Source organism: Dysgonomonas termitidis (genome assembly GCF_042654545.1).
Lineage (GTDB): Bacteria > Bacteroidota > Bacteroidia > Bacteroidales > Dysgonomonadaceae > Dysgonomonas > Dysgonomonas termitidis.
Genome location: NZ_JBHSGN010000064.1, coordinates 1 through 57,671, shown reverse-complemented (window position 1 = coordinate 57,671; position 57,671 = coordinate 1). Strand labels below are relative to the sequence as shown.

Annotated in this window: 46 protein-coding genes and 1 pseudogene (1 of these 47 running past the window's edge); 27 read left to right on the top strand and 20 right to left on the bottom strand. The window is 41.0% G+C overall.

What is annotated here, in order from left to right:
• From ACFO6W_RS09345 to ACFO6W_RS09310, 8 genes are all read left to right on the top strand, one after another.
• Nucleotides 1-1,212: the 3' portion of a putative porin gene (locus ACFO6W_RS09345; protein ID WP_379995641.1), read on the top strand. It extends 873 nt beyond the left edge of the window; only the last 1,212 of its 2,085 coding nucleotides appear in the window; the start codon falls outside the window, past its left edge; the stop codon is at nucleotides 1,210-1,212.
• A 7-nt stretch (nucleotides 1,213-1,219) separates the two neighbouring features.
• Entirely contained in the window at nucleotides 1,220-2,029 is an 810-nt protein-coding gene (locus ACFO6W_RS09340) for a transporter substrate-binding domain-containing protein (RefSeq protein WP_379995639.1), read from the top strand.
• Between the two features lie 218 nt (nucleotides 2,030-2,247).
• Nucleotides 2,248-3,438, top strand: coding sequence for an ATP-binding protein (locus ACFO6W_RS09335; RefSeq protein ID WP_379995637.1), 1,191 nt, complete (start codon nucleotides 2,248-2,250; stop codon nucleotides 3,436-3,438).
• A gap of 96 nt (nucleotides 3,439-3,534) precedes the next feature.
• On the top strand, nucleotides 3,535-7,104 hold the full coding sequence (gene nifJ / locus ACFO6W_RS09330; RefSeq protein WP_379995635.1) for a pyruvate:ferredoxin (flavodoxin) oxidoreductase: 3,570 nt from the start codon (nucleotides 3,535-3,537) through the stop codon (nucleotides 7,102-7,104).
• 200 nt (nucleotides 7,105-7,304) lie between these two features.
• Nucleotides 7,305-9,482 (top strand): T9SS ring complex lipoprotein PorK/GldK, encoded by a 2,178-nt coding sequence (porK, locus tag ACFO6W_RS09325; protein WP_379995633.1) that lies wholly within the window; start codon nucleotides 7,305-7,307, stop codon nucleotides 9,480-9,482.
• A 55-nt stretch (nucleotides 9,483-9,537) separates the two neighbouring features.
• Nucleotides 9,538-10,527, top strand: coding sequence for a type IX secretion system motor protein PorL/GldL (gene porL / locus ACFO6W_RS09320; protein WP_379995630.1), 990 nt, complete (start codon nucleotides 9,538-9,540; stop codon nucleotides 10,525-10,527).
• Nucleotides 10,528-10,573: 46 nt separating this feature from the next.
• Nucleotides 10,574-12,145: a type IX secretion system motor protein PorM/GldM gene (porM, locus tag ACFO6W_RS09315; protein WP_379995628.1), complete on the top strand. Its 1,572-nt coding sequence runs from the start codon at nucleotides 10,574-10,576 to the stop codon at nucleotides 12,143-12,145.
• A 21-nt stretch (nucleotides 12,146-12,166) separates the two neighbouring features.
• A complete protein-coding gene (locus ACFO6W_RS09310) occupies nucleotides 12,167-13,027 on the top strand; it encodes a gliding motility protein GldN (RefSeq protein ID WP_379995626.1) in 861 nt (286 codons plus the stop codon).
• Nucleotides 13,028-13,142: 115 nt separating this feature from the next.
• Here the strand turns inward: ACFO6W_RS09310 and ACFO6W_RS09305 are convergent, their stop codons facing one another.
• The 5 genes from ACFO6W_RS09305 to ybaK all read right to left on the bottom strand — a co-directional run bounded on the left by ACFO6W_RS09305 (nucleotide 13,143) and on the right by ybaK (nucleotide 16,561).
• On the bottom strand, nucleotides 13,143-13,697 hold the full coding sequence (locus ACFO6W_RS09305) for a 2-oxoacid:acceptor oxidoreductase family protein (protein ID WP_379995624.1): 555 nt from the start codon (nucleotides 13,695-13,697) through the stop codon (nucleotides 13,143-13,145).
• 10 nt (nucleotides 13,698-13,707) lie between these two features.
• Nucleotides 13,708-14,466: a thiamine pyrophosphate-dependent enzyme gene (locus tag ACFO6W_RS09300; RefSeq protein ID WP_291108218.1), complete on the bottom strand. Its 759-nt coding sequence runs from the start codon at nucleotides 14,464-14,466 to the stop codon at nucleotides 13,708-13,710.
• Between the two features lie 32 nt (nucleotides 14,467-14,498).
• A complete protein-coding gene (locus ACFO6W_RS09295; protein ID WP_006798522.1) occupies nucleotides 14,499-15,581 on the bottom strand; it encodes a 3-methyl-2-oxobutanoate dehydrogenase subunit VorB in 1,083 nt (360 codons plus the stop codon).
• A 72-nt stretch (nucleotides 15,582-15,653) separates the two neighbouring features.
• Nucleotides 15,654-15,884 (bottom strand): 4Fe-4S binding protein, encoded by a 231-nt coding sequence (locus ACFO6W_RS09290; RefSeq protein WP_006798521.1) that lies wholly within the window; start codon nucleotides 15,882-15,884, stop codon nucleotides 15,654-15,656.
• A 143-nt stretch (nucleotides 15,885-16,027) separates the two neighbouring features.
• Nucleotides 16,028-16,561: a Cys-tRNA(Pro) deacylase gene (gene ybaK / locus ACFO6W_RS09285; protein WP_379995621.1), complete on the bottom strand. Its 534-nt coding sequence runs from the start codon at nucleotides 16,559-16,561 to the stop codon at nucleotides 16,028-16,030.
• 115 nt (nucleotides 16,562-16,676) lie between these two features.
• Here ybaK and ACFO6W_RS09280 point away from each other — a divergent pair, with 115 nt between their 5' ends.
• On the top strand, nucleotides 16,677-17,699 hold the full coding sequence (locus ACFO6W_RS09280) for a DUF4349 domain-containing protein (protein ID WP_379995619.1): 1,023 nt from the start codon (nucleotides 16,677-16,679) through the stop codon (nucleotides 17,697-17,699).
• 48 nt (nucleotides 17,700-17,747) lie between these two features.
• On the opposite strand, the gene pdxH is transcribed toward ACFO6W_RS09280, so the two are convergent.
• From pdxH to ACFO6W_RS09250, 6 genes are all read right to left on the bottom strand, one after another.
• A complete protein-coding gene (gene pdxH, locus ACFO6W_RS09275) occupies nucleotides 17,748-18,386 on the bottom strand; it encodes a pyridoxamine 5'-phosphate oxidase (protein ID WP_379995617.1) in 639 nt (212 codons plus the stop codon).
• Between the two features lie 490 nt (nucleotides 18,387-18,876).
• Nucleotides 18,877-19,224: a DUF2023 family protein gene (locus ACFO6W_RS09270; protein ID WP_379995615.1), complete on the bottom strand. Its 348-nt coding sequence runs from the start codon at nucleotides 19,222-19,224 to the stop codon at nucleotides 18,877-18,879.
• A 15-nt stretch (nucleotides 19,225-19,239) separates the two neighbouring features.
• The gene (locus tag ACFO6W_RS09265) at nucleotides 19,240-19,740 is read right to left on the bottom strand and encodes a flavodoxin (RefSeq protein ID WP_379995613.1); all 501 of its coding nucleotides are present in this window, start codon (nucleotides 19,738-19,740) and stop codon (nucleotides 19,240-19,242) included.
• Nucleotides 19,741-19,955: 215 nt separating this feature from the next.
• Nucleotides 19,956-20,219: a 50S ribosomal protein L27 gene (gene rpmA / locus ACFO6W_RS09260; RefSeq protein WP_379995611.1), complete on the bottom strand. Its 264-nt coding sequence runs from the start codon at nucleotides 20,217-20,219 to the stop codon at nucleotides 19,956-19,958.
• Between the two features lie 19 nt (nucleotides 20,220-20,238).
• Nucleotides 20,239-20,550 (bottom strand): 50S ribosomal protein L21, encoded by a 312-nt coding sequence (rplU, locus tag ACFO6W_RS09255; RefSeq protein ID WP_379995609.1) that lies wholly within the window; start codon nucleotides 20,548-20,550, stop codon nucleotides 20,239-20,241.
• A 129-nt stretch (nucleotides 20,551-20,679) separates the two neighbouring features.
• A complete protein-coding gene (locus ACFO6W_RS09250; RefSeq protein WP_379995607.1) occupies nucleotides 20,680-21,201 on the bottom strand; it encodes a hypothetical protein in 522 nt (173 codons plus the stop codon).
• Nucleotides 21,202-21,460: 259 nt separating this feature from the next.
• Here ACFO6W_RS09250 and asnB point away from each other — a divergent pair, with 259 nt between their 5' ends.
• Nucleotides 21,461-23,131, top strand: coding sequence for an asparagine synthase B (gene asnB / locus ACFO6W_RS09245; protein ID WP_379995911.1), 1,671 nt, complete (start codon nucleotides 21,461-21,463; stop codon nucleotides 23,129-23,131).
• Between the two features lie 11 nt (nucleotides 23,132-23,142).
• On the opposite strand, the gene ACFO6W_RS09240 is transcribed toward asnB, so the two are convergent.
• On the bottom strand, nucleotides 23,143-24,366 hold the full coding sequence (locus ACFO6W_RS09240; RefSeq protein ID WP_379995604.1) for a glycosyltransferase family 87 protein: 1,224 nt from the start codon (nucleotides 24,364-24,366) through the stop codon (nucleotides 23,143-23,145).
• Between the two features lie 1,008 nt (nucleotides 24,367-25,374).
• Between ACFO6W_RS09240 and dapF the strand changes: the two genes are divergently transcribed.
• From dapF to ACFO6W_RS09200, 8 genes are all read left to right on the top strand, one after another.
• A complete protein-coding gene (gene dapF / locus ACFO6W_RS09235) occupies nucleotides 25,375-26,217 on the top strand; it encodes a diaminopimelate epimerase (protein WP_379995602.1) in 843 nt (280 codons plus the stop codon).
• A gap of 121 nt (nucleotides 26,218-26,338) precedes the next feature.
• Nucleotides 26,339-27,571: an LL-diaminopimelate aminotransferase gene (locus tag ACFO6W_RS09230; RefSeq protein WP_379995599.1), complete on the top strand. Its 1,233-nt coding sequence runs from the start codon at nucleotides 26,339-26,341 to the stop codon at nucleotides 27,569-27,571.
• Between the two features lie 88 nt (nucleotides 27,572-27,659).
• Entirely contained in the window at nucleotides 27,660-29,837 is a 2,178-nt protein-coding gene (locus ACFO6W_RS09225; RefSeq protein ID WP_379995597.1) for a glutamine synthetase III family protein, read from the top strand.
• Nucleotides 29,838-30,302: 465 nt separating this feature from the next.
• Entirely contained in the window at nucleotides 30,303-34,820 is a 4,518-nt protein-coding gene (gene gltB, locus ACFO6W_RS09220; protein ID WP_379995595.1) for a glutamate synthase large subunit, read from the top strand.
• A gap of 112 nt (nucleotides 34,821-34,932) precedes the next feature.
• On the top strand, nucleotides 34,933-36,357 hold the full coding sequence (locus ACFO6W_RS09215) for a glutamate synthase subunit beta (protein ID WP_379995593.1): 1,425 nt from the start codon (nucleotides 34,933-34,935) through the stop codon (nucleotides 36,355-36,357).
• 146 nt (nucleotides 36,358-36,503) lie between these two features.
• A complete protein-coding gene (locus ACFO6W_RS09210) occupies nucleotides 36,504-37,193 on the top strand; it encodes a calycin-like domain-containing protein (protein WP_379995591.1) in 690 nt (229 codons plus the stop codon).
• Nucleotides 37,194-37,299: 106 nt separating this feature from the next.
• Entirely contained in the window at nucleotides 37,300-37,842 is a 543-nt protein-coding gene (locus tag ACFO6W_RS09205; protein WP_379995589.1) for a C40 family peptidase, read from the top strand.
• Nucleotides 37,843-37,937: 95 nt separating this feature from the next.
• Complete coding sequence (locus ACFO6W_RS09200) at nucleotides 37,938-38,690, top strand: C40 family peptidase (protein WP_379995587.1); 753 nt, start codon at nucleotides 37,938-37,940, stop codon at nucleotides 38,688-38,690.
• Nucleotides 38,691-38,824: 134 nt separating this feature from the next.
• Here ACFO6W_RS09200 and pncB read toward each other — a convergent pair whose 3' ends face one another.
• Nucleotides 38,825-39,988, bottom strand: coding sequence for a nicotinate phosphoribosyltransferase (pncB, locus tag ACFO6W_RS09195; RefSeq protein WP_379995585.1), 1,164 nt, complete (start codon nucleotides 39,986-39,988; stop codon nucleotides 38,825-38,827).
• A gap of 735 nt (nucleotides 39,989-40,723) precedes the next feature.
• On the opposite strand from pncB, the gene ACFO6W_RS09190 reads away from it, so the two are divergent.
• The 3 genes from ACFO6W_RS09190 (at nucleotide 40,724) to ACFO6W_RS09180 (ending at nucleotide 41,893) form a co-directional block, all read left to right on the top strand.
• Nucleotides 40,724-40,981 carry a hypothetical protein gene (locus ACFO6W_RS09190; protein ID WP_379995583.1) on the top strand — a complete coding sequence of 86 codons (258 nt, stop codon included), beginning with the start codon at nucleotides 40,724-40,726 and terminating at the stop codon, nucleotides 40,979-40,981.
• A 545-nt stretch (nucleotides 40,982-41,526) separates the two neighbouring features.
• Nucleotides 41,527-41,742, top strand: a complete 216-nt coding sequence (locus ACFO6W_RS09185; protein WP_379995581.1) for a hypothetical protein — start codon at nucleotides 41,527-41,529, stop codon at nucleotides 41,740-41,742.
• A gap of 4 nt (nucleotides 41,743-41,746) precedes the next feature.
• Entirely contained in the window at nucleotides 41,747-41,893 is a 147-nt protein-coding gene (locus ACFO6W_RS09180; protein WP_379995579.1) for a hypothetical protein, read from the top strand.
• A gap of 244 nt (nucleotides 41,894-42,137) precedes the next feature.
• On the opposite strand, the gene ACFO6W_RS09175 is transcribed toward ACFO6W_RS09180, so the two are convergent.
• Nucleotides 42,138-43,382, bottom strand: a complete 1,245-nt coding sequence (locus ACFO6W_RS09175) for a DUF1015 domain-containing protein (RefSeq protein WP_379995577.1) — start codon at nucleotides 43,380-43,382, stop codon at nucleotides 42,138-42,140.
• 381 nt (nucleotides 43,383-43,763) lie between these two features.
• Between ACFO6W_RS09175 and serC the strand changes: the two genes are divergently transcribed.
• Together serC and ACFO6W_RS09165 are read left to right on the top strand one after the other, a co-directional pair.
• Entirely contained in the window at nucleotides 43,764-44,837 is a 1,074-nt protein-coding gene (gene serC, locus ACFO6W_RS09170; RefSeq protein ID WP_379995574.1) for a 3-phosphoserine/phosphohydroxythreonine transaminase, read from the top strand.
• 81 nt (nucleotides 44,838-44,918) lie between these two features.
• Nucleotides 44,919-45,842, top strand: a complete 924-nt coding sequence (locus ACFO6W_RS09165) for a 3-phosphoglycerate dehydrogenase (protein WP_379995572.1) — start codon at nucleotides 44,919-44,921, stop codon at nucleotides 45,840-45,842.
• 97 nt (nucleotides 45,843-45,939) lie between these two features.
• Here ACFO6W_RS09165 and ACFO6W_RS09160 read toward each other — a convergent pair whose 3' ends face one another.
• The 4 genes from ACFO6W_RS09160 to ACFO6W_RS09145 all read right to left on the bottom strand — a co-directional run bounded on the left by ACFO6W_RS09160 (nucleotide 45,940) and on the right by ACFO6W_RS09145 (nucleotide 50,500).
• The gene (locus tag ACFO6W_RS09160) at nucleotides 45,940-47,547 is read right to left on the bottom strand and encodes an MFS transporter (protein ID WP_379995570.1); all 1,608 of its coding nucleotides are present in this window, start codon (nucleotides 47,545-47,547) and stop codon (nucleotides 45,940-45,942) included.
• A gap of 67 nt (nucleotides 47,548-47,614) precedes the next feature.
• The gene (locus ACFO6W_RS09155) at nucleotides 47,615-48,712 is read right to left on the bottom strand and encodes an HlyD family secretion protein (RefSeq protein WP_379995568.1); all 1,098 of its coding nucleotides are present in this window, start codon (nucleotides 48,710-48,712) and stop codon (nucleotides 47,615-47,617) included.
• A gap of 51 nt (nucleotides 48,713-48,763) precedes the next feature.
• Nucleotides 48,764-50,071 (bottom strand): TolC family protein, encoded by a 1,308-nt coding sequence (locus tag ACFO6W_RS09150; protein ID WP_379995566.1) that lies wholly within the window; start codon nucleotides 50,069-50,071, stop codon nucleotides 48,764-48,766.
• A complete protein-coding gene (locus ACFO6W_RS09145; protein WP_379995563.1) occupies nucleotides 50,072-50,500 on the bottom strand; it encodes a MarR family winged helix-turn-helix transcriptional regulator in 429 nt (142 codons plus the stop codon).
• Between the two features lie 790 nt (nucleotides 50,501-51,290).
• Here ACFO6W_RS09145 and ACFO6W_RS09140 point away from each other — a divergent pair.
• The 4 genes from ACFO6W_RS09140 to ACFO6W_RS09125 all read left to right on the top strand — a co-directional run bounded on the left by ACFO6W_RS09140 (nucleotide 51,291) and on the right by ACFO6W_RS09125 (nucleotide 56,054).
• Nucleotides 51,291-51,770, top strand: a complete 480-nt coding sequence (locus tag ACFO6W_RS09140) for a methylglyoxal synthase (RefSeq protein WP_379995561.1) — start codon at nucleotides 51,291-51,293, stop codon at nucleotides 51,768-51,770.
• Between the two features lie 88 nt (nucleotides 51,771-51,858).
• Entirely contained in the window at nucleotides 51,859-52,197 is a 339-nt protein-coding gene (locus tag ACFO6W_RS09135) for a translation initiation factor (RefSeq protein WP_379995559.1), read from the top strand.
• Nucleotides 52,175-55,420, top strand: coding sequence for a UvrD-helicase domain-containing protein (locus tag ACFO6W_RS09130; protein ID WP_379995557.1), 3,246 nt, complete (start codon nucleotides 52,175-52,177; stop codon nucleotides 55,418-55,420). The genes ACFO6W_RS09135 and ACFO6W_RS09130 overlap by 23 nt, the downstream gene beginning before the upstream one ends.
• Nucleotides 55,421-55,442: 22 nt before the next feature.
• Complete coding sequence (locus ACFO6W_RS09125) at nucleotides 55,443-56,054, top strand: hypothetical protein (RefSeq protein ID WP_379995554.1); 612 nt, start codon at nucleotides 55,443-55,445, stop codon at nucleotides 56,052-56,054.
• A gap of 5 nt (nucleotides 56,055-56,059) precedes the next feature.
• Here the strand turns inward: ACFO6W_RS09125 and ACFO6W_RS09120 are convergent, their stop codons facing one another.
• Both ACFO6W_RS09120 and ACFO6W_RS09115 read right to left on the bottom strand, forming a co-directional pair.
• Nucleotides 56,060-56,815, bottom strand: a complete 756-nt coding sequence (locus tag ACFO6W_RS09120) for a creatininase family protein (RefSeq protein WP_379995552.1) — start codon at nucleotides 56,813-56,815, stop codon at nucleotides 56,060-56,062.
• Nucleotides 56,816-57,356: 541 nt separating this feature from the next.
• Nucleotides 57,357-57,671: pseudogene (locus ACFO6W_RS09115) on the bottom strand (L-threonine 3-dehydrogenase); the annotation flags it as partial.

Here is a 57,671-nt window from a genome sequence, read left to right as displayed (position 1 = left end):
GAGGAATATATGGTAAATGATACCACCAAAGCCTGGCGTAAAAAAGCAAATTATATTTCTCCGGCCAGTGTGATATTCACAACACATTATACTGACCAGAAACGTCGGTTTTTATCGAACTATGCAGGAATAGATACTCTATATCAGTATTACAATAATATAGATGGAAGTGTTGATCCGGAACCTAAATATATGAGTAATATAAATGACTTTACGTCGTATTATTCATTTAAGAATACATTTGCCTTGGCTATGAATGAAGGTTTCCGTAAATGGACTAAGTTCGGGCTGACAGCCTTTGCCGAATACGATGTGCGTAAATACTCAATGCCGGGAGGATTGCCGGGACTGCATGAACGGTATAGTGAAAATGCGTTGACTATAGGTGGTGTTCTGTCAAAAGAGAAGGGTAAATATCTGAGATATAAAGCTTCGGCAGAATTTAATATTCTGGATGGGAAGGACTATAAACTCGAGGGGGAAATTACCACTATGCTGAATCTTTTCGGCAAGCAGGTTTCGGCAAAAGCGAACGGATATATAAAAAGCATAAGCCCCAGTTTCTTCCAAAAGAATTTTTCTTCCAAATACTGGAACTGGAATAGTGAAAATACCAACTTTAGCAATACCAACAGGGTATATGTAGGCGGGGAAATTAATTTCCCGGAATTATCCTTTTCTAAAACACGCATTAGCGGAGGGGTGGAAAATATAAAGAATTATATATACTATAATGAAAATAAAGTAACGGCGCAAGAGTCCGGTAGTGTTCAGGTAGTTTCTTTACGCTTAGATCAGAATCTGAAAGCGGGAATCTTTCATTGGGATAACCAGATCGTATATCAGAAGTCCGGGAACGAGAATGCAATTCCTCTGCCCGAACTTAGTATATATTCCAATATATACCTGATGACCAAAATAGCAAAGGTATTGACCCTGCAAATGGGTGTTGACGGACACTTCTTTACCGAATATTATGCTCCCGGTTACGAACCGCTCACCATGCAGTTCTATAATCAGCAAAAGGAGAAGATTGGTAATTTTCCGATAACAACGGCATATATAAACTTACACTTGAAATTTACCCGTTTCTATATCATGATGTATAATCTGACAGATGGAATGGGCAATGGACAATCTTTTACACTCTATCGCTATCCGGTAAATCCCCGGATGTTAAAACTTGGTATTTCGTGGCGGTTCAATAATTGATTACACCATGACAAAGAAAAAAACTCTGGTTTCTGTCTTACTATTTATTACAGTATCAATAATCATCTCGGTTTTTGTATTCAGCAAAAGCGGTCAGCCAAAGGACTTTGCGCAGATAAAAAAAGATGGGGTACTGCATATTGTTACTGATTATAATTCTGTAGGCTACTTTGTTTCAGGAGATACTATAGCAGGATTCAATCATGACCTGATTCAGTTACTAAAAGCGCATATTCCGTTGAAAATCGAAATTCTGCTGGAAGCTAGCCTCGGTAAAAGTATCGAAGGACTTAAACACGGAAAATATGATGTCATGGCACGTAATATCCCGGTTACTTCCGAATTGCGGGGTACTCTCGTTTTTACCGACCCTGTCGCTCAAAACAGGCAGGTGCTGATACAGCGGAAGAAAGAGTTTAACGAAGGGGTGGAGCCTTTGCGAAGTCATCTCGCTTTGGCTAAAAAGACATTGTATGTCCCTCTCAATTCCCCTGCCATATTGCGGATAAGAAACCTTTCGCACGAGATAGGTGATACGATCTATATAAAAGAGGATTCTACCTATGGTGCCGAACAGTTGGCTATGCTGGTAGCGTCCGGAGATATTGACTACGCTGTTTGCGATGAGAAAAGTGCGGAGAAAATAGCGCGGTCTTTGCCGGAAATAGACTATTCCACATTGATAGGTTTCACGCATATTGAAGCATGGGCGGTAAGCGAAAAATCTCCGGTTCTTTTAGACTCGCTTAATACATGGATAAAGCAGGTTAAAGGATCGAAAGAGTATAATGATATATACCAAAAGTATTATAAATAGGAATCTGATCCTACTATTTGTTATACAGGTCTTCTATGTTTGATAAATTATCTTTATAATATTACCTTTGTACTCGCTTATTGTAAGTTACAGTTCTCTTTTGGCAGGTCTCCATTGTTTTTTGATAAAAAATGATTAAAATTGCTATGTAGACTTTGCAATGACGTAAAAAAAAAGTACCTTCGTCAGATTTTAATTTAGATTATTAAGATTACAGAGTGGAATCATTCTTTCGTACACATAGATATTTAGTAGAACACCTTGACAGTGTTATTCCAAGATTGTTGATGAAGCAGATTGACTGGTCTCAGCGGTTAATCGGGATAAAAGGTACCAGAGGGGTTGGAAAAACTACATTTTTACTCCAATACGCAAAAGAGTTTTTCGACATAAACAGGAGGGATTGCCTCTATATAAATCTCAACCAGTTTTATTTTACTATCAGGTCTATAACTAGTTTTGCGCGAGAATTTGTAGAGCGTGGAGGTAAAACATTGTTGCTGGATCAGGTCTATAAATACCCTGACTGGGCAAGGGAACTAAAAGAATGCTACGAGCTTTATCCGCAATTGAAGATCGTATTTACCGGTTCTACCGTAATGAAACTTCATGAAGACGAAGGTCTTTCGCCTATTGTGGATGTATATAACCTGAGAGGTTTTTCCTATAGGGAGTTTCTTAATATCCAGTTCGAAAAAGATTTTTCAGCATACACTCTGGATGAGATTCTTACAGATCACGAAAGGATAGCGGAAGAAATCTGTACCCGGATAAGGCCGCTTGATAATTTCTGGTCTTATATGCATCACGGCTATTATCCGTTCTATCTTGAGAAGAGAAATTTTTCTGAGAACCTGCTGAAAACGGTAAATATGATGCTCGAAGTAGATGTGTTGTCAATTAAGCAGATAGAGTTAAGCTATCTTCCCAAATTGAGAAAACTATTGTACTTATTGGCGCAATCCGCGCCGGGTAAGCCGAATATAAGTCAGTTGAGTATCGATTGCGAAATATCAAGGGCGACAGTTACCAACTATATGGAATATCTGCGAAGTGCACGCCTCATAAATATGTTATATAGAGAAGGAGAAGAATTTCCTAAAAAACCGGATTTGGTATATATGCACAATACCAATCTTATATTTCCGTTGAAGATGTCCCAGATAGAGGATCAGGCTTTGCGGGAAACCTTTTTCTACAATCAGATACACCACAGCGACAGCAAACTCAAGAAAGGGGTGAAAAGTGGAATGTTCGTTGTAGAAAGTGAAGGGAAAATGTATAAATTTAAGATAGAAGGACAGAAAAGCAGAGGTAAGAATAAGTCAGATATGTTCTATGCTGTAGGTAATCTCGATACAGGCGACAAAAATATAATTCCTCTTTGGCTCTTTGGCTTTTTATATTGAATAAAGAAAAGGATTTGATCTAGTATAGGTTTATATAAATCAAATCCATGAATCATAAAGTAAACTAAATAAGATAATCAACTATTACAAAAAGGTATGGCTAAACAAAAAAAATTCCTTACATGTGATGGTAATCAGGCGGCCGCGCATATTTCATATATGTTCAGCGAAGTAGCTTCGATTTATCCTATCACACCATCATCGACAATGGCAGAGTATGTTGATGAATGGGCGGCAGCCGGACGCAAAAACATATTCGGCGAAATACTAAAAGTACAGGAGATGCAATCTGAAGCAGGTGCTGCAGGTGCTTTGCATGGATCATTACAGGCAGGTGCTCTGACGACCACATATACAGCCTCACAAGGTTTGTTGTTGATGATTCCTAATATGTATAAGATTGCAGGAGAACTTCTTCCGAGCGTATTCCATATTTCGGCACGTGCGCTGGCTGCTCAGGCTCTTTCTATCTTCGGAGACCATCAGGACGTTATGGCTGCGCGCCAGACTGGTTTTGCGATGTTCTTCTCCGGTTCGGTGCAAGAAGTAATGGATCTTTCGGCAGTTCCTCATTTAGCAACGCTTGAGGCTCGCATTCCATTTATGAATATCTTCGATGGCTTCCGTACTTCTCACGAAATACAGAAAGTAGAAGAAATGGATCAGAACGATCTTATTCCTTTGATCGATCAAAAAGCATTGAAAAAATTCCGCGAAAGAGCATTGAATCCTGAAAACCCTGTAACACGTGGTACGGCTCAGAACGATGATATTTATTTCCAATCCCGTGAAGCTGCAAATAAATTTTATGATGCGGTACCTGAGATAGTAGAAAAATATCTTGCTGAAATAACCAAGATTACAGGCCGCAAATACGGCTTGTTCGATTATTACGGAGCGGAGGATGCAGACCGTGTAATTATAGCAATGGGTTCAGTAACAGAAGCTATCAAAGAGACTGTAGACTTCCTGAATGCTAAAGGTGAGAAGGTAGGTCTTGTTGCAGTTCACTTATATCGTCCGTTCAAGGCTGAAGCATTTATGGCTGCTATACCAAAAACAGCTAAGAGAATCGCTGTACTTGACCGTACAAAAGAACCGGGTTCTCTCGGGCAGCCATTATATATGGATGTAAGAGACTGTTTCTATGGAAAAGAAGAAACTCCTACTATCGTTGGTGGTATTTATGGTCTTTCATCCAAAGATACTACTCCGGCTCAGATAATGTCAGTTTATGAAAATCTGGCAATGGCTATGCCGAAGAACGATTTCACAATAGGTATTGTGGACGACGTGACATTCAAATCTCTTCCGTTGAAAGAAGAAGTTTCGGTAGATGAATCTGCATACGAAGCGAAATTCTACGGATTAGGTTCTGATGGTACAGTTGGTGCGAATAAAAATACTGTGAAAATTATTGGTGATAATACGGATAAATATTGTCAGGCATATTTTGCCTACGACTCTAAGAAGTCGGGAGGTTTTACAGCTTCCCACCTTCGTTTTGGTGACAATCCTATCCGTTCTACATATTTGGTAAACACACCAAATTTCGTAGCATGTCACGTTCCGGCTTATCTTCACCTTTATGATGTAACCAAAGGCTTGAAGAAAAACGGTACATTCCTTCTCAACTCTGTATGGGATAAAGAAGATGTAGGAAATTATCTTCCTGACAATGTGAAGAAATATCTTGCAGTAAACAATATCAATTTCTATATAATCAATGCAACCAAGATTGCTACGGAAATTGGTCTTGGAGGCCGTACAAATACAATCCTTCAATCTGCATTCTTCAAAATTTCAAATGTGATTCCTTACGATCTGGCTGTAGAGCAGATGAAGAAATTCATCGTTAAATCATACGGCCGTAAAGGGGAAGACGTAATTAAGAAGAATTATGCAGCGGTAGATCGAGGTGTTGAAGTAGAAAAGGTAGAAGTCCCTGCAGAATGGGCTAATATCGTAGTCGGTAAACCGGTAGAGGATGATGCTCCTGAATTTATCAAAAAAGTGGTGCGTCCTGTTAATGCCCAACGTGGTTACGATCTTCCGGTATCTGTATTTGTAGGCCGTGAAGACGGTACATGGGATCATGGTACAACTGAGTATGAGAAACGCGGCGTGGCAGCTTTCGTCCCTGTGTGGGAGGCTGAAAATTGTATACAGTGTAACCAGTGTGCTTATGTATGTCCTCATGCTACTATCCGTCCGTTCGTACTTGATGCTACAGAGCAGTCTAAAGTTCCGGAAGGAGTGGAATTGCTTAAGGCTCAAGGCAAGCAATTTGATGGAATGGGATTCCGTATCCAGGTAGACGTGCTAGACTGTCTTGGTTGCGGAAACTGTGCTGATATCTGCCCGGGCAAAAAAGGTAACTCAGCCCTTAAGATGGTAGAGATCGGTACTCAGTTCCCTGAACAGAATAACTGGGATTTCATGATAAAGAATGTAACCAGCAAGGCTCACCTTGTGGATACTAAACTGAATGTGAAAAACTCTCAGTTTGCAACTCCATTATTCGAGTTCTCAGGTGCATGTTCCGGTTGTGGTGAAACTCCGTATATCAAACTTGTTACCCAATTGTTTGGGGACCGTATGTTGATTGCCAATGCTACAGGCTGTACTTCAATCTATGGTGGTTCGGCCCCTTCAACTCCTTATCGTAAGAATGAAGAAGGTAAAGGTCCGGCATGGGCTAACTCTTTGTTTGAAGATAATGCTGAGTTTGGTCTGGGATATGCTTTGGCAAACATCACAATGCGTGACCGTATCCAGAAATTGATGACTCAGGCCCAGGACTGCGATAAATGCTCGCCGGAACTGAAAGCCCTGTATAAAGAATGGATAGAAAATAAGAATGAAGCTGAAAAGACAAAAGAACTTCATGCTCAGATAATGCCATTGCTTGAAGTAGAGAAAGATAACTGCGAGTATTGTAAGGAAATTTATTCTTTGAAACAATATATTATCAAACGTTCTATCTGGATCTTTGGAGGTGACGGTTGGGCTTACGATATAGGTTTCGGTGGTCTGGACCATGTGATTGCTTCTGGTGAAGATGTAAATATTCTTGTACTCGATACAGAAGTTTACTCTAATACAGGAGGTCAGTCTTCTAAATCTACCCCGGTAGCTGCTGTAGCTAAATTTGCTGCCGCAGGTAAGAAGATCCGTAAGAAAGACCTCGGAATGATTGCGGCTACCTATGGATATGTATATGTTGCTCAGGTGGCGATGGGTGCTAATCAGGGACAATGCCTGAAAGCAATTAAAGAAGCTGAAGAATATAAAGGCCCATCATTGGTTATCGCGTATTCACCATGTATCAGCCACGGATTACGTAAGGGTATGGGGCATGCTCAGGATGAAGAGAAAGCAGCTGTAGCTTGCGGATACTGGCACCTGTGGCGCTACAATCCGATGTTGGAGGAAGAAGGAAAGAATCCGTTTACGATGGATAGTAAAGAGCCGGATTGGTCTAAATTCCAAGAGTACCTTGGCAGTGAGGTTCGTTACACTTCTCTTCAGAAGTCTAATCCGACAGAAGCATCAGATCTGTATAAAGCTGCTCAGGATAATGCGATGTGGCGTTACAAAGGCTATCAGCGTCTTGCTGCTGCAACATTTGATAAATTTGACGAAGCTTCAGAGCTTCAAAATTAATGATTGTTAATTATTGATATATAATAACATTTGGAGAGCCAGTCATGATGATTGGCTCTCTTCTTTGTTAAAAGCCTTATAGCTACATGTTTATTAAATATAAAGAATCGCAATTTAATATATAAAAGAATTCTAAATTAAAAAATATGTATTATCTTTGCCAAACCTGATATATAGTTATTATAACTGATACAAAACATATGAACAGAAAAACTTTACTAACTTCACTGCTATTGCTCTGTGTATCAATAGTATCCTTTGCTCAGACAAATCAATCAGAGCAATATTCCGTGCCAACGCGGAATGAATATTTACAGAAAGAGCCTGTTTGGTTTATTTCCATAGGAGCCGGAGGACAGGTTTATTTCGGAGAGGACGATAATGGAGTGCCTGGCAACCGTATAAGCCTTGATAAAAGAGTAACTTTCGCGCCCACATTGACAATCGGGCGGCGGATGAGTAACATAATAACCCTTCGTCTGCAGCTATCGGGCGGTAGCCTGCATGGTTTCAACGATGGCTGGAACGGGACTTACACCCGTTGGTGGAAAGATGGGGCTAATGGTGAGGATTTTATGCGCCTTTCTAAAGATCCGCAATGGGATTATATGGGATGGGTAGAAGGTGTGGACTATGAATATAGTGCTGTAGATGCTACGGGAGTGCCTGTATATCATCCGGCGAGAGGTGGTAAGTTTGGTGCTGAAAATCAGAGTTACTATATGCAGCATATGCGTTATATAAGCGCTACCGGAGATGTGTCTCTAAATTTGTTGAACCTGTTAAGGGGATATCAGCCAAATCGTAAATTTGAAGTGTCTCCTATTGCCGGTGTGGGTTGGTATCAACGTTTTGCGCATATGGGTACACTCAATAATACGTTCTTCGGCGGTAGCTTAGGTTTGAACTTAGGTTTTAATTTAACCCGGAAATTCCAAATCTTTGCCGAAGGCAGAGGTATTATTGTAAGCGATAAATTTGACGGACAACAAGGCGATTTGAGTAATAATGGTATTGCGCAGGCTACAATGGGGGTGACATATAAGTTCGGAGAACCGAAATATATTGATCCTGCTATTGAAACACGTTTGGTTATGCCATATAATATAGCACGAGGCTGCGATAAAATGGTACTTGTGCCCGGAGGTAATATAGAGATGGGGACAGGTGTAGACCCGCTTTGGGGTGATTCTGTTCCACGTAAACTGGTTGCTGTAAGTCCTTTCTGGATGGATGAAACGGAAGTGACAAATAAACAATATCGTGAATTCGTTTATTGGGTACGTGATTCCATTATCAGAGAACGTTTAGCAGACCCGGCTTATGCTGGAGATCCTACATTTAAAGTGTTGATTAGGCCAAGTGATAATTCTTTCACTTCTGTAGGGCAACGATTAAACTGGGTTAAGCCAATACCATGGAAGAATCCGACAAGCAGAGAGTCGGCCGCCATAAACAGTGTTGTGGGAGGAAATCCTTTTGGCGCGGACAAAGGCGGATTGATTGTGTCAGCAATGAATTATAAATATGATTGGTTCGACTCTAAGAGTTATTATGCATTCTTAGGCAAAATGCGTGCAGGTGAAGCTACAGCTATTGCTATTACGAAAGATACAGCATATGTAAATTCGAGAGGAGATATTGTTCGCGAAACATTATCAAGAATGTCTCACGGTGACCGGATCGATTTTACGAATACTTATATAGTAAATATATATCCTGATGTAATGAGCTGGATGACAGACTTCGCCAATGCAAAAAGCGAGCGTTATGTAGAAAGTTACTTTACAACGAAAGCCTACGATAATTTCCCTGTGGTTGGCGTATCATGGGAAGCTGCCGATGCTTACTGTGCATGGCGTACAGACCGTTATATCGCAGAAGGTAAATGTACTCAGGCCGGTTTTGAAGGTTATCGGTTACCTACTGAAGCAGAATGGGAGTTTGCCGCCAGAAACGGACGTTCCGAACTGGAATATCCATGGTATTCGGATCAAACACACACTACAGATGGTCTGGCTCATGCTAATTTCAGGGCATCTAAAGATTTAAAAGATTTGGTATCTCCTGTGGCAACATTCCTGCCTAACCGTTTCGGTTTGTATGATATGGCCGGAAATGTGGCAGAGTGGACTACCACAACATTTACGGAGTCGGTAGACCGTATGGCCGATGAGGCTAATCCTGACTTTAGTTACAGAGCAGTATTAGCTGACCCTGCTATCCTTAAACGTAAAATAGTGAAAGGTGGTTCGTGGAAAGATGCGACAGTGCGTTCGGGAGACAGGTCAGTTGAGTTTCAGGACAAAGGCCGTTCATTCATCGGTTTCAGATGTGTGAGATCGTGGGGTGTGGACGAAAAAGGAAGATTTAGATAATAAATCCGTTAAATATAAGTTTATACTTATATAACATCACTTATAGTTTAGCAAAATGACGAAGAAAGAAAATATTAAACATTTCATATCCAGCAGAAGGGGTCAGATAGTATTCAACTATTTATATAGCTGGGGGGCTGCGGTAGTTATTATTGGAGCCATGTTTAAGATTATTCATCTTCCTTATGCCGATTATATACTAATGGCGGGAATGATTACGGAAGCAGTTGTATTCTTTATTTCTGCATTCGATTATATTTCCCCGACTCCCGCTACTGAAACAGTTGCTAATGCTGGAGTGGTTATAGGTAGTAGTGTGACTGGCGGCACAGTTGTTGCACCCCAAACTGCAGCAGCGGTAAGAACAGATTCGGTTAAAGGCAAAGCGGAAAGTTCTGGCCCTGTAGTCGTTATTGCAGGTGGGGGAGGAAACGTCTCCGGTAGAGTTTCTTCTGGCTCTGGTGTATCTTCTGCCGGAAATACAGAAGGTGGTAATGTGAGCCAGACAGTATCGGCTGGAGTATATTCATCCGGTGCTTCAGGAGGGGGAAATGTCTCGGGTGGAGGCTTTTCAGGTGTGCCTGCTTCGGGAAATGCAGGCGGAGATAATTCTTCGGGAAGAAGTATTGCTCCTGAGTATGCACAAAGCTTAAATGATACCGCGCAAAATTTGGAAGAATTTTCTACAACTATACAATCGTTGAATGAAGCATCCCAGAAGCTGCTGGGTGCTTATAGGCACGTTACCGAAACTCAAGGTTTTGTGGACAACCTGGCGACATTGAATCAGAATGTAAGTGGACTGAATGATGTATTCAATACCCAGCTACAGACGATAACAGAGCAAATGTCGGCCATCAGATATATAAACGATAGCTTAATCCGGATGAAAGGTTTATATGACGGAGCTATCGGGGATAGTTATATGTTCAGGGAAGAATCTGCAAAAATGACTAGGCATATAGAAGCATTGAATAATGTTTATGCCCGTTTATTACAGGCGATGACAACAAATAACAACAATATGAACCCAACTAATTTTTAAGTGGAGATCGTTAGACTTGATTTGAAAATTAAAAAGAAGATAACTGATGGCATTAAGTAGAGGGCAAATGACGCGGCAGAAGATGATAAATCTGATGTATCTGGTTTTTATTGCTATGCTCGCTTTAAATGTATCGACAGAAGTTCTCGATGGATTTGTATTGGTAAATGATAATCTTCAGGAAAATATAGCGGTTACAGCTGCACGGAATAAACAAATATATTCAGATATAGACGAGGCATATGCTACAAATCCTGAAAAAACCCGCAAGGGGTATGATACATCGCAGGATGTAAGGCGCAAAACTGATTCGCTCTTCAACTATATACAATACCTGAAACAAGAGATTGCAAAAAAAAGTGATGGAGCGGATGCCGATATTGATAATCTGAAATCGAAAGACAATCTTAATGCTTCATCCGAAGTAATGATTTCTCCCGTCGGCGGACAGGGAAATAAACTGAAAAAAGCATTGGATGAATACAGAGAAAGCATATTAACCCTGATATCTGATAAAACAAAGAAGGATGTGGTTAATAAGACTTTGTCTACTCAGCCGAACGAACGTGCGAAAAAAGACGGAAAGAACTGGTTACAGGCTTCTTTCGACAGAATGCCAAGCATTGCCGCTATAACTTTTTTATCGGAGTTGCAGGTGAATGTGAAGCAGGCGGAAGGGGAAGTGCTGAATAGTTTGATTCAGGATATTGACGTAAAAGATATGAGGGTCAATCAATTGAGTGCTTTTGTTGTTCCTCAATCCAGCATGGTAATGCGTGGAACAACATATTCGGCACAGATTATTATGGCCGCGGTCGATACAACACAGCGTCCGCGTATAGTTGTCAATGGCAAAGAGTTGCCGGAAGATAAAAAAGGTTTATATGAATTTGCCGCTACAGGTACAGGAAAGCAGACTTTCAATGGTTTTATAGAGATGCTGGACCGGAGCGGATTCCCATTGAAGCGGGAGTTCACTCAGGAATATACAGTTATGGAACCGATGGCTACAATTGCTCCTTTACTGATGGATGTACTTTATTCGGGTATTCCCAATCAGATTAGTATATCAGTTCCCGGTGTTCCAATTAGCGAAGTCTCAGCAACTGCTGTAGATGGTGGAACATTGAGTGCTTCGGGCAATGGAATCTGGGTAGCTTCACCTTCTCCATCCAAAATAGGGCAAAAATTTGTAATTGCCGTGTCTGCGAGAGTGAATGGAGCGACTCAAACTGTGGCAAGAAAAGAGTTCAGAATACGCCCATTGCCTCCGGCATTGGCATATATTGATTATAAAGATGCTAATGGTAACCAACGGAAATTCAGGAAGGGTGCTTTATCCAGGGCTTTGATACTAAATTCGCCGGGAATTAAGGCTTCAATAGATGATGGTATTCTTGATATTCAATTTACGGTATTAAGTTTTAGAACATATTCGTTTGATGCCATGGGAAATACTACACCGGAATTATCAAATGGTGCTAATTTTTCTCAACGTCAGATAGAACAAATAAGGAAGATGAGTAGAGGAACGCGTTTCTTCATAGGCGACATTAAGGTAAAAGGTCCTGATGGAGTAGAACAGGAAACGAATCCAATGCAAGTAACGATTAATTAATTAACACAAAAATAGCATATTATGAAATCTATCATTTCATTTATGATGGGCGGATTACTGATTACAAGTTCGCTTTTCGCACAAAACTACGCAAATAACAGACCTAGAATCTTAGATGAAGTATCAGTTGTTACTTCAACTTCGGAAGATATGGCTACGGATATTTCTACAAGAGAGTTATCCGTGATGGAAAATTCAATGAATGATTATACTTCTTCGATCTGGTCGCGTGAGATTTACCGACAGATTAGTGATGTGGAAGGTAATGAGACATTCTTTTATCCTCAGGCATCTACAGAACAGAGAACCAACCTGTTCTCGTTATTGGTAAACCTTTTGAGTACAAATACAATAAACGGATATAAATACGAAGCCCAACCGGAGTTGGGTGCCAGGCTTACCGGAAAAGAAACCCTGGAGGAAGCGGCTATTCCTTTTACAGAAGCTAGTGATAGAACTCTTAATGTGAAAAGGGAAGATATCCCATCCGATAAGATAACTCACTATCTGGTAAAGGAGAGATGGTATTTCGATGCCAAGACATCCAAAGGGGATGTGCGAGTGACGCATATTTGTCCGGTATTATTCGAAAAGGGTAAATATTTTCCATTGTTCTGGGTTCGCTTCGATGATGTGAGTGTATATCTGGCAAGAGCGGTATCGCCGGTAGGAGTAGCTAATGTAACTCCTGTTTTGACGAATGCTTCTATGTTTGATATTATCCGTAACAGATGGTATCGAGGTTGTATATATCAGGTGGGAATGAGACAACTGTCTGCTCACTTCCCAGAAATGAAAGACCTGATAAATGAACGTAAGCGTATAGAGAATGAACTGGATTATATCCAGTCTAAATTCTATGCTGCGGAAAGAAGAAGATAAAAAGAATCAGTATTATATAAGAAGCCTTGTAGAGAATCTATGAGGCTTTTTCCTTTTATATGAGAAAGGAAAAAATCCCCTTGGAATCACCTCAGGGGATTATATATCGTACTGTTTAGCTAGGCTTCTGCACCTCCTGTATTATCTCCATTCCTTTCAGAATAGCTTGTTCATTCATCGGTAGTAACTTGTGATGACGTTCAGGTAGCGATTTTTTCAGCCCCAGCATTACATTATCAAGCTGCACCATCGGTGATACCTTGAGGAGGCCACCCAATACGATCATATTAAAAGCCTTAGTATTTTGCATTAATGTGGCTGTATCTATGGCTTCTATTTTGTATATATATATGTCCTTCCTTGTTGGCGGATGCTGGAATCCACTAGGGTCATATATTAATATTCCTCCCGGTTTTAAGTGAGGTTCAAACTTATCGAGTGAAGGCTGGTTAAGTATAATTGCTATATCATACTCGTTTACAATAGGCGAACTGATAGCATTATCGCTTAGTATAACTGTTACGTTAGCAGTACCACCGCGTTGTTCCGGACCATATGATGGAAACCATGAAACTTCCTTATCTTCCATCAGCCCCGAATAAGCCAGTATCTTACCCATCGACAGCACACCCTGCCCTCCAAAACCTGCTATTATTACTTCTTGTGTCATGCCTTCTCTTTTAGATATTTTTTAAGTCTCCCATAGGGTAAACAGGGAACATATTCTCCACCATCCAATCATTTGATGCCTGAGGCGTCATTTTCCAGCCGGAACTACAAGTTGATACTATCTCAACGATGGATGTACCTTTATTCTCCATAGAGTTTTCAAACGCTTTCCTAATCATACGCTTTGCCTTTTTTACGGTTGCTGCTGTATGCACACTCTGACGGGTTGCAAGACATACGCCTGGTAATTGTGCCAGCAAATCCGTTATTTTGAGGGGGTAGCCATTTTCATAAACATCCCGTCCGTTGGGCGTTGTGGCAGTTTTCATATCCAGAAGAGTAGTCGGAGCCATCTGTCCTCCTGTCATACCGTATATACCATTGTTAATAAAGATAATGGCAATGTTCTCACCTCTGTTTGCAGCATGTATCGTTTCTGCTGTACCGATAGCAGCAAGGTCTCCGTCTCCTTGGTAAGTGAATACCATTTTCTCAGGATTAAGACGTTTGACGGCGGTAGCCACTGCCGGAGCACGTCCGTGAGCTGCTTCCTGCCAGTCTACATCCAGATAATTGTATGCGAAAACAGCACAACCGACAGGCGCGATAGCGATGGTTTTATCCATAATTCCCATTTCTTCCACCACTTCGGCTATCAATTTATGTACAACCCCATGTGAGCAACCGGGGCAATAATGCATCTCGGTATCGTTCATTAATGCAGGTTTTGCATACACGAGATTAGCCGGATCTATAATGTTTGTACTCATAATCTTAAAATTTGAATTTGAAAATACTGTTTTTAGCAGTCAAATTTACGTTGCAGAGCATCTACCACTTCGCTTGGAGTAGGTACTATACCTCCCAGACGTCCGTAATGTTCTACTTTTACTTTTCCGCTTACAGCCAGACGAACATCTTCCACCATTTGGCCGGCATTCATTTCTACTGTAAGTATTCCTTTTATTTTGGATGCGTATTTGTCTATTTCTTTTGAAGGGAACGGCCAAAGTGTGATAGGACGGATAAGTCCCACTTTTATGCCTTGTGCACGTGCCAGATCCATTGCTTTCTGGCATATACGTGCTGCGGAACCGAAAGCCACCAATATATAGTCGGCATCTTCACAGTTGATTTCCTGATGCAGGCATAATTCTTTTTCAATTTTCCTGTACTTTGCCTGAAGGCGGAGATTATTCACCTCCATTTTATTTGAATCCAGTTCGAGAGTGGTTATTATCGTAGGCTTTTTTCCGGGTAGCCTGCCCAATGTCGCCCATGGGCATTGCTCTCTGATTTCGGCATCAGTTCTTCTGCGGGTGTATGCAGGGAGTTTGACTTTTTCCATCATCTGACCGATAACACCGTCGGTAAGTATCATTGCCGGAGTTTGATATTTAAAAGCGAGATCGAAACCCAATGTAACAAAATCGGCCATTTCCTGTACCGAACTTGGAGCGAGAGTGATTAATTTATAGTCTCCGTGGCCTCCTCCTTTTACAGCCTGGAAGTAATCGGCCTGCGACGGCTGTATGGTACCTAATCCCGGGCCTCCGCGCATTACGTTTACCAGCAAGCAAGGTAGTTCGCCTGCGGCGATATATGAAACCCCTTCGAGCATAAGGCTCATTCCGGGGCTGGAAGACGATGTCATAACTGCTTTTCCACAGCCTGCGCCACCGTATACCATATTGATAGATGCTGTTTCACTTTCAGCCTGAAGGACAACCATTCCTGTCGTTTTCCAAGGAGCCTCGGCCATTAATGTTTCCATTATTTCCGATTGGGGAGTAATTGGATATCCGAAGTAGCCATCAGCACCATATCTGATTGCAGCATGAGCTATGGCTTCGTTGCCTTTCATTAAAAATATTTCTTCTGACATAAGCTTTTAATTGATTAAAAAAACGAATTACGGATAGTCAGGCCTATAGGCACGGACAAGTAATTCGTTATACTATTCAAATTTTTTCTTGTAAATGGTGAGACATCCGTCGGGACATACATAACCACAATTGGCACAACCGATACAAGCTTCGGGATTTTTCATAAAAACATAGTGGTATCCTTTCTGATTTACATTTCGGGGCTGAAGCTCCAAAACATCGCAAGGGCATGAAACTACACATAGATTACAGCCTTTGCAGCGTTCTTCATTAACTACGACTGTTCCTTTGATTTTGGCCATTTCCTTATAATAATTATTTTAGCATTACTTTTCCGCCAGGGAATTTTCATCCGATCCTGACACAAAGGTATGCGTATTTATTTTTATATTCTTCTTTTTGGATAACAAAGATGTTAAAAAAAATCATGTCACTAAACATATTATTATTTTTTAGGAGAATATGAGTGCTTGAATTTCAGTTGGTTGTCTATGCAATATTGCATTCGGCTATTTTTTTCTGTCTTTATGTCAACTACTTGGATCAAATCGTCCGGTCTTATCTGAATTTGTAAACCTCTTTTTCCTGCACTTATATAGATAAAATTATATTTTTTACATGAAACATCTATATATGTCGGAAATTTCTTCTTCATCCCTATAGGCGAACACGCACCCCTTATATATCCTGTCACATTCAGCAGATCTTTCATCGGTATCATGTCACAGCTCTTGTTACCGGATACCTTTGCCGCAGTTTTCAAATCCAGTTCTTTTGCTCCGGGAATAATACAGACAAAATATCCTGATTTATCTCCTTTCAATACCAATGTTTTAAATAATTGTTCTACAGGTTCATTTAGCTGTTCGGCGACATGGACGGCGCTAAGGTCTGATTCATCGACTTCATAAGGAATAAGTTTATACTCTATTTTTTCTTTGTCCAGTAATCTAACGGCGTTTGTTTTCTCTATTTTCATAGCTGGCATATCTTACCTTTTTCGGTGTTTAAAACAAATAATTTATCAAGATGTTTATGGAATTAACCATTTATAGTTATCTATTAACTAAAACACGAATTTAAACATTTATATCATGAAAAGCATAACTAATCTTTTTATAATCGCTATCATAGGATTTCCTGGCATGCTGTCTTGCGGCAACAGTAATAAAAGTATTCAGCAAGAACAATCTTATGAGATGTCCATGACTGCTGTAGAAGATGAAAAAAGCAGTGCAGACCAAGTTCTCGACGAAGCATATGAAGTGGAGAAGAAAGAGAAAGCTCCTTCTACTACACTCAAATTCACTCCGCCACAGATTGTTCCTAATTTTATCACCTCTTCAGCTGCCGTTGCAACCTATGATGATGGTGTACATAAGTTTGTGCGTACAGCCTCTACAAAATTTAAAGTAAGAGAAGTCGTTCCGGCTACACAGTCAATAGAGGATATAGCGCTGAAAAACAGAGGCTTTATTATTAAGTCTGCCATCAATAACGAGAACCTGTATTCGGAAACTGTCAATATTTCAAAGGATTCCGCAATAGTCAACTATTCATGTAATCTTCTTGCAACCATCGAGTTGAAAGTTCCTGCGTCATTGCTCGATTCCGTTCTGCGCCAGATAGCACCTTTGGCCATTCTGGTGGATTACCGGACGATAGATGCGCAGGACGTTACAGTAAAACTGATGGCTGACCAGTTGGCTCAAGTTCGCTTGTCTAAGAGGCAAAAACGCATATCTAACGCGATCAGTACAACCGGGCGTAAGCTGGATGATGTAATGGCAGCGGAAGATGCCCTGGATACAAGCCTCGAAGACGCTGACAGAAAAGTGATCTCCGAATATATGACTAATGAGCAGATTGCATACAGCACCATAAACATCAGCATGTATCAGGACAAAATAGAGTATTCCGAGAAGATACTCCGTAAAACTGCAATTAAGGAGTACACTCCGGATTTTGGCTCCAAACTGTTAGATGCATTTGCCGGGGGGTGGTACATTATTAGTGCCACATTTCTTATTCTGGTTCATATCTGGCCACTCATCATTGTTTTCGCTATCGGGTTGTTTATCTTTATGAAGATAAGGAAAAGGAATAAGCAGGGGTGATCATGGCAGGAAGGAGATAGATACTCAGGTGTTTATCTCCTTTATGTTTTACGGAGCTAAGCGCTCGATCTTCCAGCCCCCGTCCGCCAATGTATATTGTATCCTGTCGTGCAGGCGGTTTTTGCGTCCCTGCCAAAATTCTATTAGATCTGGCTTAACGATGTATCCTCCCCAGTTTTCAGGGCGGCTTATCTCTTTTCCTGTGAAACGGGTTTCAAAATCTGCCATGAGTTGTTCCAGATATTGCCTGTCAGGTATTATCCGGCTTTGAGGCGAAGCCCATGCTCCGAGTTTACTTTTTGCAGGGCGTACATCGAAATACGAATCGGAATCTGCTTCCGGTATTTTTTTTGCAATACCTTCAATTCTCACCTGTCTTTCCAGTTCATGCCATACAAAGTTAAGGGCGCAATGGTTATTCTCCGTTATTTGGACAGCCTTCCTACTATCGTAATTGGTGAAGAATACAAACCCTTCCGGCTTTATCTGCTTTAGCAGAACAATGCGGGAAGATGGTTTGCCGTCACTGGTCGCTGTAGCCAGATTCATTGCGTTGGGTTCTAAGGTTTCGGCAGTTACGGCCTCATTGAACCACCGTTCGAACATGATAATGGGATCGGGTGTGACTTCACTTTCATCCAGCGTTTTTAGGGTAAAGTCTCTACGTATATTAAATAGATCAGTCATTTTATCAGTATTTATTGATCTTCAAAAATACTTAAAAGTTGACAAAGTTGACACTTTTTTCGGTTAACAGTCAATAGTCAATAGCATGTAACTCATTACTCGTAACTAAAAAGTAACAAAGGTAACAGGGAAAGCAATTAAGAATGAAGAATGAAAAATTAAGAATTAAGAACCAACGGTCAGCGGAGCTAATTTTTTTTCTTGCAGATTCTTATATCCTCTTTGTCATGTTGAACGAAGTGAAACATCTCCTAAATCGAAGGAGATCCTTCGTCCCTCAGGATGACAAGAGGGTAACAGCTAAAATTAAAATCAGAATTTAACAGTTCTGCCCCTTGAGGATTGAGGAGGCTCGATCAATACATAAAAGAACGCGGAAATCAAGTTTCCGCTATATAGATAAAATATTAGGGATAAGATAAAAAAAATCCCCACTGACATCTCGTCTGTGGGGACCTAAGATCAACTAAAAAAACTATCAATAGAAAAGTTATGCTAAACAAAGTATGTGCTTGTCCTTTTCTTTTTTCTTTTTGCAGTACCGGTTACATTGTTCACTGATACTGTATCCGAGTAATATGCCAAGTATAAAGTCCTCTTCCGGAGTCAGCAGGTTTAATGGTTTGTCGCCACAAATCCGGTTTGCCACATTCAGGCATTCATCTTTTCCGAAGAATACATTTATATTACCATTTCTTAACCGTTGTATTTTATAACTGATTCCGTTTTTCTCCAATTTCCAGATTACTTTTTCTTCCGTATCTGCGGTCAGGGTGCAGAGCATCAGGTCGCGGACACCTTTCTTATATTCATAAATGAGATGGTAGAAAACACGCATAAATCAGTCGGATTTTTAAATTACTTTTTTCAAATCTTCTGTCCAGAGCGCGATCCGTTGGTCAGTAAGGTTCGATTCGTTGTCATTGTCTATTAGCAGGCCTACAAACTGACCGTCAACTACAGCTTCCGAACTGTCGTATGTGTAACCTTCTGTACTTACCTGCCCGATAAATTTACAGCCTTTGCTTTTTATCGCATCATATATTTTGCCTACTGCATCACCGAAAGTGTCGCTGTATGATGAAGAATCTCCGCATCCGAAAAGGGCGACTTTCTTCCCGTTCAGATCGGCAGCTTTCACCTTGTCGAGATAGTATTCCCAGTCGTCTTGCAAATCTCCAAGACCTAATGTAGGTGATCCGAACAATAGGACATCATAAGCCGCGTAATTTGTATCAGCTTTGGATACATCGTGTAAATCAGCTTTGTCTACATTCAGTTTTTTTGCTATCTCTTCCGCAACTTCTTGAGTGTTTCCGGTTGTGGAACCGTAATATATTCCAATCTTAGACATATTGTAAATAAATTATAGTTATTAATTTCAATTTGACAATGCAAAGAAACAATATATATCGGACAGGGGCAATACCGAGAAATAATGAAAATTGCAGGCAAAACTACTTATTTATAAGTAGAAAGACGTTTCAGGACATTTGCTCAAAGGTATTCAAAATAAAAAAAGCAGACTGAATATTCAGCCTGCCCTCTTTATACCGTTTAAACTATGTTTTAAGCTTCTGCCTTAGGAAGTACAGAAACATAAGATCTATCGTTTTTCTTTTTACGGAATGATACTACTCCGTCTGTCAATGCAAACAAAGTGTGATCTTTTCCGATACCTACATTTTCACCAGGGTGATGTGTTGTACCTCTCTGGCGAACTATAATGTTTCCGGCTTTAACTGTTTCTCCGCCGAATGCTTTAACGCCTAATCGTTTACTTTCCGATTCACGGCCGTTTTTCGAACTACCTACACCTTTCTTGTGTGCCATTTTCTTCTGTTTTTACTGATTAAGCAATAATTTCTTTAACTACAACTTCTGAAAATTGTTGACGGTGACCGTTCAATTTACGGTGTCCTTTCCTTCTTTTCTTGTGGAATATAAGCACTTTGTCTCCTTTTGCCTGAGATATTACTTCTACTACCACTTTAGCGCCTTCTACGGTAGGAGCACCTACAGTTACAGCACCATCTTTGTCAACTAATAATACTTTTTCGAACTCTACTTTAGAGCCATTTTCTGCGTTGATTCTGTGAACGAACAATTTTTGATCTACTTCAACCTTCATTTGTTGTCCTTGAATGTCTACAATAACGTACATCTGTTTTTATATTTACAGGTTATGTGCCTGAGGCGAACCCGTTTACACGGATTTCTTGTTGGCCTATTGGCAATCGGGTGACAAAAGTAATAAAATATTATGGAATACTCAAATATTTTTTAAGCGATATTATTTCTTATAATCTATAATAGTCAATACTCCTTCTATTTCGTCCAGCATCGGTATATTTATATCGCCGCCAATTTCAGTAATGATAGCTTTAATCGCCTGTTTGTTTACTTTGGTTACTGTAGTTAATTTATTACCGGATATGATGTTTGTTCCCGGCATATTGCCCAGTATTCCGTCTACTATAAATATGCTGTCTCCTTTTGTGGTATATGCACTTTCTCTTTTTCTTGCATTCAAACCATTTTGCCGGTTTACAGCCAACGTGGATATAGCTCCCGAATTCGGATCATTTTCATTTACATCGAAAATCCTTTTTATTTCGAGTAACTCTGCATCCCGGATGAACATACTGTTTACTCTCTCATCTACAGTGGGGTCGTTTGATTTTAATACACGTTTTTCGTTGAGCCATTCGCCGTTTAATGGTGCAGGTGGCTTGGGTTCATAATCATCGCCGCATGAATAACTGCAAATACTGATGATAACAAGCAATGTAAGAAAGGTGATGTTTTTGTTCATCGCTCACAGATTTGTTTTGTAAAATGTTTATGCAAAGATATGTATTATTTTTTTTGGAATGAATTTATCATAGTTAAATGGTGTATTTATGTAATTGCAACGAGAATATTTTGCTTCAATCGTGTTTTGACAATGTGAGATAAAATATAAATAAAATGTGTTATATTTCTGTTTTATATTTTGAATTAAGAATAAAATGATATAAATTTGCCGGACTGTGGTAAAGTATAAAGCTAACAAAAAAAATAATTATAGATATATGTGTGGATTTGTAGGTGTATTCGATTTGACTCAAGATATAGATGTGCTTCGTGGGCAGGTGCTTCGCATGGCCAAGAAGATACGCCATCGGGGGCCTGACTGGTCTGGGGTATATTGTGGCAGTAAATCTGTTCTTGCCCATGAAAGGCTTTCCATTGTGGGAGTTGATTCGGGCAAGCAGCCTCTGTATAGTAAAGACAAAAAACTTGTATTGGCCGTTAATGGCGAGATATACAATCATAAAGAAATAAGAAGCCGGTATCCTGACTATGAGTTTCTTACTCATTCCGATTGTGAAGTTATCCTGGCTTTGTATAAAGATAAAGGAGCCGGTCTGTTTGAAGATCTGAATGGGATATTTGCATTTGCACTCTATGACGTTGAAAAAGATATTATATTGATCGGTCGCGACCATATGGGTATTATACCTTTATATATGGGCTATGACGATTACGGGCAATTCTATGTAGCCAGTGAGTTGAAGGCGCTGGAGGGTATTTGTCCGAATATTCAGGAATTTTTACCCGGTCATTATATCTTCAGTGAAGATGGAACGATGCTTAAACCCTGGTACAAGCGTGACTGGATGGAATACGAGAATGTGAAAGACAATAAGTCGGATGTCGAAGAATTGAGAACTGCTTTGGAAGCAGCGGTGCACCGCCAGTTGATGTCGGATGTGCCTTATGGGGTTTTGCTTTCGGGTGGCCTGGATTCGTCTGTTATATCGGCTGTGGCGAAGCGTTATGCTGCACGGCGTATAGAAGACGACAATAAGACGGAGGCGTGGTGGCCGCAACTTCATTCTTTTGCCGTAGGTTTGAAAGATGCTCCCGATTTGATTGCAGCCCGTAAGGTGGCGGAGTATATAGGCACGGTCCATCATGAGATTAATTTTACGGTGGAGGAAGCTATAGATGCATTGAGCGATGTGATTTATCATATCGAAACGTATGATGTGACAACTGTGCGGGCGTCCACTCCTATGTATTTATTAGCTCGTTTTATAAAGTCTATGGGTGTGAAAATGGTGCTGTCAGGTGAAGGCTCGGATGAGCTTTTCGGCGGTTATCTGTACTTCCATAAGGCGCCTGATGCAAGGGCATTTCATGAAGAAACAGTTCGTAAGCTGGACAGGCTTCATTTATATGATTGTTTGCGTGCAAACAAGTCGTTGGCAGCATGGGGGGTTGAAGGGCGTGTGCCGTTTTTGGATAAGGAATTTATGGATGTGGCTATGCGCCTGAACCCTCAGGATAAGATGTGCGGTAATGGTAAGATCGAAAAACATATACTCCGGAAAGCTTTCGAGGATTATCTGCCCGCGAGTGTAGCGTGGCGTCAAAAAGAGCAATTCTCGGATGGTGTAGGATATAACTGGATAGATACATTGCGTGAGGTTGCTGATAAAAAAGTAAGCGACCGTCAGATGGAGCATGCAGCAGAGCGTTTTCCTATCAACCCGCCAATGTCGAAAGAAGAATACTGGTATCGCACAATGTTTGAAGGGCATTTTCCATCGGCGTCAGCGGCTCATACAGTGCCGTCAGTGCCTTCGGTGGCCTGCAGTACGGCTGTGGCTCTGGAATGGGATGCTTCATTTAAGAACAGGGTGGACCCGTCCGGCCGTGCGGTAAAAGCGGTGCATGCCGAGGCGTATGATAAGTAATAGGGGTTAGCTTATTGCTTATGCGGGTGTATTGAAAGTGTTTTTTTCTCCTCATCTGTGTACTCCTCCTGCGGAAATTCTTTCAATATGCCCCGTGATGTGATAATCTGATAAACAAGGATAAGCCATACGGCAAGGCTTGGGATCGCTTTCAGTGAATATCTTTTAAATATATCGTCGTGTATGCTTTTCGGGAATATATGGGATGATGTTATCAGTGTCCAGAATAAGGTGAATACCAGTAGTCCGGTTATCCATTTGTTCTTCGGGTACTTTTGCAGGCTGTACCAAAAGGCCAGGGCCGTCATGGCAATAATGTATGTTTCTTTTTCGGAACCGGTGCTGAAAAGGACAATGAAGAATAAGGCGGATGCAAGGATGCCGAATTGGTAAGCCAGATCGTCGTAGCATCTGACTTTTATATATTGAAGTCCGAATAATACAAGTCCCGGCACGATTATATAAAATGCCGGTGCATCCAGTATATTGAAGCATCTTCTGATGAGTCCGATGGCAGAGATGTCCTGTGAAAAGTTAGTTATATTAATAACGTTTTTAGCAGATAAGGTCTGGAACCAATCTCCATAACTCTGTATGACGAATTCGGGAGAAGAGATCAGCATTGGCAGGGTGAAGAATATGGCTGCCCATATACCCATGTATAGCGTAAGTTTTCCTTTGTGTTTTGAGAAAAAGAACAAGCTTAATCCCACTATGCCATATAGTTTTATAAAAGTGCCGAGCATAATGAGGCATGCGGCCCAGAAATCTTTCTCTTTCCGTATACAGATGAAGCTGCCGATAACCAATGCGGCAATCAGGCCGTTTGTTTGGCTATTCATTACGCAGGTATAGAGATCCACTCCTATTATGTAAAAAAACAGGTATTTCCTTTTCCAGGCAATCGGCAGATAATAAACGGCAAAAAACAGGGTAAGGCTCATGGCTACATCCCAGAGTAATATTCCGAGCCTGTCGGGTAGGAGAGCAAATGGTGCAACAATAAAGGTGAAGACCGGGCCATAATAAAACTTATCATGATGTTCGGCCGGATAAGGCGCGTACAGGTTGATCTGTTCAAGGGCATGATAGAATGAGCCACTGAATATTTTATAATTATTATGAATACGACTGGCTTTGAGTGCGCCAATCACAGGGATGAGGGTCCATACGAAGAGGAGGAATCTCTTATCAGAAAATACAGGTTTTCTGAAAAAATTAACAATCGGGCTCATTTTCTATCTCTTATTATCCAATAATTAAAGTGATAGCCCTGTGCTTTGAAAAAGGTGCATGCTATACGCTTTTTTTGAGTTATTATTTCTAAAATCTAATATTCCGGATTCTAGAGTTTGCAAAGATGCGTATTTTATGTGGGATAGGAAATTTTTTATTAACATTTTAGGGAAAACCTATGAAAATTGAGAGCTATAACTATTAGTTGTTTTTTTATATAAATTAACTATACAATGTTAAAACCTGACACTTCTGACACATTTTTGCTATTTTTTCACCTGTCATTTTCGTATTAATTAACTGTATGCTTTTAAAAGGTAACACTTATTTCAGTAAACAGTAGTCAGTAATCAGTAAACCAACTTGTAACTCGTAACTGCCCTAGGGCGCAGTAACTTGTAACTCTTAAAAAAGGTAACAGTATTTACAGTCATCAGTAAACAGTCATCAGTCAACAACTCGTAAGATGTAAAACTTTGCGCCTTTGCGTGAAACAAAATAGAGTATCTTGTAACCCCTAACTGTTAAAAAGTAACAAAGGTAACAGATATGTCAGTAAACAGTCAACATAGCAGTCATTAGTCTACAGCTCGTGACTCGTCGTATCTCGTCTACTTGTATCTCGTGTCTCTTTTACTCGTAACTGCTTTAATCAATACTTCAAAGAACTATCTGCTGACAGCTAAAGGCTATCAGTTCTAATTATATAGATAAATTTTTTTCCATTACTTAATATGGTGTTCAAAAGAAATATTTTGCTCAAATAAATAGAAAAAAGATAGATTAAAGGTGTCGAATCTGTAAAAGGTGTGACATTTGTAAATCATTTAGTCTTGCGTTCTGACTTTATGTTTGTTGTTTTGAAAATTTACAAGTCAAAAAGATTTTTTATTTTATTAAAAATGAAAAAATGATACAAATTTCTTGTGAAATCGAATAATTTGTACGAAATTTGCGTCTTGAAAATAGGAATAATATAATACGTAAAAAATAGGTAGGGGTAGAGGATGAAGAAATTGAAATTTACTAAAATGCATGGCGCCGGAAACGACTATATTTATATGAATGGATTCACTCAGAAAATAGAGAATCCTTCTGAGCTGGCAGTCCGTCTGAGTGACCGTCATTTTGGTGTCGGCTCCGACGGCTTGGTGTTGATATTACCCTCGGATACCTGTGATTTTAGAATGCAGATGTTTAATTCCGATGGTTCGGAAGCCGAAATGTGTGGTAATGCTTCGCGCTGTGTGGGCAAATATGTGTATGATAACGGGCTGACCGATAAAAAAGAAATAACACTGGAGACAAAAGCCGGTATAAAATATATCACATTGAAGGAAGGTAATGCAGTTGCGCGAAAGGTGACAGTGGATATGGGAGAGCCGATACTTGCACCTACCCTGATTCCGGTACAGATTGCGGAAGAGCCCGTATTGGATTATCCTTTGGATATAGACGGCAGGATATGGAAGATATCGTGTGTGTCTATGGGAAATCCGCACGCTGTAGTGTTTATGAAGGGGATCAAAGATTTGGATCTGCCTGTTTTAGGCCCTAAGTTTGAGACCCATTCTGTCTTTCCTCGCAAAACCAATACCGAGTTTATCGAAGTGGTAGACCGCAATACCTTAAATATGCGTGTGTGGGAACGCGGGGCAGGGGAGACTCTGGCTTGCGGGACAGGGGCTTGTGCCGCTGCCGTGGCTGCCGTGCTGAATAATCATTGCGACAGGGAGATCACGATACATTTGCTGGGAGGCGACCTCAAGATAGAGTGGAGTGTCTTTAATAACCATGTGTATATGACAGGTGAAGCTGTTACTGTGTTCGAAGGCGAACTGGTAAATTAGCAGATTTGAATATTAGTAAATTAGAATATTAGCAAATTAGAAAATGAATATAAATACTGGTTACTTATTTATTTGCCGATCATACGGCTCGTAATTCGTAACTCGTAACTCGTAACTAAAAATGATATTAATAAACGAAAATTATACAAAGCTCCCGGGAAGCTACCTGTTCTCGGATATAGCACGCAAAGTAAACGAATTCAAAACTGCACATCCCGGCGCGACCATCATCCGCCTGGGTATCGGAGATGTGACAAAACCGCTTCCGCAGGCCTCTATCGAGGCTATGCATAAAGCTGTGGATGAGATGGCTGATGCGGCTACGTTCAGGGGGTACGGACCGGAGCAGGGTTATGATTTCCTTGTAAATACAATTGTTGAAAACGATTATAAAGCGCGCGGACTGGATATCTCGGCAGATGAAGTATTCGTCAGTGACGGTTCTAAAAGCGATACTGGGAACATCGGAGATATTCTCGGCCTGGATAATATTGTCGCCATTACAGATCCTGTATATCCGGTTTATGTGGATACCAATGTGATGGCTGGTCGTGCGGGCGATTTGAACGAGAACGGCAAATGGAGTAAGATTATATACCTTCCATGTATTGCGGAGAATGATTTTGTACCTTCACTGCCTGCCGGAAAAGTGGATATAATCTATTTATGCTATCCGAATAATCCGACAGGAACGACTTTGACAAAAGAGCAATTGAAGATATGGGTAGATTATGCATTGAAAAACAAGGTGCTTATTCTTTTCGATAGCGCTTATGAAGCATATATAACCGAAAGCGATGTACCTCACAGCATATACGAAATTGAAGGAGCAAAGGAAGTAGCTATTGAATTCCGGAGTTTTTCCAAAACTGCAGGATTTACCGGTACACGTTGCGCATATACCGTGGTGCCTAAAGCGCTGGTGGGATATACCGGATCGGGAGAAAAAGTATCATTGAATAAATTATGGAACAGACGGCATACGACAAAATTTAACGGTGTGCCATATATTATACAACGTGCCGCTGAAGCCTGTTATTCCGTCGAAGGTAAAAAGCAGGTAAAAGAAACTATCGATTATTACCTGAATAATGCTAAGATCATACGTGAAGGGCTTAGTACGCAAGGGCTGAAAGTCTATGGCGGAGTGAATTCCCCATACATTTGGGTGAAAACTCCTGATGGTATGACTTCGTGGGGATTTTTCGATTATCTGCTCAATGAACTGAATGTGGTAGGGACTCCCGGTGTCGGTTTCGGGCCGAGTGGCGAAGGGTATCTGCGACTGACGGCATTCGGCACGCTGGAGAATACAAAAGAGGCGGTGAGTCGTCTCAGAAAGATATCTATTTAATAAAAAGATTCTGTATTTTATTGGTGTACAAAATATTGAAACATAAAATTTTGAAATAAAATCTATATAACTCAATAAAAACAAGTTTATGACAAAGTTACGTTTTAGAGCAGTAGCGATGGCCTCGGAAAGAAAACCGGTAGAGGTGCGAAAACCGGAAAAGAAGACATCGGAATATTATGGAGAGAAAGTATTCAACCGGAAAGCTATGACTAAATATCTTTCGAAGGAAACTTTCAAAGCACTGAATAATGCTATCGATAAAGGAGGGTCTGTGAATCGTAATCTTGCTGAGCACGTAGCTGCAGGTATGCGTATGTGGGCTTTGGAAAACGGTGTGACTCATTATACACACTGGTTTCATCCATTGACAGACGGAACTGCCGAAAAACACGACGCATTTGTAGAACATGACGGCCAGGGCGGTCTGATAGAAGAATTTGAAGGAAAGCTTCTGGCGCAACAGGAGCCGGATGCATCCAGTTTCCCGTCGGGAGGTCTTCGCAATACATTTGAGGCCCGCGGATATTCGGCCTGGGACCCGTCTTCCCCTGCATTCATTGTTGGTAATACGCTGTGTATCCCTACTATATTCATCTCTTACACAGGCGAGGCGCTGGACTATAAGACTCCATTGCTGAAAGCTCTGGCTGCCGTAGATAAGGCTGCGACTGAAGTCGTTCACTATTTTAATAAGGATGTAAAGAAAATACAATCCAATCTGGGTTGGGAACAGGAGTACTTCCTTGTAGATGAAGACCTTTTCATGGCTCGTCCCGACCTGGCTTTAACAGGGAGGACGCTGATGAGCCACGAGAGTGCAAAGAATCAACAGTTGGAAGATCACTATTTCGGTTCTATACCTGAACGTGTACAACGCTTTATGGAAGAACTGGAGTATGAAGCATATGCTTTGGGTATTCCGGTGAAGACCCGCCACAATGAGGTTGCGCCGAATCAGTTCGAGCTGGCCCCTATATATGAAGAGTGTAATCTGGCTGTAGACCATAACCTGCTGGTGATGTCTGTGATGGATAAAGTAGCACGTAAACACTCATTCCGTATATTATTCCACGAAAAACCGTTCAAGGGAATCAATGGTTCGGGTAAACATAATAACTGGTCGCTAAGTACCGATACAGGTATCAACCTGCTGTCTCCGGGTAAAGATCAGGTAGAAAACCTGCGCTTCATTACTTTTGTGGCAAATATTCTTGCGGCAGTGCATAAGAATAACGGATTGCTGAAAGCATCTATTTCTTCTGCTACAAATGCTCACCGTTTAGGTGCGAACGAAGCGCCTCCGGCTATCATATCCGTTTTCCTCGGCTCTCAGGTAAGTGATATACTCGATAAGTTTGAGAAGAGTGCGGTGAAAGACGCGATTGTAGTCGACAGTAAGAAGCAGATCAGCCTTGGTGTGGGGCAGATTCCTGAAATTCTTCTCGATAATACCGATCGCAACCGTACATCTCCGTTTGCCTTTACTGGTAACCGTTTCGAATTCCGTGCGGTGGGTTCTTCTGCAAACTGTGCTTCTGCTATGACTGCACTGAATGCATCTGTTGCCGAGCAACTCCGGTTGTTTAAAGAAGAAGTGGATGGCTTGATAGCTAAGGGTAAATCGAAGGAGGAAGCTTTATATGAAGTGTTGAAAAAATACATCAAGGAATCTCGTCCTATCCGTTTCAACGGTAATGGCTACAGCGATGAATGGAAGGCTGAAGCCAAGAAGCGCAAACTGGATTGCGAAACCAGCGTTCCTGTGATTTATGACGCATACACATCGAAACAAAGTATCAAAACATTTACAGGTATCCTTTCCGAAGTGGAATTACATGCACGTAACGAAGTGAAGTGGGAAACCTATACCAAAAAGATACAGATAGAATCTCGCGTACTTGGAGATCTGGCTCTGAATCATATTATTCCTGTGGCAATCTCCTACCAGTCCATCCTGCTTACAAACGTATCGAAACTGAAAGAAGTGTCGGACGACTATAAAACACTGGGCGCAGAGCAATTGCGGCTGATAGAGAAAGTTTCTACTCATGTGAACGCGATAAATGCTAAGGTGCACGAGATGATAGATGCACGTAAGATAGCCAATAATATCGAGAGCGAACGCGAAAAAGCCGTAGCTTATCACGATAATGTAGCGCCTTATCTGGATGAAATCCGTTATCATGTAGATAAACTGGAATTGATTGTGGATAATGAAATGTGGCCGTTGGCTAAATACAGGGAATTACTTTTTATACGTTAATCGCTTTTATTTATAATGAAAAATCCCGGCTTCGTAAGAGGTCGGGATTCTTTTTGTTTGTATCCGCCCTGTTTTTTATCCGCACCGCTGTTATATCGCCCAATACGGGTTTATGGTATTTCTTGCCGTCTCCTTCATTTTTTTTCGGGTTTCTACCGCTCCTGCTGCCTAATACTATTGCCCGGGAGGTATCCTGACAGAAATTATTTCATGATTCTTATATTTTTAATAGAGAGTGATATGTCAAAAGTATTAATTAACGATTATATTCTCAGGTAGCCGGTATAAAAATAATTTTAAATAGATTTTTGTTAAATAAAATAGGTTAAATCTATTTTTTTTACGTAAAAAATCATTTTTTCGAACAAAAGGAGATTTTATGTCTTGAAAATTTGTATATTTGTCATCTGTCTTAGTTTGGGGCGGAAATCGGAATTTCTATCAATTATATATCAACTAATAACTATGCAGGATTTAAAATCAGCAGTACAGCACGGATTATATGACCCGGCCTATGAGCATGACGCATGTGGGGTAGGGATGGTGCTTCATATGAAGGGTGCTAAATCCCATGCCATCGTTGAGAATGGTCTCCGTGTATTGGAGAACATGACTCACCGTGGGGCAGAAAATGCAGACAACAAAACCGGAGACGGGGCCGGTATTATGTTGCAGATACCACACGAGTTTATACTACTACAAGGGATTCCCGTTCCCGAAAAAGGACATTATGGGACAGGACTCGTCTTTTTACCTAAAGGTGAAAAAGAAATGGAGTCATGCATGATTACCCTGACACAATATATAGATAAGGAAGGTTTAAAGCTTCTGGCAGTACGTGATGTACCTGTCAATAGCGATATATTGGGTGAAATGGCTCTTTCGAATGAACCGAATATAAAACAAATATTTGTGGTTGGAGAAGAGGGGATGTCTCAGGATGAACTGGAACACCGGCTCTATATTCTTCGCAAGAAGATTGAAAAGGAGATATTCAGTTCAAAGGTTTTCTCTTTAGATACAAAAAGGGCGTTTTATATTGTCAGCCTGTCCACAAAGCGTATCATATATAAGGGTATGTTGTCGTCGGAGCAGCTCCGCCATTACTTCCCCGATTTACTGAACCCGCATCTGACAAGTGCTATTGCTCTGGTACACTCGCGATTCAGTACTAATACATTTCCCACATGGGATTTGGCACACCCTTTCAGAATGGTAGCCCATAACGGGGAAATTAATACAATCAAGGGCAACCGCCTGTGGATGGAAGCCCGCGAAAGTGTGTTGAAATCGGAATTATTAGGTAATATCAGTGATTTGTGGCCGATTGTACAGCCGCATATGAGTGATAGTGCTTCATTCGATAATGTGCTCGAATTCCTTGTGATGTCCGGTAAATCGCTTCCGCATGCTATGGCAATGATGGTACCTGAATCGTGGAACGATAAGAATCCTATTTCGAACGATCTGAAAGCCTTCTATGAGTATCACAGTATATTTATGGAGCCGTGGGATGGTCCCGCTACATTGCTGTTTTCTGACGGACGATATGCAGGAGGATTGCTCGACCGCAACGGCTTACGTCCTGCGCGCTACCTGATGACTCACAGTGGTATTATGGTAGTGGCTTCAGAGATGGGAGTACTTCCGTTCGAACCATCTGAAATAAAGGAAAAGGGGCGTCTTCGTCCAGGTAAGATGCTGATGGTGGATACCGAAGAGGGTACTATACAATATGATGCCGAGCTAAAAGAAAAACTGGCAAAAGCATATCCTTATCGCGATTGGTTGGCAAAAAATCGTATCTCACTCGATGATATTTCTTCGGGTAGGACTCCTAAATATAATGTGGAAGACTACACCAAGATGCTGAAAGTATTCGGCTATTATAAAGAAGATATTGAAAAGATACTGACACCTATGGCAGCGGAAGGGAAAGAACCTACTGCCTCGATGGGTAACGATGCGCCTGTGGCTGTTTTGTCGAACAAGCCGCAACGCTTGTTTACATACTTCCGTCAGTTATTTGCGCAGGTAACAAATCCGCCTATCGACCCGATCCGTGAAGAGTTGGTAATGTCACTGGCCGGATATATCGGTTCGCTTCACAAGAATATACTGGAGCCGATGCCGGAGCATACCAAGATGGTCGGATTGTCAAATCCTTTCCTTTCCAACAGGGAGCTGGACTTGTTGATTCACCTGCAATACAAAGGCTTTAAGTGTGAAGTGTTGTCGATACTTTTCGATCCTAAGCAAGGTGGCACAGGTTTGGAAAAAGCCATAGACGAACTATGTAAAAAAGCAGAAAAGGCCGTTGATAACGGTAATAATTATATCATTCTCAGCGATAGGGGCGTTAACCCTGATAATGCCGCTATCCCGTGTCTGCTGGCCGTGTCTGCCGTACATCATTATCTGGTGGAACGCCGCAAGCGTATGCAGATAGACATTGTTGTGGAATCTGCCGAACCGCGCGAGGTGATGCATTTCGCATTGCTGTTCGGTTACGGGGCAAATGCTGTGAATCCGTATCTGGCACTGGCTGTCATTGAAGAACTGGTGAAGAAAGGGGATATACATCTCGATTTTCATACAGCCATGAAGAATTATGTGAAGGCCATCAACAAAGGTTTGCTGAAAACCATGTCTAAGATGGGTATTTCAACATTGAAAAGCTATATCGGAGCGCAGATATTCGAAGCTGTTGGTATCAGTTCGGCAGTTATAGATAAATACTTCAAAGGAACAACATCCAAAATAGAAGGTGTCGATTTGAATGATATTGCCAGCGATACGATAGAAGCTTATTACGAAGCTTTCGAGGAAGATTTTGCAGATCCTTCATTGGTGAGTCAGGGTATATATGCATGGCGCCGCAATGGTGAGTATCATGCATGGAATCCCGAAACGATAATGAATCTCCAGATGTCGACACGTCTGGGCAGCTATAAGAAATTCAGGGAATATACAGATCTGATAGACAAGAAGCCGGAAAAGATTTTCCTGCGTGATTTCCTTGATTTCGATCTGGCAAAGAAGCCTGTCGATATTTCTGAGGTGGAACCTGTGTCGGCTATTACCAAGCGTTTTGTAACAGGAGCCATGTCGTTCGGTTCTATCAGTCGCGAAGCGCATGAAGCTATGGCTGTGGCAATGAATGCTATCGGAGGTAAAAGCAATACCGGAGAGGGTGGTGAATTGCCCGAACGTTTTGCGACCAATGCGCGTTCAGCTATCAAGCAGGTGGCATCCGGCCGTTTCGGTGTAACTACCGAATATCTGGTTAATGCGGACGAACTCCAGATCAAGATAGCACAGGGTGCAAAGCCAGGTGAGGGAGGACAACTTCCGGGCTTCAAAGTAGATCAGATTATAGCTAAGACCCGGCATTCGATTCCGGGTATCTCGCTGATATCACCGCCACCGCACCACGATATATATTCTATCGAAGATTTGGCGCAGTTGATTTTCGACCTGAAAAGCGTAAATCCGGCCGCACAGATAAGTGTGAAGCTGGTATCTGAAAGCGGGGTGGGAACTGTTGCCGCCGGAGTGGCGAAAGCAAAAGCCGACCGCATAGTCATCAGTGGTTGCGAAGGAGGTACAGGCGCAAGTCCTGCCAGTTCGATCAAGCATGCCGGGCTTCCGCTGGAAATCGGTTTGGCTGAGGTACAACAGACTTTGGTGCTGAATAATCTGCGCGGACAGGTGTATTTGCAAACAGACGGTCAGTTAAAGACCGGGCATGATATTATAGTAGCTGCGATGCTTGGGGCGGAAGAATTCGGCTTTGCAACCAGTGCGCTGATCGTATTGGGATGTATTATGATGCGCAAGTGTCACCTGAATACCTGCCCTGTAGGTGTGGCTACACAGAATGAAGAGTTACGGAAGAAGTTTATCGGCCGTAGTGAATATCTGGTTAACTACTTCAATTTCCTTGCCGAAGAAGTACGTGAGCATCTGGCATCATTAGGAGTGAAGACGTTGGATGAGATCGTAGGCCGTGCCGATTTACTTAAGTATGTTAAGAGCCATGATAGTAAGAAGGTGGCGAAGCTGGATTTGTCCCGCCTGATCTATTTCCCTGTTGAAGCGAAGGAGAATGCCATACATAGAGTTAAAGGACAGGAACATAAGCTGGACGATGTACTCGACCGTAAGTTGATCACTACGTCTCGTCTGGCTATCGATAAGGCTATGCCTGTCGTTATTACCCATACAATACGGAATACGAATCGTACTGTAGGAGCTATGCTTTCGGGTGAAATAGCGAAGAAATACGGTAATGCCGGACTTCCTGCGGATACTATCCAATGTACATTCCAGGGGGCAGCCGGACAGAGCTTCGGTGCATTTCTTTCTCATGGCGTGACATTCAAGCTGGAAGGCGACGCCAATGACTATGTGGGCAAAGGCTTGTCGGGAGGTAAGATCATCATTGTACCACCTGCGGTATCTACTTTCAAACCGGAAGAAAATATTATTGCCGGTAATACCTTATTATATGGTGCTACTTCCGGCGAAATATATATCAACGGACGGGTAGGGGAGCGCTTTTGTGTACGCAATAGCGGTGCAACTGCTGTTGTGGAAGGAGCCGGAGACCACTGTTGCGAATATATGACGGGTGGCCGTACTGTAGTGCTTGGAAAGACAGGACGTAATTTCGCGGCGGGTATGAGCGGCGGGGTTGCTTATGTATATAACATAGACGGCGACTTCGACTATTATTGTAATATGCAGATGGTTGAACTTACATTGATAGAAGATACTTACGATAGTAAGGAACTTCGTCAGTTGATCACCAATCATTATGAATATACAAACAGCCCTCTGGCAAAACATATTCTCGATAACTGGAATACAGAGGTAGAGAAATTCATGAAAGTAACCCCTATTGAATACAAGAAAGTATTACAGGATGAGAAACTGGAAGCTATAAAGAAAAAGATAGCACAAGTAGAATTCGATTACTAAAACAATGTGCTAATGTGCCAATTTGCCAATGAGCAAATTTATAAATGAAAAGACTATTATATCCTTGTTCCATTAGCATATTGGCATATTAGATAATTAGCATATTAAAAGCATGGGAAATCCAAAAGCATTTTTAACAGTAAAAAGAAAAGACGCAGGATACCGTCCGGCACAGGAGCGTATCCTCGATTTTGGTGAAGTAGAACAGACCCTGAATACAGAAGACCGCCGCGAACAGGCATCACGCTGCATGGACTGTGGTATCCCGTTTTGTCATTGGGGATGCCCGCTAAGCAATAAGATGCCCGAATGGCAGGAATATATATATAAAGGAAACTGGAAACTGGCTGCGGAAGTCTTGATGCAGACCAATGACTTTCCTGAGTTTACAGGACGTATTTGTCCCGCACCTTGTGAAAAGTCATGTGTACTGTCGATACATCGTGCTCCTGTAACTATCCGTGAGAATGAAGCGTCTGCATTGGAACACGCTTTCAATGAAGGTTTTATTCAGCCTAAAGTGCCTGTACACCGTACCGGAAAGAAAGTGGCCGTGATAGGTTCGGGGCCATCAGGACTGGCTGTAGCTAATCAACTGAACCAAAAAGGGCATGATGTGACTGTTTATGAGAAAAATTCCAACATAGGAGGCTTACTCCGTTTCGGTATTCCTGATTTCAAGCTGAATAAGAATATCATCGATCGCCGCTTGAAGCTGATGGAAGCCGAGGGTGTGAAGTTTGTAGTAAATACTGAAATAGGTAATGATATAAAAGGCAAAGATATCCTGAAAGAATATGATGCTGTCTGTGTCGCTATCGGCTCACAGGTACCCCGTAACCTCCCGGTTGAAGGACGTGAACTGAAAGGCGTCTATTACGCTATGGAATATCTCACGGCTCAGAATAAGATGATTGCAAAGGAAGAGATTCCGGCAGACCAGATTATAGATGCCAAAGGTAAGAATGTTCTTGTCATCGGTGGCGGAGATACAGGTTCGGACTGTATCGGTACGGCTAACCGTCAGGGAGCAGCCAATATATTGCAGATAGAGATTCTGCCGAAGCCGGCCAAGCTGGAGGATATAGAAAATCCCTGGCCTAATCCGTTTCCTGTCGTTCTTAAGACATCATCATCCCATCTCGAAGGCTGTGAGCGCCGCTGGTCGCTGAATACGAAGCGGTTCATCGGTGAAGACGGCAAACTGACAGCCGTTGAACTGGTTGAGATAGCCTGGGAAAAGGACGAGAACGGCAAACATGTTATGAAAGAAGTCGGCGAACCCGAAATCCTCAAAATGGACCTTGTATTCCTTGCTCTCGGTTTCGTTCATCCTATACAGGAAGGCCTGTTGAAAGAACTTGGAATAAAGACCGATGATATCCGCCATAATGTTGCCACGGATGCCAAACGGGCTACAAATGTGGCAAAAGTATTCGGTGCAGGCGACTGTGTGAGCGGGCAATCTTTAGTAGTAACCAGTATCGCATCGGGACGGAAAACAGCTCAGCATATAGACGAATATTTAAGCAAATGAATGTTATTTTTAGTTAATATTTTTACTGTTCGATATAGTTATGATGTTATAAGCTTTGTGAAGTTGAATATCTTTATGCAACTTTGGATTGGTAGAATGCATCAATATATCTGAAACACCAATTTTATTAACCAAATAAATTCATTATGAACAAGAAACTTTTATGTTTATTAATGTTTGTCTTTTCATTAGGACTGACTTTTACAGCATGTAGTAGCGATGACGATGATCCGGTAAACCTGTCATTGGAAAAAAGTGAAGTGAATGTAGATCAGGGTGCTACTGTAACAGTGAAAATAACTCAGGGTAATGGAGACTACAAAGTAAACTCAGCAAGTGACGCTATCGCGACAGCTTCGGTAAGCGGCGATGTAATTACTTTAACAGGCGTAGCCGCAGGTGAAACTACTATAACAGTTACCGATAAGGATAAAAAAACAACTACTCTTAAAGTTACAGTTGTCGGTCTTGCTGACCAGGTTGCAGGAACATATAGTGGAACACTTTCTGTATTAGGCCAAGATTCTGAAAGTGAAATAACTCTTGAGAAAATCTCAAGTGATAAAGTTAAAGTAAGTCTGAAGAATTTCTCATTTTCTGAGATGGAATTGGGTGATATTATTGTAAGTGATATTCCTCTGACATTAAGTAATGGGAAAGTAATATTAGAAGAAACTTCTACATCTCTAACATTAACAATGATGGGTAATCCGATAGAAGTTGATGTTGCTGTTTCAGGAACTGTCGAAGAAGTATCTATGAACTTGGCTATTGCAGTAACAAAGGTTCCTCTATTAGGAAGCATAGATGTAACTTTCTCAGGTGATAAAAAATAATGACGTCTATTAATTTCTTTATTTAATATACGGAAAGCGGTTTTTGGAAACAAGAGCCGCTTTTTCTATTATATAATACTTACCTTTAGCATGTAAACCAGATTTTATGAAAAGATTCATCCTCTATTCCATACTATCCGTCCTGTTGATTCTGTTGGTTACTTCCTGCGGGACACAAAAAACTCCGGGCGGGCAATTGTATGATCCTAAAGAAGTTGCGGAACTTTCCAAAAAGCTAGGCATCCCTCTCAGCAATACAGATAAGGATGATGACAAGAATATGCCATTATATGCCGAAGTTTCCCAATGGCTTGGTGTGCCATACCGTCATGCGGGATTGTCACGGCGGGGTCTTGACTGCTCAGGATTTGCATTTCTGATGTATCAGAAGGTATATAGAAAGAGGATTCCAAGGTCTACGTCAGACCTGGCGGATATGAAAATGCATAAGGTATCCAAAAATGAACTTAAGACAGGCGATCTCGTTTTCTTTGCCACATCTAAGAATTCAAAGCGGATCAACCATGTCGGGATTTACCTGAAAGATGGAAGTTTTATACATGCATCAACCTCAAAAGGAGTGATTGTAAGCCATCTTGACGAAGGTTACTACAGCCATGCATGGAAAAAAGCGGGCCGGATAAAATAGTTAAAATAGTCCTTAAATAATTATAAAAAAAACGGGAACTTAGTCCTATATTAAGTTGATTTTTTTACTTTTATCCGATTTAAAATTTAACACCCATGCTTGCACAGAAGAAATTTTTGAGAATATCCACCATGCTATTAGTGTTTTCGATGGGATTTATGCCAATAGCAGCGATTACACCAAAGCAATCAAAGACAGGTAAGAAAAAATCAAAGATAAGTGCGGTCACTGCAAAAAAGGTCAAAGTAGAACAATCTGCCCGTAATATAGAAGTTGAAACTACCGATGGTAACATAGTAGCTTTGCCTCAGGTAAAGCAGACACTGGAAGACCATTCTACACTATTCTCTTCATCGGATAACCTGATGGCTGATGCCGGTATTTCAAGATCATTGGACGCTATTCAGAAGCACATGATAGAAATTAAAGAGATGCAGGAACTATCCTCTCAGTTAGGTGTTGCCATAAAGGATGTATCTTTTCTTCCCTTGTACCGGGAAGTGGCCGACTGGTTGGGAACACGCTACAGAAGAGGTGGGATGAGCCGCAAGGCGGTCGATTGTTCAGGGTTTACCAATATTATTTATAAGAATGTATTCGGGCAACAGCTGGACAGGGTGAGCACCACGATAGCTAAAAATGTAAAGGAATCCGTTCTTGATAAAGATGACCTTATTCCCGGTGATATGGTATTCTTTTCTACATTCAACAAGAAATACATCAATCATGTAGGCGTGTATCTGGGAGAAGGGAAATTTATTCATGCATCTATAAAATATGGCGTTATTGTAAGTTCCCTGGCCGAAGGTTATTATAGCAGGACCTGGCGTAAAGGCGGAAGGAATTAATATCCGGCAAATATCAAATACGGGGAGATATCGAAAGGTATCTCCTTTTTTTTTCCTAAGTTTTGAATACTATATCACAGGACTCTCTTCGTTCTAGAAATCAGAGCGAAGGAAGTTTAAAACAAGGCTTTTTCTTATTCCAGTCCCAGAGTCCTAAGGCTCAGATCGATTTCTCTTTCATCACCTGTATGCTTGCCTGCAACATCTGAAAGCTTTACGGCTTTCAGATAATTAGTATCTTTCTTATGTACTTTTACATCTGTGAGTTTTATTACTATATTCAGAGGTTTTACTCCTACATCGTTGGAAAAGAATGTGCCGATACCATATGTGTCGTGCATACGCCCGGCCACATGGCTTTTTATTGCTTTCACCGACTCCAGATTCAGGGAATCACTGAATACAAGCGTTTTTGATATTGGATCGATACGGTTTTTCTCATAAAACTGAATTGCTTTGTCAGCAAATACCAGCGGATCACTACTGTCGTGACGCACGCCGTCGAACAATTTTGCATGTTTGAGGCTGAACGAATCAAAGAACGCATCGGTTGTATAAGTGTCTGTAAGAGCAATACCCAGACTACCGTCATATACATCTACCCATGCTTCCAGTCCTTTGATATTTGCCGAGCGGTATCCATAGATAGCCCCGTGATACATAAACCATTCATGCGGCATAGTACCAATGGGGGTAGTATTGTATTTCATAGCCAGATACACGTTACTTGTACCTTTGAAATATTCTCCCGAATGGGCTTTTAATGTCCCTACCACTTTATCCTGTACCTCAAAGGAGAAACGGCGCCGTGTACCGAATTCCGAATAATCGGCTTCTATTCCGCTCAGCGCTTTAGCTTTTTCCACAGCTTTCCCCTCCACATCTGCGGGCGTAGCTCCGGTCATTTTGAAATATAGCTCGGATATGATAGCTAGCAAAGGAACTTCCCACAAAACAGTACGATACCAATAACCTTCTATAATTACACTGAGGTCTCCTCCTTCTTGTATGATAGTGACCTCTTCGGGCTTATACTTGAATCCTTCGAGAAAGTCGACAAATACCGGATCGAAGAAATAGCATTTAGTCTTTACGAATTTCTTTTCTTCCTGTGTCAGTTTCAGATCGGCCATTGCCGCCACTTCTTCCCGCATTCTTTCGGCAAATCCTTCCGGAAACTGTGTCCTTCCCCGGTTGGTAAATGCATACTTGACATACGCCCACGGATATAGTTTCTGTATGGCAAGCATTACGGAGAATTTATAAAGGTCGTTGTCGGTGAAATGTTTAATTATCATATATCCCGGATTTTTAATGAAATAACAAATATAAGTTTATTTATCTGATTGCGACTAAGGTAAACGCGCTAAAATAGAAACCATTCAATACTTATTACTTTGTAAAAGGTAACACTTATTTCAGTTAACAGTAAACAAAACAAAACGCCAGCCAACTTGTAACTGCCCTAGAGTGAAGTAACCCGTAACTATATCAAAAAAGTTACAAAAGTTACACTTTTCCCACTATTTTTTATCTGTTACTTAAAACTTACTACTTAAAGCTTTTCAAAGAACTGCAAGCTAACGGTTAATGGCTATCAGCTTAAAAATGTATAGATAAACTTTCTGTAAAAAACACATATTTCATATATTCTAAATTGTAACAAGTAAAAAATATGGTTGTTTCCAAACAATAAAGAAGAAATCACATATCTTTGTATAGATACATATAATTTTTTGCCTATGGTGTAAAGTGTAAAAACTGCGCACATTTTAAAATATTGGAAAAAGCGTATAGCTTTTATTCTGGCTTTATGAAACTTCGCAAATTTCAAAAAACCGCCAAGAGTAAAGCGATGACGCTCACGCTTTGGCGTGGGCTTTACTCGTTTATTTGGCGGTTAAGTATTGCGAAGACCTCATAAAGCAGATAATACAGTAATTGTCCACGCTTTTTTTGTGTGCGTATGGAAAAGGATAAAGGACAAAAAGAAATATTAGTAATACATAAACTTTATTAAAAATTAAACCTGAATGAAAAATATCGAAGAATTTGCCGATGAGGTTATATCTAAAAAAAACAAAGTCATAACCGATGAAGTCTTTTTACTTATTCAGAATGATAAGGTGTTGATGCATCAGTATCTCAGGCTTGTTGAAAAACATGGACTTGATTTAGTGAACCGGACAATAGGAATGCTTATCAAAAAGAAGTATGGGTTAGAGAACGACACACAAAGATGTACAAATCCTACGAGTACATTGATTATGAGCCATCAGGAATTTGAATAACAGAAACGCAATTATGAAAACATTGAAAATCATTTTAAGAATCATTTAGTTAATGTTGGCCTCAATCCTGAATTTTATAGGAATAATATCAACTATGATATTTTTTTGTTGTTTATTGATGTATATCGGGATGCAGGAATCAGTATCGGCAATTGATTCTCTTCTAAGCACAAACTGGTCACCTGGCGGTGACAATTTGCTAAACGGAATCATTTTTTATTCAATCCTTTCTCTTGTATGCTTCTTCTTGAAGTATCTCATCCTTGACACATGGAAAGCAGATGACAAGGTACGCATCGTATCAAATAATAAATACGAAACATTTGAACAAAGAAGGATGTAAGAAAAATTTATTTATCATAAGAAAGAAGCCGGTATTGACATAAAATCAGACATCGGCTTCTGTCTTTTACAAAACCTTTGCCGGCATAGATATTTATCCGTGTCCTGAAAATCGAAATCCAAAACCACAACAATTAACGCCTCTCCGCCCAAGTGTATTACTTTTTTTCGAATGTTTGCACAAAGCTAAAGCAGATATAATTATGACAGTTATCACAGAATTGGAATTTAAGCGAAACTTCTCAAAGTATCTGTATATGGCTCATAATGAAAAAGTTATTATAACCAGAGGTAAAAAGAAACTGGAGTTAGGAGTTAAGAAACCATTGATTTCGGAAGAGGATCTGGCTAACGCAATGACAATGGATGAGGCTAAAAAAGCCATTGAACCCCAGATAAGAGAAATGTTTAGGAAGTAGGCGGATGAAAGTATTAATGACGGAAGAAGTCGATGACTATCTTACCGAATTGGTTCAGGTATTATACGATGAAAGCTATTTTGGCTTCGAAGACGCAGCTATTGAATATATTTTTGACTTGTACGACGATATTAAAACTTCCTTGCCCTGAAAACTCAGGAAAAAAGCTCCTCCCTACTTTGATAAATACGGTAGAGACTTATACTACGCCGTTTACAGGAAAAACCGCAACACACAGTGGTATGTATTCTTTCAATACGAAAATGGAATATACCTGATACGTTATATAGGAAATAATCATTCCATATCGCAATACTTGTAAGAGAGAACAAGAATCCCGACTACAGATAAAGGGACGAATTAAGCCGTCCCCTTCTTCTGCTTCACTCTTTTTGTCAGTCTAATTTATGTATTACTAGCCCCGAACGGAGTTTTGGCTCGAACCAGGTTGTTTTCGGCGGCATAATATTTCCGGAATCGGCAATATCCATCAGCTGCTTCATGGTCACAGGATATAAAGCGAGCGCCAGTTTCATTTCACCGCTGTCGACACGTTTTTTCAATTCGCCTAATCCCCTGATACCTCCGACGAAATCTATACGCTTATCCGAACGCAGGTCTTTAATCCCCAGTATCTCGTCCAAAACATATTTTGACGAAATAGTCACATCCAGTACACCGATGGGGTCATTGTCGTCATAAGTACCTTCTTTGGCAGTCAGGCTATAACATTTACCTTCGAGATAGATAGAAAAATTATGCAGGCCGGTAGGAGGCGCTATATCCGCACCTCTTTCTTCCACGATGAAATGCTTATCCAGCTTTTTCAGGAATTCGGCTGCCGATAACCCGTTCAGATCTTTTACCAGACGGTTGTAATCTATTATATTCAACTGGGTATCAGGGAAACAAACTGCCATAAAGAAGTTATATTCTTCATCCCCCTTATGATCCGGGTTCTGTTTTGCTTTTTCCGCGCCTACCAGTGCCGCAGCTGCCGAGCGGTGATGTCCGTCGGCTATGTACAGGTCAGGTATTGCGGCAAACAATTCCGTGATCCGCTGTATATCGTTCTTATCTTTTATCACCCAGAAATGATGGCCGACACCATCGCTTGCCGTAAAATCATATTCGGCGGCAGTTGAAATAATTCTTTTCACTATCCCATCCAGTTCTTTATTGTCAGGATATGCAAAGAATACAGGTTCTATATTGGCGTTATTTATCCGCACATGTTTCATCCGGTCTTCTTCCTTATCCCTGCGTGTCAATTCGTGCTTTTTTATCCTGTTGTTCATGTAATCTTCCACATGGGAGCAAACAACAAGTCCATACTGCGTTTTTCCGTTCATTGTCTGGGCATACACATAGTAGTATTCTTCGGGGTCTTGCACCAGCCAGCCTTTTTCCTGGAATTTATTAAAATTCTCTACGGCACGGTTGTAAACATCCGGATGGTGCTCATCAATTACTGTTTCAAAATCAATTTCAGGCTTAATTATGCGATATAACGATTTCTCATTGCCTTCAGCTTCGAGGCGGGCCTCGAGTGAGCTCAGGACATCATAAGGACGGGAAACGACTTCCTTTACAATACTTTTGGGAGGTCTTACCCCCCTGAACGGTTTAATTACAGCCATGACACTCTGTTTTTTATAATAAGGTTAAACAAAACTTCGAATAAGGTAATGAGTTTTTAATAACGGATACTTTCTTTTTGTCAACTACAAATATATAAAAACAATGAAAGACAAGAGCTGTTTTATCGAATAATTGATTACAAATATGTTGTAAAAAACATTTTGATACAACCTTCAAAATTAAGAAAAGAATAATTCTTTTAAAAGACCTTGTTTTAAGATATAATTACTAATTTTGAGAGCCTTAAGGCTTCTGACCTCTTTATTGTTCTTGGCAGACAAGATAACAATAAACTAGTTGTAATCAGAAAAATATATCATTAAAATATTCACTTTTATTTAAATAGCGCAGAAGAATACTAATTCCTAATTTTTATAACAATGAAGAAATATAATTTTAGTGCAGGTCCTTCAATTCTTCCTCAGCAAACAATAGAGGAAACAGCGAAAGCCATACTGGATTTCAACGGGTCATCATTCTCTTTGATGGAAGTGAGCCACCGTGGGAAAGACTTCCAGGGGGTAATGGACGAAACTGTTGAATTATTTAAAGAACTATTGGAAGTACCCGCAGGTTATTCAGTAATCTTCCTCGGCGGAGGTGCCAGCCTTCAGTTCTGTATGATTCCATACAACCTGCTGGAGAAAAAAGCTGCTTATCTGAATACTGGCACATGGGCCAGCAAAGCATTGAAAGAAGCCAAATTATTCGGTGAAGTAGTAGAAGTGGCAACATCAAAACCTGCTAACTTTACATATATTCCTAAAGATTATGTTATCCCTACCGACGCGGATTATTTCCATGTTACTACCAATAATACAATCTTTGGTACCGAATTGCATAAAGATCTGGATTCTCCGGTTCCATTGGTGGCCGATATGTCTTCCGATATATTTTCCCGTCCTGTAGACATTTCCAAATATGGCTTGATATACGGTGGCGCTCAAAAAAATCTGGCTCCTGCCGGAGTTACATTTGTAATCGTAAAAGACGAATTGCTGGGTAAAGTAACCCGTCCGATACCGACAATGCTGGATTACCGCACACATATTGAGAACGGTTCTATGTTCAATACACCTCCGGTTGTACCTGTCTATGCTGCCATGCAAACATTGAGATGGCTGAAAGCTAATGGAGGTGTACCGGCTATGTACAAACGTAACCAGGAAAAAGCAGCATTGCTTTACAATGAAATTGACCGTAATCCTGTATTTAAAGGGACTTGCGCTATCGAAGACCGTTCACTGATGAACGTATGTTTCGTTCTTACTTCGGAATATGAAGGAAATGAAGCAGCATTCCTTGATTTTGCCAAATCGAAAGGATTGTACGAACTGAAAGGACACCGTTCTGTCGGCGGCTTCCGTGCTTCCATATACAATGCAATGCCGATTGAAGGCGTACAGGCATTAGTGGATGCAATGAAAGAATTTGAAAAACAAATCGCAAAATAATTATTTAATGCGCCGATATGCCAATGTGCCGATGCTTAAAAAGCTAACGGCTGATGGCGAAAGGCTAAAAGCTTTTTTTTAATGAAAGTATTAATAGCAACAGATAAACCTTTTGCAGCGGAAGCAGTAAACGGTATCCGCGATGTAATCGAAAAAGCAGGCTTCGAACTTGTTTTACTTGAAAAATATACTGAGAAGAAACAATTACTGGATGCTGTAGCTAATGTTGATGCGGCAATTATCCGCAGCGATATATTCGATAAAGAAGTATTGGATGCGGCTAAAGATCTGAAAATCGTTGTGCGTGCAGGCGCGGGTTTCGACAATATCGAACTGGATGCTGCCACAGCAAACGACATTTGCGTGATGAACACTCCGGGACAGAATGCAAATGCTGTAGCAGAACTGGCTCTTGGACTGGCTGTATATGCAGTGCGTAACTTCTATAACGGAACATCAGGCACCGAACTTATGGGTAAAAAGCTTGGTATCCACGCATATGGAAATGTAGGGCGCAATGTGGCGCGCGTAGCGAAAGGATTCGGTATGGAAGTGTATGCTTACGACCCGTTCCTGACTGCGGAAGCTATCGAAAAAGAGGGAGTGAAAGCGGTAGCGTCAGCCGAAGATCTATATACTACCTGCCAGTTTGTTTCATTGCATATTCCTGCAACTGCCGAGACTAAGAATTCTATCAATTATGCGCTGTTGAGTAAAATGCCGAAAAATGCATTACTCATCAATACGGCACGTAAGGAAGTTATCAATGAAGCCGAAATCGTTAAGCTGATGGAAGATCGTAAAGACTTCAAATATGTCACCGACATTATGCCGGGCAACCATGCTGAAATGGCGGAGAAATTTGCAGGACGGTATTTCTCCACTCCTAAAAAAATGGGTGCGCAGACTGCCGAAGCTAATACCAATGCAGGTATAGCAGCAGCCAGCCAGATCGTCGATTTCATTAAGAACGGAAATGAACGTTTCAGAGTGAATAAAAAGTAATATGCTAATAAGCTAATATAAAAATAGAAAACTCCGGTAAGTTATTATCGGAGTTTTTTAATTGGCACATCGGCATATTGACACATTATATCATTGCTTACCCTGACATATCGTTACCCATCTTCATCAATCTCACAGGTTTAAACTGAAGAAAATAAAGTACGATACAGACTAAAAGGAAAATACCAAGAATCAACATCCAGCCTGCAATGGTTTTTATACTGACTGTTACCGCTTGTATCTGTATCTTCTGATACAACGCGTTAGTCGCTATCCGTTGTGCATCCTCGAGGCTCCAGCCCTGCGACAATGCAGTATTTACAGATGAGGTAAACTGGCTGCCGGCCAAGGCATTCTGCATATCCACACCTTCTGAAAGGATACTGACATTTTTTTGTTGCAGACGGTACAGCCAGTTTGTAAGCACTGATGCGCCGATTGCCGGAGCAAGAGCCGAACGGGCTGATATCATAAAGAATGCATTATATATAAGCTGTTTAGGTGAGAGTCCGTATATGCCATAAATAGCAAATGCCACAAACAGCACCAACATACCTACACCCCTGAGAAACATCAGCAGATAAAGGTCTTCGTACAAGCCTGCAGGTGTTATCATAAAATACAGGAGCGCCAGTGATATTGTAAAACAGGCAAAGCCCATGAAGATAAGCCAGGCCATACGGATTTCTTTTACAAACCAGTAATAGCATATGATCCCTCCTACCAGAAAGCCCGGAATCATATACAAATACAGTTCATTCATATGCGTACTGTCCAGTCTCAGCACACTGGTAGTATAAGACGATACCAGTATACTGAACGATGCGTAGAACATCAGCACGAAAGAAAGGAGATATACCGTTACCGAATTACGGTTTTTCAGCACGCTCATATCCAGAAAAGGCGTACCGGAAAACTGGCGGCGTAGAAAAAGCCAGCCTGTCAGCGGGATCAGTATTGTTGCTATTATGATACTGGTTGAAGAAAACCAGTCTTTCGTTTTCCCATACGTTGCCACATATACAATAGCCATAAAGCAGACCGACACAAGGAAAAAGCTCAGCCAGTCTATATCCCTTAAAGGAATACGCACCAGCCTGCGGGCAAACGACATACATACAACCACTGCGATAATGGCGACCAGCAACATCAGTATCATGAAATAGTACATATACTGCCAGTTATACAGATAAGCCAGCTCGGCTGTGAGGACTAAAGACAATTGTCCGCATATCAATGTAATAGGATAAAATTTTGCATAGAACTCGTTACGTGTTCCGCTCGGGCTTAATGCCGGCATCAATATGTTGATAGTCTCAATCATCGAAAAAGCCTTAAAATAGCCGATAAAGAAGCTGCAAACGATGATTACTTCTATGTAGTCTGTTTCGGCACATATCAGGCTGAGTAATACCTGAAATAGGAGTACCACAAGAATAATTGTTTTGGCTGTAGCCAGAGGCTTTACCTTCGGTATAACCAGATATGCAACGGCCATGCCGACGGACGATGCATAATAAGCCATGTTGATATCCTCGGATATAACACCAAGATAACTGGATATGTCTATATTACTGCCGGTGTATGCTCCATTGACCAGCAATACAGGAATAAGTATAGTCAGGGCAACAACGACCTTGAGCCAGTCCGGGACCCAGCTTCTGAAAGGACTGATTGTCGTTGTACGTATTACCGGAATTATCATATTAGTTACGAATTACAAGCCGCTTACGCCACTCTTAATTCTTAATTTTTCATTCTTAATTAATTCGTCATTCTTTTATCGCCTCGGTAACCACCATCATTCCCGCACGCAATTTCTGCATGTCTTCAGCCGGTATATTATCAAAATCGATACGGACAGGGATACGCTGCTGTATTTTCACAAAGTTGCCGGCGGAGTTATCGGTCGGCAGCATTGAGTATTTAGCTCCCGTAGCTTCGGATATCGCCGTTATCTTACCTGTGAATGTTTTACCGCTTATAGCGTCAACCTTTATATTTACTTTCTGCCCGATATAAATATTTTCAATCTGTTTTTCGCGGTAGTTCGCTATAATCCATTTATTGTCGTTTTTAATCAGGTTGGTTATTGTCTGTCCGGCCTGAACCAGTTGTCCGGTTTCAAGGGTGCGGCGGCCTACATAACCGCTATACGGAGCAATAATTACAGTATAAGACAGATTTAGTTTAGCCATTGCCAGGTCAGCTTCGCGGCGGAGGATCGTAGCTTCCGCATTCCCCTGTTTTTTTGCGGCTTCGGCAGATGTCGACCTCAGGGATTCTTTCTGCCGGTGCAAAGCATTATAATGAGCGCTTTGAGCATCATATTCACTTTTTATCTGGTCGTACTGTTGCCGGGAAACCGATTCGGCATCCAGCAGATTCTTATAACGTTTCAGGTCTTGCTCTGCTTTCCACAGACGTGCTTTTGCTTCTTCTATGTTTGCATCAGATACGGCCACATTCGTAGAAGTTGTAGCTATATTGGATGAAAGTACAGATGAAGAACTCTTTGCATCCATCAGTGCGGCTTCGGCATCCATCTCTTTTATCTTAAACTCCCTGTCATCTATTATCAATAGGGTATCTCCTGTATTTACCCACTGGTGTTCGGTAAAACGCACTTCTTTTATATAACCCGATACACGTGAGTTGATAGGTGTTATATATTGCTCTATTGTTGCATCGTTTGTTATTTCGTAACGGTAGTAACGGATGAAAAAAGTCACTCCCCATGCGATACCGCCTAATGCCAGTAATATACTGATAATATTAAGTATAATATTGCGTGTGCGTTTCTTTTTCAGTTTACGATAGGCCTCTTTTTCTTCTTTTCTGTCAGCCATGTTTGATTTATCTGTATCCATAATTAAGCAACTGAAAGGATTTAATCATATATTTTATTATTATAACAAACTCTATAGGTTTCCGCTAACTTTTTGTAATTGGTAATAGGTATATATCGCGTTTGTTTTTGCAGCAGTAAGTTGTAACTCCGAATTCAACTGTACTGTATTTGCATCCAGCAGATCGGTCAGTATAGCCAGCTGGTTGAAATACCTGTTTTTTACTATCCGGTAGTTTTCATTCGATTGCTCTACAGATTTTCCCAATGCTTTTATTCTGTCCAGTGCTTCCTGATGTTTTACGAATGCCGATTTCACATCTGTACGGATATTTTGCCTTTGCTGTTCCTGCGCCAGTTCTTGCAGGTGTATCTGGCTTTTTGCCGCGTTGGTGGCATGTTTCCTGTCAAATAATGACGAAATATGATACGACAGATTTAGCGTCACACCCCATGCATTCAGATACAAGTCTTGTGCAGGTGAGACATTCGGAATGGGACGGGCCAGAGTATTGCTTGCCTGTAATGATAATGCAGGTAAATAATCAGCCTTTGTCAGTTTCAGGTTATTGTGTGCTAAAGCAATATTCTTTTCCATAATTTTCATATCCGGATATTGTGCGTAAGCCTGATATATATAGTCGTTTTCCTGCTGTATATCGAGCTTAGATGAGAGCAGATTCTGATCCGGTTCAAGAATTGTATTTTCGTCCATTCCCAGTATAATATCCAGTTGCTGGGAGGTAAGGGTAATATTATTCTCCGTTTCTTTATACGATAATTCATAATTTGTAAGAAGTAGTTGACTACGCAAAACATCGTTTGTGGTAATCATCCCCTCCTCCTTCATTTTCTCAATGTCCCGCAGACGGATCTGAGCTTCTTCAATATTTTTGGCATATACTTCCCGTTCTTTATATAAATTAAATAGATCGAGATATTTACCTATTAACCAGAGTTTCAGCTCCGATTTATCCTTCTGTAAAGACAATTGAGCTATCTCCTTTTCCAATTCGGCTTTCTCTATACTGTTCTTTATCCGCCCACCCTGATATATAGGCTGAGTTGCCGCTACCTGATAATTCTGTTTCCAGTCGGGGGTGTCGGAATGTTTCAGGAATGAAAAGTCTTTATCGAGAATGGTCGGCGTACCCACATAGCCGAACAGGCCGCTGACCGAAATATCGGGCAATCGTTTATTCTTTGCCAAGCCTGCCTTATCTTCCGATATCTGTGTTTTTATCACAGATGATTGTATTGTGATGCTGTTTTGTACTCCGCGTTCAAACAGCTCGTTTACTGTAAGCCTGTATGTATTCTGTGCAGTAAGCGATGATATGTATGTTAATGTAGCCAGTAATATGTATAGTGTTGTTTTCACTTAACTTTCCTTATTAATATCCGTAAATTCCTTCATATATTCTATGCATAGCTGGATATGCCCCTGATTGACATTTTCTTCCAGCTTTGTATATACGTCTTCTATTATCTCCCTGATTTCTGCATGCATTTTTTCCCCTTTAGCCGTTAATACCACAAGTTTGTTGCGTTTGTCGGACGGATCTTCCTCACGTGAGACCAGTCCTCGTTTTTCCATATTCTTTATCAGATAGGAGAGGCTCGATTTGTCCTTATATGTCAGATTTGCCAGTTCCTGTTGGTTTATTTTACTATCAACCCTGTCTAAACACCTCAATATATGCAACATTTCGAATGTTACATCTATATTATGTTCTCGCATTTTCCGATGGATTATCTGACGGTAGAAAGACTGAGTCTGCAATATTGTCTGTACAAATGTTTGCATCATATATCTCTTCAGTTTTTTCGAATGCAAAGATATAACAAAATAATTAGTTGAATGTTTAACTAATATACATTTTTATGCTTATTATAAAAATAATATTGTATAGAGATGTCGGTGATATTTATCGATACAATGTTGAGTTTTAATGTTGGATTTTTTTCTACATAGTTCCTATCCTTAATTATACATTGAGTCTTAGCTCCTCTCTGCCGCGCCCTGCGAGGCTTGTCCTCATTTTTGGCATTGCCCAAAAGTAAGCAAAAGGCTAGCGCTCCGTCCCTTTCTAAGCCGACTGCACCGTGTGGGTGCCCCGCCTGCGTAACTAATGCGCAGAGGCTGACGCACGACAAGGCTGGCGCATATTGGGCTTAATGCGTCAGCCTGCGCCGTTAGCTTCATGGACGGGGTACCCGTAGGATGAAAAGACGAAAAAAACGAAAACGTGTTTGAGCTTATCCGCTGATTCGGGTTATAAAATCTTTCCAGCGAGTTTTTTCGTTTCGTCTTTTTTCCGTTACGGGTCGGCCTTTGAAGCGGGGCGCTAAAGCATTTTTGGTTCCTTTTTTTGCTTAGGAAAAAAGGAACACAAGCAATCTTTGATTGCGCGTAGTAGAAAAAAATCCACATTAAAATCCAACGAATAATAAATACAAAGTAATTCATCAGATTCTTCTTTACATGAAGATTAATCGTTGCTTCATCGAAAAGACACAGAAATGTCTTATCTTTGGGATAATTAATAATAAAACTTTGTGACTGAAAAATCATTTCACAATCTAAAAAAATAATGAATATGAAAAAAAGACTGACAATAGCTCTCGTAGCGCACGACCACCGCAAAGCGGACATGGTAGAATGGTGTTATTACAATTCGGACTTCCTCGCTAAACAACATTTGGTTTGCACAGGAACAACCGGAACTTTGATAAAAGATGCATTCGAAGAGAAAGGAATAGAGGCCGAAATCACCCGGATGAATTCGGGGCCGTTAGGAGGTGATGCGGAGATTGCAGCGATGGTGGTACGCCACGAAATAGATTTGGCGATATTCCTTATCGACGACCTGAATCCGCAACCGCACGAAGCCGATATTATGATGTTGCTACGCCAGTGCCGCGTACATAATGTGCCTATCGCATGTAACCGTTACAGTGCCGACCTGATGATTACCAGTACCTTATGGGATGTAGAGGATTATAAGCCTACACTGCCAAGGTATGAGATATTCGACAGGGCGAAATTTGATACGAATTTCAGAAGAATGAAAGACTGAAAATAATTAAGAATGAAGAATTAATAATTAAGAATAAAACTGCATTTCAATTTTTAATTGTTGATTATTAACTATTAATTATCTAATTATGAGCGATTGGAAAGACCGTCTGAATGTGGTATATTCTACCAATCCGGACTTTAAATATGAAAAAGAAGGCGAAGAGGAACAGGATACCTTGCCAAAAGAAAAGCAGGCATTACGCATCTCCCTGGATAAACGAAACAGGAAGGGAAAAGCGGTCACACTGATTACCGGATTTATCGGCACTGCCGAAGACATGGAAGCGTTGGGTAAGCTGCTGAAAGTGAAATGTGGTGTCGGAGGTTCTGCCAAAGACGGTGAAATCATCATACAAGGCGATTTCAGAAACAAAATACTGGAACTCCTGCAAAAGGAAGGATATGCCAAAACACGCATTATTTGACGATGAAGTAAATCTGCATGTATATAAAGCATCGGCAGGCTCGGGTAAAACTCACCGCCTGACCGCTGAATATCTGTGCCTGCTATTTTCATCACCCTTTGCCTACCGGCATATATTGGCTGTAACCTTCACCAATAAGGCTACGGACGAGATGAAAAGGCGTATCATCGCCGAACTGGCAAATCTGGCACTAGGCCGCAACTCCGATTACATCGGATTATTAACCCATGAGTACAGCTTCAACGAAGAGCAACTTAGAAAAGAAGCCTATGACATCCTTGTACGAATCCTACACGACTATTCAGCCTTTTCGGTAAGTACCATCGATAAGTTTTTCCAGCAAACCATGCGGGCCTTTACCCGCGAAATAGGATTGGGAGGAGGCTACAACGTGGAACTGGATACCGACAAAATATTGGGAGAAGCCATTGACTCCATGCTCTACGATCTGGAAAGCAAAGATAACAAACAGCTGCTCGACTGGCTCATCCGTTTTTCGGAAGAAAAAGTGGAGAATGGCGAAACATGGAATATCCGCAACGATATACAATCCCTATCGAAAGAGATATTCAAAGAAAGTTTCAAAACATACAGCAATAAGGTACAGGAAAATATCTCCGATAAACAGCTGATGACAGACTACAAGGAGATGCTTTTCGCCATCATCCGGAACTTTGAAAAGACTTCACAGGAGACAGGCGAAAAAGCCCTGAATATAATGACCCGCTACGGGCTGAAACCCGAAGATTTTAAAGGAGGTTCGCGTTCTCCCTTCTTCTCATTCCTGAAATGGGCTAACGGCACGATAGAGGAGCCTACGAATACCTTCCGTACGATGGCTGACGAAGTGTCCGGCTGGTACACGGCAAAAACCGGAGCGGAGATCAGAAGCAAAATAGAAGACGCATATCCGGAACTGAATGTTTGCGTTTGCAGTATAATGGGCCATTACGACAATTCACGTACCTATCAGACGGCATATGAAATAAACCGCTATTTTTTCACTCTTGGAATACTGGGCGATGTGGATAAAAAGATTCGGGAATATGCCGCGGAAAACAACGTCATGCTGATTTCGGATACCACCGAATTGCTTAACCGTATCATAGAGGGGAATGAATCACCGTTTATCTACGAAAAGGTAGGAATGCGTGTCAATAATTATATGATAGACGAGTTTCAGGACACATCCGGCATGCAATGGCAAAACTTCCTGCCTCTGGTACGCGACAGCCTGAGCGGAGGTAATAAGAATTTTATTGTAGGGGATGTAAAACAGAGTATCTACCGTTGGCGGAATTCGGATTGGAAGCTGCTGGACGAACAGCTCGACAAGGATTTCGCTAATGAGGGCATTAATCACGAAACACTCGGCACCAACTGGCGCAGTTCATACAATGTAATAGCGTTCAACAATGCCATTTTTACTATCGGTGCAAATCTGTTGCAAGATACATACAACAAGCCTCTGCAAGACACGGATGATAAGCGGCTGCAACCTTTTTTCTCCCGCATAACCAAAGCTTATAACGAATTATATCAGGAAATACCCGAGAGCCATAAAAGCAACGAAGGGCATGTCAAAGTAGAGTTTATAGATACCGATGAACATGTGTGGCAGGATTATGCCCTGGAACAGTTACCGGAACAGATAGAAAGCCTGCAGGACAGGGGCTATAAGCTGAAAGACATCGCAATCCTCGTTCGCACGAAAAAGGAGGGTGCCGATGTAGCTAACCGCCTGCTGGAATATAAAAGCGAACACAGGGATGCAAAATACAGGTACGATATCATTTCCGATGAAGCGTTGTTTGTTGGCAACTCGAAAAGTATAAAGCTCATTATCGCCCTGCTGAAATACCTGCATAATCCACTGGATTCTTCCCTGAAAGCACTGGCGGTTTATGAATATTTCAAGTACAGCAACCAGCTAAGTGCAGAAGAAGCCCTGTTGAAATATTTTTCGTCTAAGGATGATCTACCCGAAGAGGTTAAAGAAAAGCTGAACCGTATCAGGGAACTGCCTCTATATGAAATGACGGAAGAAATGTTCGAATTGTTCCGCAATGCAATGGAAGACAACGAACAAATATACATACAATCGTTCCTCGATATGGTGCTCGATTTCACCATCCGCAACTCGTCGGATCTCGACGCATTCCTTAAATGGTGGGACGAAACAGGCGTAAGCAAGACTATATTTACTCCCGACGGGCAGGATGCTATCCGTATCATGACCATACACAAGTCGAAAGGACTGGAATTTAAAGTGGTACTCATTCCCTTTTGTAATTGGGAGATAGACCATAAGCTGGCAACTGTACTGTGGTGCCATCCGCAGGCCGAACCATTCGACCGGCTGCACCTTGTACCCGTAAAGTATTCGCAGAAACTGAAAAATACGATCTTCGACTATGAATATTTCGATGAACGCCTGCACGCGTTTATCGACAATATAAATGTGCTGTATGTGGCTTTTACGCGTGCCGGAAATGAACTGATCGTTTTTGCTCCGCGCCCGAAGAAAGATGAGGTAAGCAATATATCCTCTTTGCTGTGGGCTTGCGTAAATACATCTCCGGCCTTGTTATCCGGCAGGCGGACATATATAGACCTGCCTCAATATCTGGATGAAGAAAAAGGTATATTTGAAATAAATAAAATATATTCTCCTGTAAGAAAAGAGAAGAAATCTCTTGTTGAAGAAATAAATATAGACACTTTGTCCGGCACGCCGTATGACGAACGGGTAAAACTGCTATTAAAAAACAAGTATTATTTTTCCGATTCGGGACAACGCGACTATGGTACCCTGATGCACGAAATAGTAAGCAAGGTACAGACTCTGGAGGATATTGAAAATGCGGTGGAAGAGTATCATATATCGGGTGATATTACCCGGGAACGGAAAGAGACAATAATAAAACTGCTTAGGAATTATCTGTCCAATCCGGCTGTTTTGCCCTGGTATTCGGGAGAATACAAGGTATTGAACGAGGTCCAGATATTGCAACCAAAAGGCACTTTCAGCCGTCCCGACCGTGTAATGATGAAAGATAGCGAAGTAGTCGTCATCGATTACAAATTCGGGGAAAAGGAAGATAAAAAATACATCCGTCAGGTAAAATATTATATAGAACAGATAGAAAAGATGGGATATACGGATGTAAAAGGCTATATTTGTTATCTCGCACTGGCGAAGACAATAGAAATCCGATGTTAATAAAAAATAGAAAATAATATATATGACGTTATTTAAATTTACTTTTATTATATCTCTGGCTATCGGCCTGATATCATGTAATAATAAAAATAAAGGAAATAATGAGCCTGCACCTGTAGAACAGAGTTTCAACAATGAGGAAATCATTAATAATTTCGATTTGAATAAAGGTTTGCTGATAGACCTGATGATGGAGATCCCTTCAGCTGTCTATACGGTAGAGGGTAAAGGTCAGTATTCTATATTGTATGTCCCGAAAACGGATAAAGGCGTACTAAAGTATAAAGACTTTGAGAAAAAGAATAATATACAATTGATTAAAGATTCGCTCGGAAATCTCTTTTATGATGACGAAACCGCGAGAAAAATAGACGAGATATTACGGAAAGATTTAGATATTAAAGACTTCTGCCTGTTTGGACGCTATATACCGGCCCAATACCTGGTGGCTGATACCTTATCATCCAAGGGCGACTATAGTGTAACCATACCATACGAAATGCTTATTTATAAACTCGAAGGCCAAAAATGGCTTCAGGTGAAGCAGGTGGTTATATCGGACATAATGAATTACGATTATTACGAGACATTAAGTACCTACCGGAAAATGATGGAGAAGGAAGACGGCCAGTAATGATCTCAATATATTTCACCTTTTACTAAATCGATAAAAAGTTCCGAGAGTTTTTTTGTAACTGCTTCGGCATACACCTTACCCTTCTCGGCTGTGGACTTTTTCGGATTTCCAATGCCTGTATCTTGTGAAACCTGTGCCCAGTTGCGCGGAGTCCATCCTGTACCGTCACGCAGTGTTTCCGGCTTGAAAGGGGTATACGCTCCATTTCCCGCCACGGATAAACTCACAAGTTCGGGATAATAATGCATCATTACCGATGTTTCCATTTCTCCGGCATGGTCGTCTTTTTCTTCAAAATATTCGGTTTGGGATAGTACAGCAAACCAATCGCTGACCACTATCAGGAAATGAGGATAATCAACAGCAAGGTCACGGACCATATTTTTGAAGCTATTACCTCCATGACCATTCACGATAACCAATGTATATATCCCCTGATAATCGAGAGAAGCTACAATATCCGTTAATATGGCTTTTTGAGTTTCGTACCGGGCATGCAGGCAAAAAGGCAGTTCCCGTTGCCCCGGATTCTGGGCGCCTAGCGGAACTGGCGGCAATACCATTCCTTTTATTTTTTGAGCATTATACGCTTTTATTACAGCATCCACCGATATACCATGCGCAAGGTAACAATCGGTGAGATATGGTAAATGATAGTTGTGAGGTTCGGTAGCGCCCCAGGGAAGGACGGCAAAATCATAAACCTGTCCTTTTATATCATTATATATGGAAGCCTGTATATCGAACAAAGAATTCATGTGTTTTCGTCTTTAGGATAAATAGAATGACAAAGCTAGTAAATGATAATGAATTTCAGACAATTTTATCTATAGAAATGAAGCGGTTAGCTTGCAGTTCTTTGAAGTATTGATTAAAGCAGTTACGGGTTACTTCGCCCTAGGGCAGTTACAAGTTGTCTGGCGTTTTGTTTTGTTCCACGCAAAGACGCAAAGTTTTACATCTTACGAGTTGTTGACTGATGACTGTTTACTGATGACTGTAAATAGTGTTACCTTTGTTACCTTTTTTAAGAGTTACAAGTTACTTCGCCCTTCGGGCAGTTACAAGTTACGAGTAGACAAGATACAAGTAGATGAGATACGAGTCACGAGTTGTAAACTAATGACTGTTTACTGTTAACTGAAATAAGTGTTACCTTTTAAAAGCTAAAACAAAAGTCACAAAAAATCAAATGATGATTGTTTCCCGGTAATAAAATCACGACCTTACTCAGGGCTACTGCATTCTGTAAAAAATAATAGCACGGACTATAATATATCCGTGCTATCTATCTTATTTTCAGATCAAATGCACTACCCTTTCTCTGAGTACATTTATCATATCAGCGGTCATCTTCTCCAGATCATATTCAGGTCTCCAATCCCACTCCTGGCGGGCGCAGGTATCATCCAGTGAGTTGGGCCATGAATCGGCAATCGCCTGCTTCAAAGGGTCGACATCGTATTCCATCTCAAAATCCGGATAATGCTTCCTTATGGCCGAATATAACATTTCGGGATCGAAGCTCATTGCCGCGATATTGAACGAATTGCGGTGGATCAGCCTGTCTGGATTAGCTTCCATTATGTTGATGGCGGCATTCAGGGCATCCGG

Coding starts and splice junctions, on each gene's coding strand:
- ACFO6W_RS09340 (WP_379995639.1), top strand. CDS start 1,220: ATGACAAAGAAAAAAACTCTGGTTTCTGTCTTACTATTTATTACAGTA.
- nifJ (WP_379995635.1), top strand. CDS start 3,535: ATGGCTAAACAAAAAAAATTCCTTACATGTGATGGTAATCAGGCGGCC.
- porK (WP_379995633.1), top strand. CDS start 7,305: ATGAACAGAAAAACTTTACTAACTTCACTGCTATTGCTCTGTGTATCA.
- porL (WP_379995630.1), top strand. CDS start 9,538: ATGACGAAGAAAGAAAATATTAAACATTTCATATCCAGCAGAAGGGGT.
- porM (WP_379995628.1), top strand. CDS start 10,574: ATGGCATTAAGTAGAGGGCAAATGACGCGGCAGAAGATGATAAATCTG.
- ACFO6W_RS09310 (WP_379995626.1), top strand. CDS start 12,167: ATGAAATCTATCATTTCATTTATGATGGGCGGATTACTGATTACAAGT.
- ACFO6W_RS09305 (WP_379995624.1), bottom strand. CDS start 13,697: ATGACACAAGAAGTAATAATAGCAGGTTTTGGAGGGCAGGGTGTGCTG.
- ACFO6W_RS09300 (WP_291108218.1), bottom strand. CDS start 14,466: ATGAGTACAAACATTATAGATCCGGCTAATCTCGTGTATGCAAAACCT.
- ACFO6W_RS09295 (WP_006798522.1), bottom strand. CDS start 15,581: ATGTCAGAAGAAATATTTTTAATGAAAGGCAACGAAGCCATAGCTCAT.
- ACFO6W_RS09290 (WP_006798521.1), bottom strand. CDS start 15,884: ATGGCCAAAATCAAAGGAACAGTCGTAGTTAATGAAGAACGCTGCAAA.
- ybaK (WP_379995621.1), bottom strand. CDS start 16,561: ATGAAAATAGAGAAAACAAACGCCGTTAGATTACTGGACAAAGAAAAA.
- ACFO6W_RS09280 (WP_379995619.1), top strand. CDS start 16,677: ATGAAAAGCATAACTAATCTTTTTATAATCGCTATCATAGGATTTCCT.
- pdxH (WP_379995617.1), bottom strand. CDS start 18,386: ATGACTGATCTATTTAATATACGTAGAGACTTTACCCTAAAAACGCTG.
- ACFO6W_RS09270 (WP_379995615.1), bottom strand. CDS start 19,224: ATGCGTGTTTTCTACCATCTCATTTATGAATATAAGAAAGGTGTCCGC.
- ACFO6W_RS09265 (WP_379995613.1), bottom strand. CDS start 19,740: ATGTCTAAGATTGGAATATATTACGGTTCCACAACCGGAAACACTCAA.
- rpmA (WP_379995611.1), bottom strand. CDS start 20,219: ATGGCACACAAGAAAGGTGTAGGTAGTTCGAAAAACGGCCGTGAATCG.
- rplU (WP_379995609.1), bottom strand. CDS start 20,550: ATGTACGTTATTGTAGACATTCAAGGACAACAAATGAAGGTTGAAGTA.
- ACFO6W_RS09250 (WP_379995607.1), bottom strand. CDS start 21,201: ATGAACAAAAACATCACCTTTCTTACATTGCTTGTTATCATCAGTATT.
- asnB (WP_379995911.1), top strand. CDS start 21,461: ATGTGTGGATTTGTAGGTGTATTCGATTTGACTCAAGATATAGATGTG.
- ACFO6W_RS09240 (WP_379995604.1), bottom strand. CDS start 24,366: ATGAGCCCGATTGTTAATTTTTTCAGAAAACCTGTATTTTCTGATAAG.
- dapF (WP_379995602.1), top strand. CDS start 25,375: ATGAAGAAATTGAAATTTACTAAAATGCATGGCGCCGGAAACGACTAT.
- ACFO6W_RS09230 (WP_379995599.1), top strand. CDS start 26,339: ATGATATTAATAAACGAAAATTATACAAAGCTCCCGGGAAGCTACCTG.
- ACFO6W_RS09225 (WP_379995597.1), top strand. CDS start 27,660: ATGACAAAGTTACGTTTTAGAGCAGTAGCGATGGCCTCGGAAAGAAAA.
- gltB (WP_379995595.1), top strand. CDS start 30,303: ATGCAGGATTTAAAATCAGCAGTACAGCACGGATTATATGACCCGGCC.
- ACFO6W_RS09215 (WP_379995593.1), top strand. CDS start 34,933: ATGGGAAATCCAAAAGCATTTTTAACAGTAAAAAGAAAAGACGCAGGA.
- ACFO6W_RS09210 (WP_379995591.1), top strand. CDS start 36,504: ATGAACAAGAAACTTTTATGTTTATTAATGTTTGTCTTTTCATTAGGA.
- ACFO6W_RS09205 (WP_379995589.1), top strand. CDS start 37,300: ATGAAAAGATTCATCCTCTATTCCATACTATCCGTCCTGTTGATTCTG.
- ACFO6W_RS09200 (WP_379995587.1), top strand. CDS start 37,938: ATGCTTGCACAGAAGAAATTTTTGAGAATATCCACCATGCTATTAGTG.
- pncB (WP_379995585.1), bottom strand. CDS start 39,988: ATGATAATTAAACATTTCACCGACAACGACCTTTATAAATTCTCCGTA.
- ACFO6W_RS09190 (WP_379995583.1), top strand. CDS start 40,724: ATGAAAAATATCGAAGAATTTGCCGATGAGGTTATATCTAAAAAAAAC.
- ACFO6W_RS09185 (WP_379995581.1), top strand. CDS start 41,527: ATGACAGTTATCACAGAATTGGAATTTAAGCGAAACTTCTCAAAGTAT.
- ACFO6W_RS09180 (WP_379995579.1), top strand. CDS start 41,747: ATGAAAGTATTAATGACGGAAGAAGTCGATGACTATCTTACCGAATTG.
- ACFO6W_RS09175 (WP_379995577.1), bottom strand. CDS start 43,382: ATGGCTGTAATTAAACCGTTCAGGGGGGTAAGACCTCCCAAAAGTATT.
- serC (WP_379995574.1), top strand. CDS start 43,764: ATGAAGAAATATAATTTTAGTGCAGGTCCTTCAATTCTTCCTCAGCAA.
- ACFO6W_RS09165 (WP_379995572.1), top strand. CDS start 44,919: ATGAAAGTATTAATAGCAACAGATAAACCTTTTGCAGCGGAAGCAGTA.
- ACFO6W_RS09160 (WP_379995570.1), bottom strand. CDS start 47,547: ATGATAATTCCGGTAATACGTACAACGACAATCAGTCCTTTCAGAAGC.
- ACFO6W_RS09155 (WP_379995568.1), bottom strand. CDS start 48,712: ATGGATACAGATAAATCAAACATGGCTGACAGAAAAGAAGAAAAAGAG.
- ACFO6W_RS09145 (WP_379995563.1), bottom strand. CDS start 50,500: ATGATGCAAACATTTGTACAGACAATATTGCAGACTCAGTCTTTCTAC.
- ACFO6W_RS09140 (WP_379995561.1), top strand. CDS start 51,291: ATGAAAAAAAGACTGACAATAGCTCTCGTAGCGCACGACCACCGCAAA.
- ACFO6W_RS09135 (WP_379995559.1), top strand. CDS start 51,859: ATGAGCGATTGGAAAGACCGTCTGAATGTGGTATATTCTACCAATCCG.
- ACFO6W_RS09130 (WP_379995557.1), top strand. CDS start 52,175: ATGCCAAAACACGCATTATTTGACGATGAAGTAAATCTGCATGTATAT.
- ACFO6W_RS09125 (WP_379995554.1), top strand. CDS start 55,443: ATGACGTTATTTAAATTTACTTTTATTATATCTCTGGCTATCGGCCTG.
- ACFO6W_RS09120 (WP_379995552.1), bottom strand. CDS start 56,815: ATGAATTCTTTGTTCGATATACAGGCTTCCATATATAATGATATAAAA.